This window comes from Enterococcus gallinarum NBRC 100675, assembly GCF_001544275.1.
Classification (GTDB): Bacteria; Bacillota; Bacilli; order Lactobacillales; family Enterococcaceae; genus Enterococcus_D; species Enterococcus_D gallinarum.
Genome location: NZ_BCQE01000004.1, coordinates 173,015 through 218,096 on the forward strand (window position 1 = coordinate 173,015; position 45,082 = coordinate 218,096).

General features: G+C 39.7%; 43 protein-coding genes (1 of these 43 only partly in view). 6 read left to right on the forward strand and 37 right to left on the reverse strand.

What is annotated here, in order from left to right; all coding sequences use genetic code 11:
• The 6 genes from EG2_RS03030 to EG2_RS03055 all read right to left on the reverse strand — a co-directional run.
• Window positions 1-1,466, reverse strand: partial view of a helix-turn-helix domain-containing protein gene (locus EG2_RS03030; RefSeq protein ID WP_060813392.1) — the 5' portion only. The gene continues 4 nt to the left of window position 1, outside the view; 1,466 of the gene's 1,470 nt are visible here — the first part of the coding sequence; its start codon is at window positions 1,464-1,466; the stop codon falls past the left edge of the window.
• Window positions 1,467-1,932: 466 nt separating this feature from the next.
• Window positions 1,933-2,922: a hypothetical protein gene (locus EG2_RS03035; RefSeq protein WP_082709506.1), complete on the reverse strand. Its 990-nt coding sequence runs from the start codon at window positions 2,920-2,922 to the stop codon at window positions 1,933-1,935.
• Between the two features lie 55 nt (window positions 2,923-2,977).
• The gene (locus EG2_RS18745) at window positions 2,978-3,436 is read right to left on the reverse strand and encodes a hypothetical protein (RefSeq protein ID WP_113849597.1); all 459 of its coding nucleotides are present in this window, start codon (window positions 3,434-3,436) and stop codon (window positions 2,978-2,980) included.
• Between the two features lie 459 nt (window positions 3,437-3,895).
• Window positions 3,896-4,177 (reverse strand): hypothetical protein, encoded by a 282-nt coding sequence (locus EG2_RS03045; RefSeq protein ID WP_060813394.1) that lies wholly within the window; start codon window positions 4,175-4,177, stop codon window positions 3,896-3,898.
• Window positions 4,178-4,352: 175 nt separating this feature from the next.
• A complete protein-coding gene (locus EG2_RS03050) occupies window positions 4,353-4,790 on the reverse strand; it encodes a hypothetical protein (RefSeq protein ID WP_060813395.1) in 438 nt (145 codons plus the stop codon).
• A 345-nt stretch (window positions 4,791-5,135) separates the two neighbouring features.
• Window positions 5,136-5,696: a TetR/AcrR family transcriptional regulator gene (locus tag EG2_RS03055; RefSeq protein WP_060813396.1), complete on the reverse strand. Its 561-nt coding sequence runs from the start codon at window positions 5,694-5,696 to the stop codon at window positions 5,136-5,138.
• Window positions 5,697-5,837: 141 nt separating this feature from the next.
• Here EG2_RS03055 and EG2_RS03060 point away from each other — a divergent pair, with 141 nt between their 5' ends.
• Window positions 5,838-6,455 (forward strand): GNAT family N-acetyltransferase, encoded by a 618-nt coding sequence (locus EG2_RS03060; protein WP_060813397.1) that lies wholly within the window; start codon window positions 5,838-5,840, stop codon window positions 6,453-6,455.
• A 71-nt stretch (window positions 6,456-6,526) separates the two neighbouring features.
• Here EG2_RS03060 and EG2_RS03065 read toward each other — a convergent pair whose 3' ends face one another.
• From EG2_RS03065 to EG2_RS03100, 8 genes are all read right to left on the reverse strand, one after another.
• Window positions 6,527-7,069: a DUF3267 domain-containing protein gene (locus EG2_RS03065; protein WP_060813398.1), complete on the reverse strand. Its 543-nt coding sequence runs from the start codon at window positions 7,067-7,069 to the stop codon at window positions 6,527-6,529.
• A 220-nt stretch (window positions 7,070-7,289) separates the two neighbouring features.
• Window positions 7,290-8,870: a peptide chain release factor 3 gene (locus EG2_RS03070; protein WP_060813399.1), complete on the reverse strand. Its 1,581-nt coding sequence runs from the start codon at window positions 8,868-8,870 to the stop codon at window positions 7,290-7,292.
• A gap of 226 nt (window positions 8,871-9,096) precedes the next feature.
• Complete coding sequence (locus tag EG2_RS03075) at window positions 9,097-9,903, reverse strand: MetQ/NlpA family ABC transporter substrate-binding protein (RefSeq protein WP_060813400.1); 807 nt, start codon at window positions 9,901-9,903, stop codon at window positions 9,097-9,099.
• A gap of 8 nt (window positions 9,904-9,911) precedes the next feature.
• Entirely contained in the window at window positions 9,912-10,580 is a 669-nt protein-coding gene (locus tag EG2_RS03080) for a methionine ABC transporter permease (protein ID WP_060813401.1), read from the reverse strand.
• Entirely contained in the window at window positions 10,567-11,289 is a 723-nt protein-coding gene (locus tag EG2_RS03085; RefSeq protein WP_060813402.1) for a methionine ABC transporter ATP-binding protein, read from the reverse strand. Before EG2_RS03085 ends, EG2_RS03080 begins: the two co-directional genes overlap by 14 nt.
• Before the next feature lie 32 nt (window positions 11,290-11,321).
• Window positions 11,322-12,335 (reverse strand): lipoate--protein ligase, encoded by a 1,014-nt coding sequence (locus tag EG2_RS03090; RefSeq protein ID WP_060813403.1) that lies wholly within the window; start codon window positions 12,333-12,335, stop codon window positions 11,322-11,324.
• Between the two features lie 192 nt (window positions 12,336-12,527).
• On the reverse strand, window positions 12,528-13,904 hold the full coding sequence (locus EG2_RS03095; protein ID WP_003126319.1) for a hemolysin family protein: 1,377 nt from the start codon (window positions 13,902-13,904) through the stop codon (window positions 12,528-12,530).
• Window positions 13,905-14,005: 101 nt separating this feature from the next.
• Window positions 14,006-15,130, reverse strand: a complete 1,125-nt coding sequence (locus tag EG2_RS03100) for an AI-2E family transporter (protein ID WP_003126318.1) — start codon at window positions 15,128-15,130, stop codon at window positions 14,006-14,008.
• Between the two features lie 139 nt (window positions 15,131-15,269).
• On the opposite strand from EG2_RS03100, the gene EG2_RS03105 reads away from it, so the two are divergent.
• Window positions 15,270-15,710: a GNAT family N-acetyltransferase gene (locus EG2_RS03105; RefSeq protein WP_060813404.1), complete on the forward strand. Its 441-nt coding sequence runs from the start codon at window positions 15,270-15,272 to the stop codon at window positions 15,708-15,710.
• Window positions 15,711-15,918: 208 nt separating this feature from the next.
• Here the strand turns inward: EG2_RS03105 and ntdP are convergent, their stop codons facing one another.
• The 3 genes from ntdP to recX all read right to left on the reverse strand — a co-directional run bounded on the left by ntdP (window position 15,919) and on the right by recX (window position 18,478).
• Window positions 15,919-16,452 (reverse strand): nucleoside tri-diphosphate phosphatase, encoded by a 534-nt coding sequence (ntdP, locus tag EG2_RS03110; RefSeq protein WP_003126316.1) that lies wholly within the window; start codon window positions 16,450-16,452, stop codon window positions 15,919-15,921.
• 93 nt (window positions 16,453-16,545) lie between these two features.
• Window positions 16,546-17,691 carry an A/G-specific adenine glycosylase gene (mutY, locus tag EG2_RS03115; RefSeq protein ID WP_060813405.1) on the reverse strand — a complete coding sequence of 382 codons (1,146 nt, stop codon included), beginning with the start codon at window positions 17,689-17,691 and terminating at the stop codon, window positions 16,546-16,548.
• A complete protein-coding gene (recX, locus tag EG2_RS03120) occupies window positions 17,684-18,478 on the reverse strand; it encodes a recombination regulator RecX (protein WP_060813406.1) in 795 nt (264 codons plus the stop codon). Before recX ends, mutY begins: the two co-directional genes overlap by 8 nt.
• Window positions 18,479-18,593: 115 nt before the next feature.
• On the opposite strand from recX, the gene rlmD reads away from it, so the two are divergent.
• Window positions 18,594-19,970: a 23S rRNA (uracil(1939)-C(5))-methyltransferase RlmD gene (gene rlmD, locus EG2_RS03125; RefSeq protein WP_060813407.1), complete on the forward strand. Its 1,377-nt coding sequence runs from the start codon at window positions 18,594-18,596 to the stop codon at window positions 19,968-19,970.
• A 99-nt stretch (window positions 19,971-20,069) separates the two neighbouring features.
• Here the strand turns inward: rlmD and glyS are convergent, their stop codons facing one another.
• From glyS to EG2_RS03150, 5 genes are all read right to left on the reverse strand, one after another.
• Complete coding sequence (gene glyS / locus EG2_RS03130) at window positions 20,070-22,142, reverse strand: glycine--tRNA ligase subunit beta (protein WP_060813408.1); 2,073 nt, start codon at window positions 22,140-22,142, stop codon at window positions 20,070-20,072.
• Between the two features lies 1 nt (window position 22,143).
• Complete coding sequence (gene glyQ, locus EG2_RS03135; RefSeq protein ID WP_060813409.1) at window positions 22,144-23,055, reverse strand: glycine--tRNA ligase subunit alpha; 912 nt, start codon at window positions 23,053-23,055, stop codon at window positions 22,144-22,146.
• A gap of 15 nt (window positions 23,056-23,070) precedes the next feature.
• On the reverse strand, window positions 23,071-23,310 hold the full coding sequence (locus tag EG2_RS03140) for a hypothetical protein (RefSeq protein WP_060813410.1): 240 nt from the start codon (window positions 23,308-23,310) through the stop codon (window positions 23,071-23,073).
• 485 nt (window positions 23,311-23,795) lie between these two features.
• Window positions 23,796-25,550 carry a glycoside hydrolase family 35 protein gene (locus EG2_RS03145; RefSeq protein ID WP_060813411.1) on the reverse strand — a complete coding sequence of 585 codons (1,755 nt, stop codon included), beginning with the start codon at window positions 25,548-25,550 and terminating at the stop codon, window positions 23,796-23,798.
• Window positions 25,547-27,559 carry a beta-galactosidase gene (locus tag EG2_RS03150; RefSeq protein WP_060813412.1) on the reverse strand — a complete coding sequence of 671 codons (2,013 nt, stop codon included), beginning with the start codon at window positions 27,557-27,559 and terminating at the stop codon, window positions 25,547-25,549. Before EG2_RS03150 ends, EG2_RS03145 begins: the two co-directional genes overlap by 4 nt.
• A 110-nt stretch (window positions 27,560-27,669) precedes the next feature.
• On the opposite strand from EG2_RS03150, the gene EG2_RS03155 reads away from it, so the two are divergent.
• Window positions 27,670-28,476 carry an AraC family transcriptional regulator gene (locus tag EG2_RS03155; protein ID WP_060813413.1) on the forward strand — a complete coding sequence of 269 codons (807 nt, stop codon included), beginning with the start codon at window positions 27,670-27,672 and terminating at the stop codon, window positions 28,474-28,476.
• On the opposite strand, the gene recO is transcribed toward EG2_RS03155, so the two are convergent.
• From recO to EG2_RS03200, 9 genes are all read right to left on the reverse strand, one after another.
• On the reverse strand, window positions 28,467-29,243 hold the full coding sequence (gene recO, locus EG2_RS03160; protein ID WP_060813414.1) for a DNA repair protein RecO: 777 nt from the start codon (window positions 29,241-29,243) through the stop codon (window positions 28,467-28,469). The two genes, EG2_RS03155 and recO, sit on opposite strands and share 10 nt — an antisense overlap.
• A gap of 115 nt (window positions 29,244-29,358) precedes the next feature.
• Window positions 29,359-30,258, reverse strand: a complete 900-nt coding sequence (gene era, locus EG2_RS03165; RefSeq protein ID WP_060813415.1) for a GTPase Era — start codon at window positions 30,256-30,258, stop codon at window positions 29,359-29,361.
• 27 nt (window positions 30,259-30,285) lie between these two features.
• Window positions 30,286-30,675: a diacylglycerol kinase family protein gene (locus EG2_RS03170; RefSeq protein ID WP_282956887.1), complete on the reverse strand. Its 390-nt coding sequence runs from the start codon at window positions 30,673-30,675 to the stop codon at window positions 30,286-30,288.
• The gene (gene ybeY / locus EG2_RS03175) at window positions 30,659-31,135 is read right to left on the reverse strand and encodes an rRNA maturation RNase YbeY (protein WP_060813417.1); all 477 of its coding nucleotides are present in this window, start codon (window positions 31,133-31,135) and stop codon (window positions 30,659-30,661) included. The genes EG2_RS03170 and ybeY overlap by 17 nt, the downstream gene beginning before the upstream one ends.
• On the reverse strand, window positions 31,135-33,336 hold the full coding sequence (locus tag EG2_RS03180) for an HD family phosphohydrolase (RefSeq protein ID WP_060813418.1): 2,202 nt from the start codon (window positions 33,334-33,336) through the stop codon (window positions 31,135-31,137). The genes ybeY and EG2_RS03180 overlap by 1 nt, the downstream gene beginning before the upstream one ends.
• 21 nt (window positions 33,337-33,357) lie before the next feature.
• The gene (locus tag EG2_RS03185; protein WP_060813419.1) at window positions 33,358-34,332 is read right to left on the reverse strand and encodes a PhoH family protein; all 975 of its coding nucleotides are present in this window, start codon (window positions 34,330-34,332) and stop codon (window positions 33,358-33,360) included.
• 211 nt (window positions 34,333-34,543) lie between these two features.
• On the reverse strand, window positions 34,544-34,993 hold the full coding sequence (locus EG2_RS03190; protein WP_060813420.1) for a GatB/YqeY domain-containing protein: 450 nt from the start codon (window positions 34,991-34,993) through the stop codon (window positions 34,544-34,546).
• 33 nt (window positions 34,994-35,026) lie between these two features.
• Window positions 35,027-35,203, reverse strand: coding sequence for a 30S ribosomal protein S21 (gene rpsU, locus EG2_RS03195; RefSeq protein ID WP_002356740.1), 177 nt, complete (start codon window positions 35,201-35,203; stop codon window positions 35,027-35,029).
• A 168-nt stretch (window positions 35,204-35,371) separates the two neighbouring features.
• Complete coding sequence (locus EG2_RS03200; RefSeq protein WP_060813421.1) at window positions 35,372-35,803, reverse strand: Fur family transcriptional regulator; 432 nt, start codon at window positions 35,801-35,803, stop codon at window positions 35,372-35,374.
• Between the two features lie 93 nt (window positions 35,804-35,896).
• Here EG2_RS03200 and EG2_RS03205 point away from each other — a divergent pair, with 93 nt between their 5' ends.
• The gene (locus EG2_RS03205; protein WP_003126279.1) at window positions 35,897-36,745 is read left to right on the forward strand and encodes a pyruvate, water dikinase regulatory protein; all 849 of its coding nucleotides are present in this window, start codon (window positions 35,897-35,899) and stop codon (window positions 36,743-36,745) included.
• 99 nt (window positions 36,746-36,844) lie between these two features.
• Here the strand turns inward: EG2_RS03205 and thrB are convergent, their stop codons facing one another.
• The 6 genes from thrB to trxB form a co-directional block, all read right to left on the reverse strand.
• On the reverse strand, window positions 36,845-37,714 hold the full coding sequence (thrB, locus tag EG2_RS03210) for a homoserine kinase (protein ID WP_060813422.1): 870 nt from the start codon (window positions 37,712-37,714) through the stop codon (window positions 36,845-36,847).
• Entirely contained in the window at window positions 37,711-38,769 is a 1,059-nt protein-coding gene (thrC, locus tag EG2_RS03215; RefSeq protein ID WP_060813423.1) for a threonine synthase, read from the reverse strand. Before thrC ends, thrB begins: the two co-directional genes overlap by 4 nt.
• Window positions 38,770-38,772: 3 nt before the next feature.
• Window positions 38,773-40,008 carry a homoserine dehydrogenase gene (locus EG2_RS03220; RefSeq protein WP_060813426.1) on the reverse strand — a complete coding sequence of 412 codons (1,236 nt, stop codon included), beginning with the start codon at window positions 40,006-40,008 and terminating at the stop codon, window positions 38,773-38,775.
• Window positions 40,009-40,124: 116 nt separating this feature from the next.
• The gene (locus tag EG2_RS03225; RefSeq protein ID WP_060813428.1) at window positions 40,125-40,418 is read right to left on the reverse strand and encodes an ArsR/SmtB family transcription factor; all 294 of its coding nucleotides are present in this window, start codon (window positions 40,416-40,418) and stop codon (window positions 40,125-40,127) included.
• 229 nt (window positions 40,419-40,647) lie between these two features.
• Window positions 40,648-42,375, reverse strand: coding sequence for a phospho-sugar mutase (locus EG2_RS03230; protein ID WP_060813430.1), 1,728 nt, complete (start codon window positions 42,373-42,375; stop codon window positions 40,648-40,650).
• A 146-nt stretch (window positions 42,376-42,521) separates the two neighbouring features.
• Window positions 42,522-43,454, reverse strand: a complete 933-nt coding sequence (gene trxB / locus EG2_RS03235) for a thioredoxin-disulfide reductase (RefSeq protein ID WP_060813432.1) — start codon at window positions 43,452-43,454, stop codon at window positions 42,522-42,524.
• Window positions 43,455-43,640: 186 nt separating this feature from the next.
• Between trxB and EG2_RS03240 the strand changes: the two genes are divergently transcribed.
• A complete protein-coding gene (locus tag EG2_RS03240; RefSeq protein ID WP_060813433.1) occupies window positions 43,641-45,026 on the forward strand; it encodes an MATE family efflux transporter in 1,386 nt (461 codons plus the stop codon).
• Window positions 45,027-45,082 lie beyond the last annotated feature (56 nt).

Sequence of the window (45,082 nt, forward strand, 5' to 3'; positions counted from 1 at the left end):
CTAATTTTTGGGGCACTTTCAGATCGAATTCGCCGTTCGATGATCCTTCCATTGATAAATATCCCTAACCTTTTCCATGTTTCAATGTTATGGATATCCTCAAGAAAGAAAAAACACTGATTCTTTTTTGATTCAACGAATCGATCAGAAATAACGATATCTGCTTCTGCAAGGTTTTCTACCATAGTTACAGTTTCCTTTTTATATACACCTGTTATATAATTTTTTACTAACATTACATAGTTGGCATGATAGGTAATATTAATCATGACATTCAAAGGTTCCGCCATCACATGTCCAACATAGGAGTATAGTAGCTCTGTTAGTTGTGTACTAAATATATCCAAATCTCTTTCCGCTATGCTTTTTTTGTAAACTGATTTTATCATCTCTTTTATTTTTAGAAACTTATCGTTCAACAACAATTTCTTATCTTCGTGGTAAAAGAAGGAACTTAAACTCAGCTTATCCGTGATCAAAAAACGATATACAAGATGAAAAACAAATGTGCTATGAAGGTTGGCAGGAATACTGTAACTCTCCTCCATTTTCTTCAAAGCTTCACATGCATGATCTACGATAGGATTTCCAGATAATTTCATTAATCGCTCCCCCAATCGTTCACAGATTTCAGATGTCAAATATTCTGGAAAGAAATAAATAGCGAAAAGATAGTAAAAAAATTTTTCTGACTGATAAATAGAATTATTGATCTTTTTATCTAACGGATAAAAAGTCTGACAAAATCCTAGTCGGATTTCTTCATATAAACAGTCGCTTATAGCCGTCTCCTCTTTTGAATCTATATCAGTATAACTTCCTATTTTATGGGCATCCATAAAAACTCTAGTTATTCTAGAAAGTTTCTCTTGCTTGATCCTCGTTACATTCTTTTCGTTATGATAACTATAATAATTGTCCTCAGCAAATGTCGAAGAATGTGTATTCAGAATATAGGAAAGTACTCGTATCTGGCTTTCCTTACCTTCCACAACTAAATAATTCATTTTCTTCCTAATCTGGCAATCGACTCCAATCGTTCGAATGATATCGTTTGCTTTATTGACTAATTTGTAACAATAAGACTGACTATAATTAAATTGCATTGATAACTTGACCATCCCTACTTTTCGATGTTTGAGAAAGTAATTCAGGACTTGGAAAACAGAACTTTGTCTAATATACTGTATCTTTAAACTTGAATACAAAGACGTAAAAGTTTCTGGGGTCTCTACATCAGAAAGTCTAAATAATCTATTTTCAAATTTAATGAGTGAGTCGGTTATATTCAGTTCTACTATGTAATCCTCATTGATCTGCATAATCAATGACTTCACCTTGCGATTAGTCAGCGAATGCTTACAAGCTAGTTCATCAATTGATGTTTCAGTCTTTGAAATAATATCCTCTAACAAGTTTAATTTTTGTTCTTGCCTCTCTGTCAGAAACAACTTCCATAAATCCATGACGCTCTCCTTTTTAATGATAGTTACTTCGATAATTTTGTCTATCTCTGAAACGAAACAATTATTAACTACAGTTACCTATTGAGATGAAAAGATACTCTTTTTATCGGTGGAAACAGTTTTTTTAGATAAATAGTGATAAAAAATAAGAACCCCTGGTCGTCGCTGAGAATTGTCGCCCTAGGATGATAGGTATGTTTAAACTAAAATGAGCTAATCTACAATGATTGCGAATCATTTAATCTACTCATGAGTGAACACTTTCTTTTATCAAAATTAAAAAGCTCCAGTTCCGATATAAAAGAACTCGCGAAGACAATTTGTATCAAACAAATAAAACAATTCTTTGAGGAAATAAAAACTGCCAGGTAAAATTTCAGCAAGTGCTTTTCTAATATCAGATGACAGAAGCGGACTTTTAAGCAACAAGAAAAGTTTAGAGGCGAAGTACGTCCCTAAACTTTTCTTATTTTTTTAGCAATTTTACAAGCGAAAAAATAAGCAAAAATGAAACTAGTGATAAGGCGATGATCAACCAAAGATTGACTTTTGACTTCACTGTAACATTATTACTAAGATCTGTAGTCTCCTCTATAAACTGATCAATTTTTTCTTTCGTATAATTAAAATACGTTATCGTCTCATCTTCGCCATCGGATAAAACAAATTGATACTCCCCAGACATCAATTCAGCTTTATCTATCAATGGCGCCTCAAACATTGTTTTTATATACGGTGAAAGCACAATCTTCTCTTGTTCTATCTCCCCTTCAGCTATGATCTCTTGATCAGGATTGATTACTTGATAGGAGCCACCTTCTGCATAAGTAACAAGTGGATTCTTGTTGTAAAGGTAATAAGAAAGAGTCGTTGCGTTTCCTGTAATCGTAAATTTAAAGTCCCCAATGATCTGTTTTGTTTCTTGAGCCCATTCATTTTGTTTCAAGCGAACAACGATTACTTTTTGATAAACTTGCTGAACATTTACGGAATCTTTATTTTCTTGTAAACCAATTGCTTGAGAGAAATTGATTCCACCTAATACTTCCCCAATAATCTTTTTATTTATATTAATTATGATTTTGATTTTTTTGCTTTGCTTTGCATCTATTTTTAAAAGACCATCTTCCAATTTACCTTCAATTGGTAAGATTTTTACGTACTTCTTTAAATCATAATCTTTATTTAGCAAATTGTTTGTTTCCGCAACATAAGTCATTGAAGTCCTAGTTGAAACAGCGATACTAGGAAAAACCGATACTTCAATGGCATGATTTTCATGATTAGTAACAGTTGCTGTATAAGTATACTTTTGGTTCAGATCAGGCGAAAATTGAATATCTTTTACTATACTTGAATCCTTGTCTGCTTGGATCTGAACTTCAAAAGAAGAGCCAATCGATTCTTCTGCCAATGCTTCTGGACTGAAAAAAAATATTCCTAAGCACAGGAACAAAAGAAACACCCTAAAAGAATAAGATTCATTCTTGTAGCTAGGATATAACATACGATTAAGGAGTGACGTCTGTCACTTCTGATGCAGTTAGTGTGATTACATAATCACTTGCCTTAGTGTTGTCAAAAGTTGAAGGATCAATTGTATAATCAAAAGTACCTTCTTCAGTCGTTTCATAGCCTTGACTTGCTTCAACTTTGAATACTTCACTCGTTGCAATCGTTAAACCAGGTGCTGAGGTTTCTCCAGGAACTGCTGCTGTTATCACTACTTGCTTTGCTCCAAATGACTTATTCGTTAATGTTCCAGATAACGTGAAAGTACCTGTTAGCGGATTCGCTTTCGTTTCTGTAAAACTAATATCTGCAAAATCTACAGTTTTTGTTTCAACAGGAGTAGCTAAAGTAAATGTTGCTGCTCCTTCTGTGACATTTACAGTAACTACTTCTGCACTTGCTGATGCTCCAAAAAATAGAGCAAGCAATAATGTTGTTACTAAAGTAACCTTTTTCATTAATTTCATTCCTCCTTTATTATTTATTTTGTAAGAAGATGGTCTTACAAAAAAACTATACACTATTTTTTTTGACAATATTCTCTTCTTTTTGCAATTTTATTCACAATAAGAATAAAGTATTTTTTAATTTTATCTAGTAATGTTTTAATCTTTTGCACCTGTTATTAATTTGCAAAGATCGGATTCTTGTTTAACACAGAAATCTGAACCCCGTCCGTCTCATAGGCAGATCTTGGGATATTCATTATGTGCCATGGCTAGAATTAACATGCTTCACAACTAGATGGGAGAATTAGTCTGACAATCGAATTATTCTTGGAAAAATGAAAATACAGTACTATCCGATTGTGCTTCTTCCATAAAAAAGCACTCTCACTACTGTGAAACACACTCCCAGTTGAGGCGCTATTTGAGGAAGAAATAGTACTTGTTTCAGAGTACGATTCCTCCACCCAATCATTCATTCATTGTCGAGGCTTCATTTTCTTCTTGACTATTTCTGAGTTTGGTTTTTAAGTCCGATGAATTAGGATTAGTAACGCCTGAGGTCATCTCACTGAGAGTAAAAACAATTTTATAATTCTCTTGATCATGCGCCAGAAATTTCTTAAGATCTAATGTAACGTAAAACTTACGGACATCTGCAGATTGCGTAACTACCCATTCTTCTGCGTTTTCAAAAGCCGCACTTAAGCCATTACCAAATGAAGAGATCGCTAAAATGTCATCAGTAATCAATTCATTCAGTGAAATCTCTACATTTATACTACCTTCATGATTTAATAGCTCCTTACTAAAATCAATTTCTTGAAAATCAAAATTTATTGGTTCATCAATTGCTAGAAAGACATTCGATTCTTCTATGGCATGAGTTTTCTCTTTTTCCTATAATCATCTCTCTGACGAAGACTATTTACGATTTTACTATCCACGCTTCATCATAATGTTCGATCGTAAACTGAGAATTTGGGTATTCACTCTTGACAAATTTTTCGACAGCATCCAACTCTGTATCTATATTTGCAATTAAAATGATATAATCTACCTTATTTGTATAGTTCAACTCTATTATGTATTGTTCAGCGTCTATCCAATAGGCATCAATTAATGTATTATCCGTGCTCTCATTAGAACGTTTGAAGCCATCCATAATCAGAACATTCGTTGCATCGAGGATTTCTAATGTTTCTTTTACAATGTTTAATGAATTGTGCAAGTAATTTTCTACTTGTTTTAAAGTATAATTTATAGGAAAAACACATTTTCTAAGAAAATATACGTGTCTTTTATTTGTAAATCGTATGGAAAACATTTTTCCTCTCATACTTTTACTTTCTGATATTTCCATCATTTTCAAATCACCTTCAGAGATTATTTATGGCAAATGACCTTCCTACACTTTAAAATAAAGCATTTATAACCTTTTTAGTTATCTTTTTTTGTCAAAAAATTACACATTATGTACAATCTTTTTTTGACAGAATCGACTAACCAGCTTAGAATTAGATACAAAAAATCCTCTTAAAAAGCTTATAGAGCTTTTTAAGAGGATTTTTTCTAGCAGAATTTTTATTTGAAAACTAACGCATTATCCGTTCCGTTCAATCATCATGTCAAAGTAATTCTAGTTCCAAATCAAAAGGGGATGTGATCTTTTTTACAACGATCGTGCCTCGTTTACAAATTATAATTTTTCTCAGGGCATGATTCTTTCGAGATGATTGTTTAATTTCTGTAATAGTTCCAGCATTTCCTTTTTTGAGTAAGCAAAATTCGTTTCTACCCAATAATTCAATACGGAAAGACAACCTTGAATATGATAGGTCGTAAAGTATTTCATCTCTTCTGTAATCATATTCTTTTTATCTTCATACAACCAAATTTCCAAGTAATTTTTTTCGATCAACTGTTTCATTTTTTCTTGTACCTCCAAACCGTTTGAATAAGTAATGAATAGCTTGTAGACAAACGAATGATGATAGACGTACTCAACTAGATTTATATACAAGTCTTCATAGCTATGAGTGCTATCAAAGGAAATCAGTTGATTGATGTCTTGGAAGAATTGCATTTCCAGTTGCTCATATAGATCGTAAATATCTGTGTAGTGTTTATAAAACGTGGATCGATGCAAATCGGCTGTTTCTGTTAGCTCGCGTATAGTGATTGATTGTATTTTTTTATCCATCATCAGTTTTGATAAAGCCTCTGCCAACGCCCTTTCAGTTTTTTTAAACCGACGATCCTCTTTATTCATTCTACTTCCCCCTATTCGACACTTATGGCTAGACTTGTCGTTTAAACGACAAGTTCAAGTAAGATTGTCCATAGATAATCGACAATGTGTCTATTATAATATAAGTGTATCACAGACAACCAATGATTAGGAGAATAAAAAATGACTTTAACTTTCAGAAATTTAGAAAAAAAAGACTATCATAAAGCCATCCAGTTTGCCCTCAAAGGAATGCACTTTGATTGGTATATCAAAAACAAACTGCTCTTAAATCTTTACGGCAGATATTTCTGGTACTTGGAATTAAATCGCGCGACTGAGATTATTGCTCTCTATCACGAAGATGTATTGGCTGGAGTTTTACTAGCGGAAATAAGCGGTGCACCTAAAGCGCATACTTCTTTTGGACAAAAGCTATACGTAAAATTGTTTGAATTCTTACAGAATCTTTTTGCTAAAGAAAGTGCCGGAACATATGATGCCGGAAACAATCAACTCCTTTCTGAATATTTAAGTGACCATTCACCTGATGGGGAAATCATTTTCTTAGCAGCTAATCCTGATATACCTATCAAAGGGATCGGAACGCGGCTGCTAAATGAACTACAGAAAAGAGTGCAAGGAAAAGAAATTTATCTTTTTACAGATAGTGCTTGTACGTATCAATTTTATGAAAAGCGCGGTTTTCAACGTCAAAAAGAAAAAATAATTTCATTAAAATTGCCCAACAAAAAAATTGATCTTCAGTGCATGCTCTATAGCAAAGTGATTGATAAATGATAGCCATGCTACACAACAAAATCATTTTTCAAATGAGTGCAAAAAAGCACAGCCCTAATGGCTGTGCTTTGCTAATTATTGGAATAAAAATTTATTCCTTGTTCGGTATCTTCTACATAACTATGCGCTGGAGCTTTAGTCACTAAATAACAAAAATAAAAATCCCCAATACAGGCTGACCCATGAAAAGAAGCCAACCAGACAAATGCATAAGGAGAAATTTCCCTATACGCATACAACAGCCATAAGACCAAAGTGATCAAGACAAAAGGAGCAAGCAAAATAAGTAAAAACTGCCACCTTGAATAAAAGGAATTAGGACTTGTTGCATAGGCCAAACCATTCTTAAAACCAAATTTGACTTTTCCTTCCTTATTGAACAGCTTAAAAAAAATCCCGTGAATCAATTCATGAACGATGATTAACCCTGCCATTGATAGAATGGCAATAACGAGATACATTAAATCGATAGTGACTTCTTCCGATAACTTTCTGTCTAATGTTAAAAGCGTAAATAAAGCAAAGAAAATAACCAATAGAGGAATCGTTAAGATATTCAGTTTCATGATCAGCTTTTTATCGTCAAGCAAATTGACACGCTTGATTAATTTCATAATGACCCCCTTACTCGTATTTGCAACACAATAAGCGCTCGTCTCACGTCATAAATTATTATATCAGTCTTTTTAGACCAAAACAATTCGATTTTTTACTGATACAAAACAAAAAAACATTCTTATCAAAAACGATAAGAATGTTTTTTAGACAAGAACCAACTCATTTCTCGCTCCCATCATTTGAGAACACTTGCCGTCACAACTACTAGCAGTGTTTTCACATCAAGCTTTTCAATTCGACATCTGGATATTTGTCGGCGAACCAACGCATCGCGAATTGGTTCTCAAACAAGAACAACGGCTGGTCGAAACGGTCTTTGGCTAAGATGTTGCGACTTGAACTCATCTTTTCATCCAAATCTTTAGGATCGATCCAACGAGCAATCTTATGTCCCATTGGCGACATGATCACCTCTGCATTGTACTCGTTCAGCATCCGATATTGAAACACTTCGAATTGCAGTTGTCCAACCGCTCCGATAATGTATTCATCACTGAGATACGTTTTATACAACTGGATGGCTCCCTCTTGCACTAACTGATAAATCCCTTTGTGGAATGATTTTTGTTTCATGACATTTTTGGCTGTTACTTTCATAAAGAGTTCAGGTGTGAATGAAGGTAATTCTTCATAAGCAACTTTCAATTTTCCTTCATATAAGGTATCACCAATCTGATAATTTCCGGTATCATATACCCCAATGATGTCGCCGGCAACAGCTTGTTCGATATTTTCGCGAGTGTCTGCCATAAATTGAGTCACATTACTTAATTTCATTTTTTTGCCTGTCCGCTCAAGCGTCACATCCATTCCCCGTTCAAATGTTCCTGAGCAAATGCGGACAAAGGCGATCCGATCTCGGTGTGCGGGGTTCATATTGGCTTGGATTTTGAAAACGAATCCTGAAAGCTCTTGTTCGTAAGGACTGATTTCTTCTCCAGACATTGTTTTGTGTCCATATGGTGCTGGTGCAAATTGTAAAAATGTTTCTAAGAAGGTTTGCACACCAAAGTTTGTTAATGCAGAGCCAAAGAAGACAGGCGTTTGATCGCCACGAGCAATTTTTTCTTCATCAAAGGAATCTCCTGCTTCTTGTAATAATTCTACTTCTTCTAGTACTTGTTGATAAACACCATTTTGATTCAGCGGATGATCTTGGGGAATCTCACCTGTTTGATCAAAAGGAATCAGTCGTTCGCCGCCATGAGATTCCGGACGGTAAATTTCAACCCGTTGATTGTGAATGTCATAAAGTCCTTCAAGCCCTTTTCCCATTCCGATTGGCCAATTCATTGGGAAGGACTCGATTTGAAGCAACTCTTCTAGCTCTTCTAAAAGTTCTAATGGTTCACGACCATCTCGGTCTAATTTGTTGATAAAGGTAAAGATCGGGATTCCCCGTTTTTTTACGACTTGGAAAAGCTTTTTCGTCTGTGCTTCGATCCCTTTGGCACTATCAATAACCATCACGGCGCTATCAACAGCCATTAACGTACGATACGTATCTTCAGAGAAATCCTCATGTCCTGGTGTATCCAAAATGTTCACGCGTTTTCCTTGATAATCAAATTGCATTACAGAACTAGTGACAGAAATCCCCCGTTGTTTCTCGATTTCCATCCAGTCGGATTTAGCAAAATTACCGGTTTTCTTTCCTTTGACAGTTCCTGCTTGGCGAATTGCTCCTCCAAATAGCAGCAACTGCTCAGTGATCGTTGTCTTCCCAGCATCCGGGTGAGAAATAATCGCAAAGGTGCGACGACTTTCAACTTGTTGTTTTAAATTTGGATTCTCCATGTTATGTAGTTACTCCATTCCTTGAAATTAGAACTCTCTGTATCTATACAAAGATTTTCTGACCAAATCAGTATATCATGTATCAAGAGCGGAAAAAAGAAAAATTACAGACAAATGCTCTCTATCATTCAGATTCGAAAGTCTAGAGAGCAACTGTTTAAGCAGCTTGATAGCTATTTGTATTTCTACGAGAACTGCTGTGAAAGCATGAAAAACACTCAAAAAACTAAAAGGCTGGAATTAATGTATCACTATGCTCATTTTCCAAAAATTCTTTGACTTTATCACTGGTCATCGCTTTTCGCAAAACGTTGATTTTTTCTGAATCTTGATTATCCTTACGAGCAACTAAAGAGATCGCAAATCGATCATCTATCGTTTTCTCTAAGAACAAGGCATCGTCAGGCTTCAGACCAATTTTGGCGATATAGGTCGGATAGTTGTAGACAAGGGAGACATTTGGTTCATTATAGGCTTCTGCTAGATTCAATAAGTCCACAGACAACCATTCAAAGTTTTTAGGATTCGCAGTAATGTCTTTGATCGTACCATTGACTCCAACTCCATCTTTTAATTCAATCAATCCTTGCTCAGCTAAGATGGCTAATGCTCGTCCTTCATTAGAAACATCATTCGGCAGAGCAACTTTTGTTCCTTCAGGAATGTCTTCAATTTTTGTATACTCTTTTGAATAAAAGCCCACTTTAGCATTATAAATTTTGTCTAAAGCCACTAAATCTGCTGATTTTTCTTCATTGTAGCGTTGCATATACGGCTCATGCTGCGCAAAGTTTGCGTCTACTTCCTTATTATTCAACAGCTCATTGTATTGAATATTGTCATTTACTTGTACCAATTCAATTTTCCAGCCATCTTCTACCGCATCGGCTGCTACTTTGACAACATCTGTCATAGGGGTCGTTTGAGAAGCGACTTTGATCACTTTATCCTCTGATTGCGACTCATTCCCTGTTCCACAAGCTCCGAGAAACGTTACTGCTAGTACTAACCCCAAAAATATTCCTTTTTTCATTCCTACTCCTACTTTCTTTTATCAACTTTTTTTGCTAACCCATTCCCGATCAATTGAATACTAAAAACTGCTACGATCATCACCAAAATGGCGAAATACATGACCCCATATTCGTACCGTTGATACCCATAACGGATGGCAAAGTCTCCGATTCCTCCTCCGCCAACGATTCCCATCACTGTGGAATAAGACACCATACTGACGATCGTTGTCGTCAGAGACAGGATCAACCCACTTCTTGCTTCCACGAGCAAAAATTCTTTGACATATTGATAAGTGGAGACACCCAAAGAGCGTGCCAATAGTCCGACATCCTCTGGGACATCCAACAATACTTGCTCGACTAAACGAGCATAGACGACGATTGACACAATACTCAATGGGATACTTGCTGGGATCGGCCCAAACGAGCTGCCTAGCAAAAAACGAGTGACGGGAATCATCGCAACAACAAACAGTAAATAAGGAAACGAACGAATGACCGTGATCAGCAAATTTAATATTTGATATAAAATCGTTCCCTGATTGTTGTTTTCACGACTAATAAATAATAGAATACCTAATGGCAATCCAATCAAAACAGCGGCGAAGATAGAGATACTCATCATGATCAGGGTTTCTTCCATCGCTTGCATCAATTCTGGTAAATAATATTGGATACTCTCAATTATCGTCATGCTTCAGACTCCTTATCACACGATCAACATAGTTTAATTCTTCTTTTTGTAAAAGATGCGGCGTATTGGCTACTTCCGCTACGATTCTTCCTTGTTCCATGACATAGACCCGCTCGCAAACTTGTCGAACCGCTGACAATTCATGACTAACAAACACGATTGTAGGCTGGAAAGTGCCATGAACCTTTTGCAATAACGATAAAACATCTCCCTTAGTATCTTCATCCAATGCACTGGTCGGTTCATCACACAAGAGGATCTTTGGTTCTTTGACCAAAGCACGGGCAATTGCTACTCGTTGCTTTTCCCCTCCACTTAAAGAAGCAGGATAAACCGAAGCCTTGTCAGACATACCTACGAAGTCTAACGTTTCCATCACCTGTCGTTGTGACTTTCCAGCTAATTTTAAAGGCAAATAAACATTGTCGTAGACAGTCAGATTATGGAGCAGATTAAATTGTTGAAAGATCATCGCAATATCTTGCTGTAGTCTTCGTCTCATTTTCTTGGTCAATCCTGTCGTGTTCACGCCATCAATCACGATGTCGCCAGCTGAAGGAGATTCGATCAAATTAATCAAACGCAACAAGGTAGACTTCCCGGAACCGCTTTTGCCGACGATACCGACGATCTCATTGTTGATTGTTAACGATACTCGATCAAGGACATTGTCCTGATATACTTGTGAAACCTCTTTTACTTCGATCATATTTGGTTCCTGACGCTCCTCTGTCTTCAAACTCAATTGAAAAGTAGTGATACAAATTGCTCATTTGTCAATTGATGGATATATTTCGCGACTTCCACCCCTTGAAAATGCTGCCGCAACTCTTCATTATAAGGAAGACCAATCAGCTGTTTTTCGAGACCAGCGATATCTTCTTCGCCAAAAAAATCTCCAGTAATTTGTGCTTCTGTGATTTTCCCCTTTGCCACTGAAAAGCGTAGTTCAACGATACCAACATTTTCAAAACGTTTGCGTTTCGTCCATTGATAATTAGGGGCTTCCCCATAAATCCATTGATCATTGGCATATCGCGATTGATACAACTGATTAATCTTCCGTTGATCCTCAGCCATTAATTTGATTTCTTTTTCTTGGATCTCCTCAATGTTGTCGACGTCATAAATATGACAGAGCAATTGATCTCTAAATTCTTTCGTTGACAACTGTTGATATTCGTCAGAAAGATAAGGCTTGATGTTGGTCACACTTTTACGCACCGATTTTGTTGCCTTCGAATCGATCTTTTCCTGTGGAACGTTCAACACTTTTGTCAAAACGCTTAAGTCAACATCGAACATCAATGTTCCGTGGGAATAGCTTCTGTCATTTTTTGTGTACATGGCATTACCAGAAAATTTCTTTCCTTCAACAAACAAGTCATTTCTTCCCCGTACTTCAACCTCTTTTGCTCCCATCTTCTGCAATGCTTTCAAAATAGGTTGGGTAGCTCCATGATAATCACCAAAATGAGTCACATCTTTTTTAGTCACAAAACTAAAACTCATGTTCCCTAGATCGTCATAAACTGCTCCGCCACCAGAGGTTCGCCGAGTTAAAACGATGTCATTATGTCGTAAATAGTCAAAATTTATTTCTTCGTAGGCATTTTGGTTTCTGCCGATTATAACACACGGCTTTTGTATGTATAACAGCAAGCATGGTTCTGAAATATCTACGTTATTCATTAAATATTCTTCAGTAGCTAAGTTCATCCGAATATCATCACTTTTCATTCGATAAAATCTCATTTTCCCACCCCACAATGATTTCTAATTATCGCACTCTTATCCTCTCTTTAATCCACAAGAAAAGCAAGAAATATGCTTAGTTATTTTAGTTTTTTTATCTAGCTAAATCTGTATCATTTGATTAACTCATTCTGTTCTATATATTATTTTTAGACAAAAAAATGCTTGAAGCAATTGCTTCAAGCATTCATTTTATCGACGAGGTTCGTCTTCTTCAAAATCTTTTTTGAAATAGCGGCGTTCTTCTTCAGGTTCGACAGCTGTTTCTTCAGGATCATGGAAGATAACGCGGATCTTCAATACACGTGACCCTTCCATTTCTTCTGTGATCAGTGTGACGTTATCCACTTTAAAGGATAATTTCTCCCCTTCATCAGGAATCAAACCTAAAGCTGTGATCAAATATCCGGCCATTGTATCAACATCACTCATGTGCAGGCTCATATCAAATGCTTCATTAAAGTCATCAATCAACATTCGCCCTTGGATGATATACTCATGATCAGAAACTTGTTCATATAATTCTTCTACTTCATCCGATTCATCGTCGATCTCACCAACGATTTCCTCTAAGAGGTCTTCTAAAGTAACCAGACCTACGACACCGCCGTATTCGTCTAATAAGATAGCCATCTGATTTTGAGTCTTTTTCAACTCATAGAGTAAGTCATCAATAAATACAGTTTCAGGCACAAATAATGGTTCTTGGAGGATTTGTTTAATATCTAATGTTTCAAATCCATATTTATAGGCACATTTCAGCAGGTTTTTTGTATGTAAAATACCTACGACTTTGTCTTTGTCCTCATTATATACTGGGATTCGAGAATAGTTTTCTGCTAAAATTTCTGTCAAAATTTCATCTACTGAGTCATTGATATCGACCATAAATGCAGTAGTGCGGGGCACCATCACTTCACGGGCCACCTTAGTATCCAATGAAAAGATTCCTTGTAGCATTTCCAGTTCATCTTCTTCAAAGACACCTTCTGTTTCTAACATATACCGCATTTCATCACGAGTCATTTTTGTATCTTCATCATCAAATTCCATTGGTGTGATTCGAGCTAACAAACTAGTTGAAGCAGAAAGCAACCACACAAAGGGTTTTGCGATCGTACCAATCACACGTATCACACCTGAAGTAAATTGAGCGACTTCTTCAGATTTGTTCATTGCGATTCGTTTTGGATACAATTCACCAAATACGATCGAAACATAGGTCAAAATCGCTAATACAATGATATTAGCCAGGCTTTTTGCTGCAGCTCCGCCACCTAGAACGGGTGCTAAGCGGGTAGATAGCGTATCTGCCAGTGAGGCCCCTGATAAGATATTGACTAATGTGATCCCAACTTGGATCGTCGACAAGAAGTTGGTGGGATTGTCAATGATTTTCAATAATTTTTGTGATTTGACATTTCCTTCCTCAGCCTTCTGTTCTACACGGTTCTTATTAACTGAAACAACCGCGATTTCTGAAGCAGCCAAGAAAGCATTGATCAATGTCAAAACGATCAATAATAAAATTTGCGCTAATAGCGACTGACTCTCGGGGTCAGCATTCATAATAGCATTCTCTCCTTATTTTTACATTTTCTAAAAAAAATCGTGGGCTATACCCACGATAAAATCGTATCATAAAGCTTTTTTCTTTGCAATAAAAACCATCAGTTATCTAGTTCGATCAATTTCTCCTGGTTTTTCTTGCTTTTATCGTCACGAATCAAACGAATCACAAAAATCACAATCGTGCGACAAATGGCGTAGAAAGGTACTCCTAAGAAAATACCCAGTAATCCAGCGATGTTCCCTGCGACTAGCAACACTAAAATAATGGTTAGCGGATGAATCGCCAATGACTTGCCGATGACATTAGGATAGATCACATTACCGTCTAATTGTTGAACGACTAACACGACTACACCACATAACAGAGCCCGGAAAGGATCATCAAAGATCGTCACTAAAACTGCCGGAATCAAGCCGAGGTAAGGGCCTAAATAAGGAATCAAGTTAGTGATCCCTGCAATGACACCAAATAAAAAGGCGTAATTGACACCCACTAGCCAGTAGCCGATAAAGGTAAAGGTCGCGACAAAAATACATTCAATCGCTTGCCCGCTAATGTAATTGGACAATGTTTTATTCAGATCACCCAATAACTCGATGATTTGATTTCGTCTTTTTTCAGGTAAAACTGATTGAATATTTGGCACAAGTTTCTCGCCGTCTTTCAGCATATAAAACAAGATGAATGGCACTGTAACAATGATCATCGTTGCTGAAGCAATCGTTCCTACGATCGATCCCAAACTTGTTGACAGCCCACTTAGAAATTGTTGCAGCAATGAACCATAGGAAAGATTGAGATTTTCTAACTGTTGCGCAAAGTCGATCTGTTTAAATACTGGGTCATCTGCTATTTTAGAAATCCAAGTCTCCATATTTTTAGCAAAAGTAGGAATATTTTCTGCAAGTTGTGAAATTTGGTTGATCAGATTTGGAATCACGCTTACGACTGTTAGGACAATAGCTGCTACTAATAAGAGTAAAACTAAAATCACAGCGTAGATTCTTTTGATCTTGGTGGTCTTCATCAGAAAAACGACGATCGGATTAAGTAGATAGTACAAAAAGCCTGCAATCAAGACCGGCGCAAATAATGTCGAAAAAAATGTTCCTACTGGTGCAAATAAGAAATTGATTTTGCTCAATACCAGGGCTAACGTGGCAAGAACGAGAATTTCTAATGACCAGAAGAAAAGTTTTGATTGTTTGAATTTGTCGAACAAACGATTCCCTCCTTTTTTTCACTATTATAGAGTATTTTGCAAAAAAAAGCTTGCGACTTTAGCCGCAAAAGTAATTTTTCTTTTCGTAAAAATGGTATACTTAGAAAATAATTGATGAAATAAGAAGGTGGTTGATTTTATGTTCGTCGCACAAACCAAAGATACATTAAGCGAAATTTATTTGGACTCGTTGAAAATTCGTAATGATGTCTTCGTCAAAGAACAAGGCGTGCCCTTAAGTCTTGAAATCGATCAGGACGAAGCAAACGCGGTTCATTTTGTTCTCTATAATGAACAAAAAGAAGCAACAGCAACTTTGCGACTGCTTCCTATAGATAGCCACACATTGAAACTTCAGCGTATGGCCGTACCCGTTGCCCATCGCAAAAAAGGCTTAGGACGAATTTTGATCCAAGGGGCGGAGGATTTTGCTCGGAAACAAGGGTTTCAAAAAATCACTTTAGGTGCTCAGCTAACCGCAAAAGGTTTTTATCTTTCTCTAGGCTACCAACCGGAAGGGGAAGAATTTCTTGATGCGGATATGCCCCACATCAAAATGAGTAAATATCTGCAGAACTAGGTATCTTAAAAGCTGTCAATCACTTATAACTCACGTGATTGACAGCTTTCGCTGCTCTATAGAACTGGATGAATCTCCTTTTAAAGAAGCCCCGCCTTACAAATCAATCAGTTGATGACAGGCACTATTTTTTGATACAAAAAGACTCGACTTGTAATTAAAGTCGAGTCTTTTGCACAATGAAGTGATCCTTTACGGCTACTCCTTGCTATTTCTGAGACAACTGCTTGTAGCGATCATACCAAATGTCCACATACCCCTCAGAAAATGGTCCTTTGCCATTATTGATCCAATCTACTAAAATTTTGACATTTTCTTTTAAAATAAAATCAATGTCCTGCGGATAATGCATGATCTTGCTATGAAGCTCATATTCATCCACATCTAGTAAACGTTTCTCACCATCAGGAAATACTTTGATATCAAGGTCATAATCGATATATTTCAAGGCCTCTTCATCAAGCAAATACGGTGAAGCGAGATTACAATAATAGGAAACCCCCTTTTCTCGGATCATTGCGATTACATTAAACCAGTATTTTTTATGAAAATATACAATAGCTGGCTCACGGGTAACCCAGCGTCTTCCATCCGATTCAGTCACCAATGTATGATCATTGACACCAATCATTGAGAATTCGCTCGTCTTTAAGACCATAGTATCCCGCCACGTTCGATGCAAATTGCCGTCATGTTTGTAGCTTTGGATGCTGACAAACTCTCCTTCTTTTGGAACTCGCATAGCAACCCTTCCCTCAGCAAGAAAACTTGCGTTTTGTTTGGGTGTTCATTACACCGATATCGTAAATATTATAGCAATAAAACAACCCTTTGCCTAGAAATGTTTATCGACTTTATGATTTTTCTTCAATTGTTCGACTAATTTCAACTGAGGTTTGGGAAAGACATACTGTTCAAATTCTTCTGGCGCAGCCCATTGACTGTGTTCTAAGGAGAATTCCGACGGTGTGCGTCCATAAAAAAGCAGTACGTGCCATTTCAAATGACTAAAGATGTGAGTAACCTCACCAAGATGTCTTTTTTGCCAAACGACGGGAAATTCAGGGAAAATCGGAGCTGGTTCTTCTGCAACTGCATCCAATGTTAACTGTTGGTCTTGCCAATAAGCCAATAATTGCGTATAGGTCGCCTGATCCACTTCCAAAAGCGGAAAATGCCACATTTTGGCTAACAATCCAGTTTCTGGCCGCTGCACCAATAAAAAGCGGCCATCTTCTTCAATAGCTCCAGCAATGTAGTACACGTCTTTTGGCTTCGCTTTTTTTGATTTTACGGGAAAGTCGGTTTGTGTTCCCTGCTGATAAGCTAGACAATATTCTTGCAGTGGACATTCCTCGCATAATGGCGAAGTAGGCGTACAAATACTTGAACCAAGATCCATCAAAGCTTGATTGAATTCTCCTGGCTCATCGTGAGAAATGATTGTACGCATTGCTTCATCAAAGACTCCGCGAGAACTTGCTTTTGCTATATCTGCCTCAATACAAAACAAACGACTCACTACACGCATCACATTGCCATCGATTGCAGGTTCCGGCAATCCAAAAGCGATACTGCCGATCGCCCCGGCAGTGTAAGGACCAATCCCCTTTAACGAACGAATATCAGTGATGGTCTGTGGCATCTCTCCATCGAACTCTGCCATGATTTGTTGAGCGGCAGCTTTTAAATTGCGGGCACGAGAGTAATAACCCAATCCTTCCCAAGCCTTCAAAAGCTTCTGTTCTTCTGCACCAGCTAAATCTTTGATGGTTGGAAATTGTTCCATAAAGCGGTAATAATAGCCAATGACGGTGTCCACTCTTGTTTGCTGGAGCATGATCTCCGAGATCCAGATTGCATAGGGATCATTGGTTGCTCGCCAAGGGAGATTCCTTTTTTCATCATGGTACCAGTTCAAAAACTTGTCTTGGAAAGAACGAATGTCCTCTTCTGACCACTTTTCCCACTGTTTATTCATCCATAACTTCCTCATCTAAAAATTGTTGGATCGCATCCAGCGCGAACCCTTTTTGGTAAAGACCTTGTTTGATTTTCATTTTTCTTTTATTCAAAGGCAACCGCTGATGTCTTCGTAAAAGTCGTTGACCCTCTTTTTGCAAAGCTGCGTTTTCCTCTTCGTCGTCTCTATCTGTAGGCAGTTCATCTAAAATTAATTGGATAACTGGTTGTCTAAACCCTTTTTGCATTAGGTGCAGCGATAGTTTCTGCATCATCTCTTTGTGACTTTTCCCTTGAAACCGACGCAATGCTTTTTCGGCAGTATGATAGCCGACATCAAATTGCTGTTCTTCTGTATATAACGGCATCACTTCTTGAATCACTTCTTCAGACAGCCCTTTTTGTTTTAGTTGCTGACTGATGACTGATGGCCCTTTGTCTCCTAAACGGATTTGTGTCCGCAAGTAGCTTTCTCCATAGGTACGGTCATCAAGTAAATTTAGTTCTTTCAATCGCTGCACGACCAAATGGCGATCCTCTAAATTGATTTCTTTGTCTTTTAGGTAGGTACGAACTTCTTTTTCGGAACGCAGTTGATAACTAATGTAATTCATTGCTTGCTGCAGCCCAATATCAAAACCGGAGCTTTTTTTGATTTCGGTCAACTCTTCTTCCGTTACTTCTTTTCCTTTTAGAAGACGGAAACGAACCAGAAGATCCTCAGAAACCCGCAAAGATTCTCCATTGGAGCAGTCTACTTCGTAAAAGGGACCTTTTCCCTTACTGATACGAATGATCGTTATCATTTTCTTCACCTCACGAACGTATATTCTAGTTTATCACAAAAAAGGGGAAATTCCTTCAAAAGAGCTATAAAAAGTATGGTAAAATAGAGAGACTATTTATCGATAAGGAGCAATCATGGCAAACGTACAACTTAAAAACGGTCAAAAACTACAACTGACGATCAAACGTTTAGGAATCAACGGAGAAGGAATCGGCTATTATAAAAAATTGATCGTCTTTGTCCCGCGAGTTCTTCCGGGAGAAGAAGTGATTGCAGAAGTGACCAAAGCAACTCCGAGGTTTGCAGAAGCAAGAATGACCAAAATCATCAAAAAAAGCAGCGACCGTATTCTCCCTCCCTGCAAATTTTATGATCGTTGTGGGGGCTGTCAATTACAGCATCTTGTTTATGAAAAGCAGCTAGACTTTAAGAAAGACTTATTAAAACAAGCATTAACCAAATTTAAGCCCAAAGGTTATCAGAAGTATATCTTAAAAGATACGATTGGCATGGAAGAACCATGGCACTATCGCAACAAAGCGCAATTTCAGTTGCGATATGATACAAAATCAAAACGAATCGAAGCTGGTCTTTACGAAATGGATTCTCATCGTTTAGTGGCGATCGATGATTGTCTCGTTCAAGAAAAAGCAACACAAGATGTGATCAATGGCCTTGTGCAGTTACTGAACAAGTATCAGCTCCCAATCTATGATGAAAGAAAAAACAGCGGCATCCTAAGGACTCTGATGGTCAGAGTGGGCAGAGCGACTGGCGAAGTACAAGTCGTTTTTATCACGAACTCTAGCAAATTACCACAGAAAAATGCCTTGATTCGAGAAATCAATCAACGCATGCCCCAAGTAGTTTCGATCATGCAAAATGTCCAAAGCAAGAAGACCTCGGTGATCATGGGGGATGAAACTTTACATCTCTGGGGAAAAGAAGCGATTGAAGAACGATTGCAGGAATTGACATTCGACCTTTCTCCTCGTGCATTCTTCCAATTGAATCCGCAACAAACTAGTGTACTTTATGACGAAGCAATCAAAGCACTGGCATTGTCAAAAAATGAAACCGTCGTTGATGCCTATTGTGGTGTTGGAACGATTGGACTAAGCCTCGCAAAACATGCAAAGGAAGTCCGTGGGATGGACATCATTCCGCAAGCAATCGAAAATGCCAAAGAAAATGCCCGCCGAATCCAAGCAACTAATACGCATTATGAAACAGGAACTGCTGAAGACTTACTCCCTAAATGGTTTGCTGCTGGTTTTAGACCCGACAGTATTGTGGTTGACCCCCCTCGAACTGGATTAGATGACCACCTGTTGCAAGCGTTAGTTGCTCAGCCGCCAAAGAAAATGGTTTATATCTCCTGTAATGTTTCAACATTAGCCCGTGATTTGGTCAAATTAGCGTCTGTCTTCAAGATTGAGTATCTACAGTCTGTTGACATGTTTCCTCAAACTGCTCGTTGTGAAGTTGTCGTTAAATTGACGCGTATATAAAAAGCCTAGCCATCTTCAAGTAAATGAAGATGGCTAGGCTTTTTTAGGAATTCAGCTAGTATCCAAACACACATTGTTGGACACTAGCTGGATCAAATCTTATTTTGTGACTAAAGCATCAAGGCTGGCTACTGCCAAACTCATTTTGGCGATCTTATCCAATAATGCAAAACGATTGCGACGTATTGCCTCGTCATCTACCATGACCATTGTCTGATCAAAATAAGCTTCGATCAATGGTCTCAATGAAACTAGGCTTTGATAGTTTTGTTCCATCGTTTGTTGCGGGAACTTATCTTCAATGGCGACCACTGCCTCATAAAGCGTATTTTCTGATTCGTTCTCAAACAATTCAGGATTGATTTGTTTGTGTTCAAGATCTGCCTTTTTCGCAAGATTAATGACCCTTGTCAAAGCTTCCATCGATGGTTTGAAATCAGAATCATTCAAATGCGCTCTCAACATTTGAGCAGCTTCAAACAAAAGACTGACATCGCCTTGACGAGAGTTGATCACTGCTTCGATCACATCATGACGAATGTTTTTCGTTGCTAAGAATTGACGCAGACGTCCGTCAACAAAATCAATGACTTGCTCTTGTCCTTCATTCAATTGAATGCCATAGACTGATGGTTGTTCATTGATTGCTGTGCGGATTTTTTCCTGTAAACGGGCTAACGGGAAGTACCAACGTTTCTCAGCAATAATCCGAATGATGCCATAAGTTTGTCGGCGCAATGCGTATGGATCGTTCGATCCGCTTGGAATCATGCCCACTGCAAAGAATGACAGTAAACTGTCTAACTTATCAGCAATTGCTAAAACTGCTCCAACGCTTGATTCAGGTAACGCACCTTCAGCAGAGACAGGCATATAATGTTCACGGATCGCTTGTGCCACTTGCGGTGTTTCCCCTTGCAAGAGAGCATACTTTTCACCCATGACTCCTTGTAATTCCGGAAACTCACCGACCATATTCGTCACTAAATCAAACTTATAGATTTCTGATGCACGTTTCAATTCTGTTCTTTCATCTTCAGACAATCCGACGGTTTCTCCAATGATTTGAGCAATAACAGCTACCCGTTGCATTTTTTCATATAAGCTACCGATTTTTTCGTGGAAAGTGACTTGTTTTAGTTTCTCCACACATTGATCGATGGTAAGTTTCTTATCCTCATTATAAAAGAATTCCGCGTCTTCTAGACGTGCTGTCAATACTTTCTGATTTCCTTTGACTACATTATCGATTTTTACCCGATCGCCGTTTCTTGCTGAAATGAAATGGGGCAGCAAAACACCTTCTGGGGTGCGCACATCAAAATACCGCTGATGTTCTTTCATCGAAGTGACTAAGACTTCTTCTGGAACTGAAAGATATTTTTCATCAAAGTCACCGACAAAAGCAGTCGGATATTCTACCAAGTTGTTGACTTCTTCTAAAAGATCTTCATCAAGATCGATCCGCCAGTTGTTTTCTTTAGCAATTGCCTCAATTTGGTCTACGATCAATTGCTGTCTTTTGGATGGATCAGCGATCACAAATTGGCGTTCCATTTGACTCAAATAGTCATCGGCAGTTTCAAAGGTGACTTCTTCTCCAAGGAAACGATGGCCACGGGATTTCCGATCTGTTACTACGTCAAGGACTGTAAATGGTACGACTTCAGCGCCAAACAATGCTACGATCCAGTGGATTGGTCGGATATACTCAAAATCGAAATTTGCCCAGTGCATTGTTACTGGGAACGTCAAACTAGTAATGACCTCTTTCAAACCAGTTAAAACTTCAAGCGCTGGTTTACCTTGAGTATGCTTGGTGACATAGACATACTCCACACCATTTAATTCTTTGAATGTAATTGCATCTGTGGTCAATCCTTGTCCACGAACGAACCCTTGGGCTGCTTTTGACCAATTGCCATCGGCATCAATTGCAATTTTTTTGGCAGGTCCTTTCACTTCTTCTTGCGTATCAGATTGACTTTCCGGAATCCCAGTCACATATACAGCTAAACGTCGAGGTGTAGAATAAGCTTCGATCGAACTGAATTGCAGTGCATGAGCTGTCAAAAACTCCGCCGTTTTTTGTTGTAGCTGTTTCATGCTTGGCGTGACAACATGTGCTGGCATTTCTTCTAAACCGATTTCTAGTAATAGGTTTTTTGCCATTTTATTTCCCTCCCGCAATCAATTTTTCTGCTTCTTCTGGTGCTAATAATGGGTAGCCTAATTTTTCCCGTTCCGCCACAAATAACTTGGCAACTTGTCTTGCCATATTGCGGATACGAGCCAAATATCCAGCACGCTCAGTTACCGAAACAGCTCCTCGAGCGTCTAACAGGTTGAACGTATGACTGCATTTCAAAATATAGTCATATGCAGGATGAACAAGGCTTTCATCGATACAGCGTTTTGCCTCTGCCTCAAAGCGATCAAAATTGCTTAATAGCATCTCTTGATTGCTGACTTCAAAAGAATATTTTGAGTGCTCATATTCAGGCTGACGGAAAATCTCACCGTATTTGACCCCTGCCGACCATTCCAAATCATAGACACTTTCAACTTCTTGGATATAAGATGCTAAACGTTCTAGTCCATAGGTGATCTCTGAAGTAACGGGTTTGCAGGCTAATCCTCCCACTTGTTGGAAGTAAGTAAACTGAGTGATCTCCATGCCATCTAGCCAAACTTCCCAGCCCAGACCAGCACAACCCATGGAAGGATTCTCCCAGTTATCTTCGACAAAACGAATATCATGTTCTAGCGGATCGATCCCTAGCAAACGCAGACTTTCAAGGTATAATTCTTGAATATTTTCTGGAGAGGGCTTCATCACCACTTGAAATTGATGGTGCTGATACAAACGGTTGGGATTTTCTCCATAACGGCCGTCAGCAGGTCGGCGAGACGGCTCCACATAGGCGGCGTTCCAAGGCTCTGGTCCAATTGCACGTAAAAAAGTATACGGACTCATGGTTCCTGCTCCTTTTTCGGTATCATACGCCTGCATTAGCATACAGCCGTTATCAGACCAGAACTTCTGTAAAGTCAAGATCATTTCTTGAACGGTTAATTTACTCATTATTTTCTTCCTTTCTTACAACGCATTGACTACTGGATAAAATTCAACAACATGACCTGGAATCAATTTTACTTCAACAACATGGTCATCCGTCAAAACATCTGACAAATCATACAACATTTGGTCCGGTGTTGTTGTTAACTCTTTGACTATTTGGTCATCTTGTTTGACTAAGATTTGCAATGGAATACTTGCTAACACTTTTAATTTTTTTTCTTTGAATTCTGATGCAGCAATCGTCATATCAAATGGCATGAGGGTTCCCTCCTTTTCTAAGTCATTGATTCTACCGCAAAGGTTGAGTTTTTCATGAAATAGGACACAGGTACTACGTTCTCCCTGCGAACCTACTGTTTCACATCTGCTCGTCTCTTCTGTGTTACTCCTGCAGTCACTTCTACCAGCAGGGTTCGCTAACAAGGACATGCATGTCCTGTTTTGCAGGTCGATCACAGTGATTCGAGCAGTGGTGATCCACAACAAAAAATCCCTATACCTATACTTGCGCATAGATATAGGGACGATATTCTCGCGGTTCCACCCTACTTCCGATTACTCGGCAGCTTCATTAAGTCATACTCCCGGATGCCTGCGAAAAAAGGATTCAACTTGGCTTTCACTATCCCAAGCTCGCTGGATGACTCTGGCTTCTTTCTTTTTTCCGATCAACGTATTTATTTGATTATCCTTATCATAGTAGCTGTATAGGGACTTTGTCAATCAAAAAAATATAAAAGCAATCAATTAGGGCCTAAGTCCGGCTGATCGTGAAAGACGATCATATCTGATACCCGACCGTCACTTTCAAAAATCACAGCCTCGTTGTTTCCTTCTCGTAAATAAGGAGCTGGGATATATAACCGTCTTTGCGGTCCCTTCTCCCAGAAACGACCAATATTATGCCCATTGATCACAACAAATCCTTTGCCCCAGCCCGGCAGTTCCACAAATGTATCTGCGCATTCATCCACTTGAAAGCTCACTTTGGAGAAACTCGGTTGTCCCCTTTGCCAGTGGCCGGAAAAATCTACTTGATCAAGATTATCCATCGGTAGACTGTATATTTCCCATTCACTTTGAAACGCACCGTTGACGATCACTCCATCTTTGATACCTTTGTATTGATGATTCATTTGGACGGAGTAATTGACCCGTCCCATGTTCTCAACCAAGATCCCTAGTTCATTTGACTCCTCCGTCAGTGTGAGAGTCTTTTTTTGTCCAATTTCCTGATCATATTGAATAAATTGCAGCTGATTATTAATAAACGTATGGGCTCGATCCTGACAATGGATCAGTCGATAGTCTTCGATCACGCGCGATTTGCCAATTTGCGAACGATAATAGACATAGCCAGTAGCTTGATCTAACAGTTCCATCGTTAAAGGATAATTGTTCTTGACTGGTTGACTGATGCTAGCCAGTGTCTCAAAGAGAGAAACTCGCTGACTAACATTCCAGCTACCATAAGACCGTTTGGTGATTTTTGTAGTCAAAGGAAAGGATGGGATTTCGGTCATTTCACCTATGACTTGTTGAAATGCTTCATACTTAGGTGTCACATCGCCCCATTCCGTTAACAACGCATCATAGTCATAGCTAGTAACGTCTGGTGATAATTTCTCATAATAGTTGGCACCGTTCATAAAGCCAAAGTTCGTGCCACCATGGAACATATAAATATTGACGGAGCCAGCTTCTAAGCAATCCCGCAATTCATTAGCAGCGTCGGTTACCGATGTGGTATGGTGCTTGTCATCTCCCCATGCATCAAACCAGCCGATCCAAAATTCCATGACCATCAATGGCTGCTTCTTCCCATGGAATTCTTGAAGTTTTCTAAAATTCTCCTTAATGTCTGATCCACAGTTGATGGTTGGCAGCGCGATGTCCTTGATCGAACCGTTCTCTAACATATCCAGCCAAGGACCATCTGACGTAAATAAGGGCACGTCAATGCCATTGTGACGCATTAGTTCAGCAGACTTTCGCAAATAACTTTTGTCATTTCCATAACTGCCATATTCATTTTCAACTTGCATCATCAAGATTGGTCCTTCTTGAGTGATCTGTAAATCACTCACTTGAGAAAAAAGCTGGGTAAAGTATCGAGCGATCTTTTCCATAAACGGTGGATAGTCAAAGCGAATCTTCATGAAGGGATCTTTTAACAGCCAATAAGGAAGGCCCCCGAATTCCCATTCCGCACAAATATAAGGTGCTGGACGAAGGATCACATACAGCCCTACCTCCTGTGCAATCTGAATAAAGCGCCGCAAATCAAGATTATCGCTAAAGTCAAACTTTCCTTCCTGCGGTTCATGCATATTCCAAGGCACATACGTTTCGACTGTATTACAACCCATCAAACGTAATTTTTCTAAGCGATCCCGCCAATATGCAGGCACAACTCGAAAATAGTGGATCGAGCCGGAAATAATTTTCATGGGCTGGTCATTTAAATAAAATTCGTCTTTGATTGCAAAAGCAGTCATTCGCTTCTTCCTTCCTTGATTACATATACACTGTATTGATCTGCAACGGAATCTCCAGTCAAATGCTTACCGGACAGTAGGTCTTTCTTTCCTACAAATTGTGCCGGCACCTTTTGCGCTTGCTCCTGGAAATTGATGATAAAATAGTAAACCGCTTCTTCCGTATGACGACAGCTGATTTCTAGATTAGTTTCTCCTTCAATCACAGCAATTAGATTTGCGCTATTGATCGCTTCATCCAAGATCGTATTTAAAAGATCTTTTTCAAGTTGAGTCCCAATATAATAAACGACCCCTTTACCAAATCGATTTTTGGTCACTGCTGGTGAACCGGCATAGAAGTTACTCGTGTACTCCGCTACAGATTCAGCGGTCTCCAAATGGATAATCTCACTGACTAAGTTACTTTCTCCCTGTCTGCCCTTCTTTAATTGGATAACGTTCGTCTGCTCTGGTGCTAATGCATCAATTTCTTCTACCCAGATTCCTGCTAGCTCTCTTAAAGGCCCAGGGTAGCCGCCTAGATGGACATTGTCTGACTCGTCAACAATGCCACTCATATACGTTGTGATCAAGGTACCTCCTTGTTCTACAAAGGATTCAAGAGCTTCTTTCATACCTGCTTTTACCATGTACAAAACCGGTGCTACCAGCACTTGGTACTTGCTGAAGTCTGCATCAACTGACACCAAATCTGTTGCGATATTCTTTTCATAAAAGTAACGATAATATTGATGGATTTGTTGCACATAAGTCAAATCAACTGTTGGTCCGCTCGTATATTCCAATGCCCAATAATTATCCCAATCAAATAGAACACCAACTTCAGCCTTTGTTTCACTACCCAAAACTTCGTTCAGTCGGCTCAATTCTTCTCCTAATGCTGCAGTTTCTTTAAATACACGGGTGTTCTCGTGCCCAACATGTTCAATCACCGCACCATGAAACTTCTCACAAGCACCAATGGAGCGACGAAGTTGGAAGAATTGGATTGTATCTGCTCCATGAGCGATCGTCTGATAGCTTTGCGCGCGCATTTGGCCAGGTTTTTTCAATGAATTATATGGTTGCCAGTTTTGTTGAGATGGTGTTTGTTCCATCAACATAAACGGCGCTTGCTTCAATCCCCGCATCAAATCGTGGGTCATTGCAACGAAACTCCATGGTGTATTATACGAAGGATAGTTGTCCCAAGAAACAATATCCATTTCTTTTGCCCATTTGAAGTAATCGAGTCCTTTAAAAGTTCCCATCAAATTCGTGGTAATCGGTGTTTGACTATCGAATTGACGAATAGCGTCCCGTTCTAACTTAAAGTTTTCTAAAAGACTGTCAGAATTGAAACGACGATAATCGATAGAAATTCCTGCAAATGCGGTTTTGTCATGACCGATTCCTTCAGAAAGAGCATTCGGCAGAACGATTTCGTCCCACTCATAAACAGTATGCCCCCAAAATTCCAGATTCCATGCTTTATTCAATGCCTCGAGGGTTTGATACTTATCTTTTAGCCAGACCCGAAAAGCTTTCTCACAGTTTTCACAATAACACTCACCTCCATATTCATTATTGATATGCCAGCAAGTGATTTGCGGGTTATCACCATAGCGTTGCGCCAATTTTCCTGCTAATCGTTGTGTATATTTTTGGTAGACTAAGCTGTTAGGACACGCATTGTGCCGCTGTCCAAATTTATGATGCCGCCCTTCATAGTCAGTTCGAGCCACTTCTGGATAGCGCTTGAACATCCATGCTGGCAACGCCGCTGTTGAAGTCGCTAATACAATGTCGTAGCCTTCTTCACTCAACATATCAATCATCTCATCCAACTCATTAAAGTAATAATCGTGCTCTGAAGGTTGGATTTTTGCCCAAGAAAAGACATTGATGGTGGCACTATTGATGTGTGCATTTCTAAAAATTCGCATATCTTCTTGCCAGATTTCTTGCGGCCACTGATTGGGGTTATAGTCGCCACCGAATAAAAACCGTTCAAAAACTTTTTTCATGATTGACGCTCCTTTTTCTCATTGATAATTATTATTGTAAGGCTTTTCATAAAGTTGTAGTATAATAGGATTGTCATGATTCTATAATATTTCGAAACAAGGAGAATTCTATGTCTATCTATTTCTATCAGAACAACCCTCGGCTTCCTGTCAGTATCGAGAGCATTGGGAGTCAGTGGTCGCAAGATGAAGTGGTTCGCCCCACTGGTTACCCATATTATCACTGGTTGCAAACTACCGCTGGCCAAGGGACCGTCCTTTTTAACGATCAATCCTTTGTGTTAACTCCTGGGACTGGCATTTTGATTTTTCCATTCATCCCTCATCGTTACCATCCTCATAGAGACTGGCAGACAAACTTTGTTACGCTGCAAGGAGATTTAGTACAAGAATTGTTGAAACCTTTTGGCGGAAACCGCTACTTGATGGGACAAGATAGCCCTTTATTTTCTTACAGCGAGTGGATCAATCAACGAATCCGCGACGATCAAGAAAAAATATTAGACCCATTGCGCTCTTCCAGCAGTTGCTATCACTTTCTTTTGGCATTGATCCAACAACAAAATGCTGACGCAAATGAAAAGCATCATTTGTATCAACGCTACATTGCGCCTATACTACAAGAAATCGAAACCAATTATGCTCATCCATTGACCGTCGCTGAACTTGCGGAAAAAATTTTTGTAACTCCGCAGTATTTGTCGCGTCTCTTTCAGCGCTTTTTGGGGCAGTCAACCTCCCAATTTTTGCTGAATTATCGCCTGAATCGTGCCAAAGAATTATTGGTAGGCGAGCCTCATCTGGACATCCAAGATGTCGCTTTCTTGGTAGGAATCCCAGATGCAAGTCATTTCACTGCTCTTTTCAAAAAAAAAGTCGGCGCCACTCCAAAGAAGTTTCGCCAACTTTATCGTTGATCTTTGGGTTTCAGGATATCTTGCCACTGTCCCATTTGATCAATAAATTTTTTGCTTTTCAAATGTAAGCCAACATATTCATCATACAATAAATCAATTACCTGACGAATCGCTTGCTTCGTTTCTGGTTTTAACTTGATCGATGCGATTTGTTCATAAGAGATTTGTGCAAACAAACGAATAAAATGGATTGCCCTTGGATCACCGTGATAACGATGGTCATCTAAGGCCCAATGCTTTTCACATATGACGCCATTGTATTTCGAGGAATAATCAAAGCGGCCTTCTGTTTGTCCGCAGACCGCACAGTGGGCCCATATCGGTGAGACCCCAAAACGCTGCAGCAACTGAATCTCAAAAATATTGGCGATGATCTCTGCATCATTATCAGCATCCATCAACTGCAAAGCTTCATGTAAGAAATGATAGAGATTTGGATCGTACACGCGGTCATCGATCGCAGAGTCAGCCAGATTCAATAGATACGTAGCATAGCCTGCAAGAAAAATATCACCTTGGATTTTGCGAAAAGAATGGATATCTTTGGCATTATTCAAGAATGACAAGCCCTCTGAACGAATATTTCCAATATAGGTCGCTTCAGTGTACGAAAGCAGAGCTGGCGTTAAAGGATTATTCTTGCGGTGGGCACCTTTTACATAGAACATTTGCTTTCCAGCCGATTCAGTGAATATTTTGACCAATTTATCTTTTTCTTTATGGTCCCTAGTAAATAACAAGATCCCTTTTGTTTCAACTAAATTCATGAACAACGCTCCTTTCTAAACCAGAAAGCTGAAGCAGCTCAATTCCCTTCGCTTGCTCCAGCTTTCTTTGTCTTTTCTCTCATCAAACTTCTTAGCTGATCTTGTTTAGAGAAGATTAATAATCATCGTTCCGATAACCGTAGTCTGTCAGGAAGGTTTGTTTGTCTCGCCAGTCTTTTTGAACTTTGACCCATAACTCCAAGTAAACTTTATCATCTAACAAATGCTCGATATCTAATCGTGCTTTTGTTCCGATTTGTTTCAGCATTTTGCCGCCTTTTCCAATAATGATTCCTTTTTGGCTATCCCGTTCAACGACGATCGTTGCTTGAATATGAACTTTATCATTTTCATCCCGTTTCATCGAGTCAACCACCACAGCGACTGAGTGAGGCACTTCGTCTCTAGTCAGTAATAGCACTTTTTCCCGCACTAATTCTGAAACGATGAAATACTCTGGATGGTCTGTGATTTGATCCTCAGGAAAATATTGGGGTCCTTCCGGCATTTGATCAATGACTAATCTCATCAATGTCTCAAAGTTATTTCCTTCCGTTGCCGAAATCGGCACGATCTCCGCAAACGTCATTTGAGCCGCATAATCTTCGATAATAGCTAAAAGTTCATCCGGATGTACTTTATCGATTTTATTGATGACTAGAAAGACCGGCGTCTCGTTTTTCCGCAGCCGCTCGATAATGAAGTCATCGCCCTTCCCCCGTTTTTGATCGGCACTGATCATAAATAAGGTCACATCGACTTCCCGAAGTGCACTATAGGCAGTTTCCACCATGAAATCTCCTAAGCGATGTTTTGGCTTATGGATTCCAGGAGTATCGATAAAAACGATTTGTGCATCTGGTGTTGTGTAAACCCCTTGGATTTTATTTCGGGTCGTTTGCGCTTTGTCGCTCATGATAGCGATTTTTTGACCTACTACGCGATTAAGTAATGTGGATTTACCAACGTTGGGCCGGCCAACAATGGCAGCAAAGCCTGATTTATGTGTTGTCATAGGTGATCTCCTCTGTGTGTTATCTTTCTAAAAGAACTCTAAAATTTTAGGTATAAAAATGATTGCCGCAACGATCAATGCAAAGAATGCAGTCATCAGGACTGCTCCTGCCGCCATATCTTTGATTTTTTTGCCAATGGGATGGAAGTGAAAATCGGTAAACATATCAACGACATTCTCAAAGACTGTGTTGACGATTTCCACGATCCAAACCAAGAATACCGACAATAACAACCAGAGCCATTCCATTTGATTTAATCTAAAGACAAATCCCGCAATGATCGCAACGATGCCTAATAAGACATGTTTGCGCATATTGCGCTCTTCGTCAAAGACGGTCTTGATTCCTGTAAAGGCAAATTCAATGGATGTGATAAATTGTTTGTTTTTTTCTGTATTCTTATCTTTTGAGTCCATAGGCATCCAATATTTCCTTTTGCAGACCGAACATTTCTTTCTCATCTTCTGGCGTCATATGATCATAACCATTGATATGCAAAAATCCATGCAGTGCTAAAAAGCCCAATTCCCGATCATAGCTGTGTCCATACTCACTAGCTTGCTCTTTTGCCCGCTCGACTGAAATCATGATATCCCCGAGATTTCTCGGCATAGCTGGCATTTCATCATCAAAGATGATCGGCAACTCTTCTTCCGTTTCTTCTTCTAAAGCAAAACTGATGACATCTGTCGGTTGATCTTTATCACGATAGTCACGATTGATGATTTGGATAGCGGCATTGTCCATGAAGGTGACAGACATTTCCGTATCCTCAGGCAGCTTCAAATAGTCTGCCGCATATTGCAGCAGTTCATCAATTTCATTGATTTTCTCTTGACTCACTGTATTTGTTTCATCTAAAAAAGCAATCTCCATTACCGATCTCTTCTTTCTTGTTCTTCTTTCATTTTTTCCGCTTCGGATTTCATTTTTGGATATTTGATCCGCGAATGGAATGTACTACACAATCCATTGACTAAGGACTTTTCAATGATACGAATTTCATGCAATGTCAATCCGGACTCATCTAATTGTCCATCCAGAATCCGATCATTGATCAAATTCGAAACAAATTCCTTGATTTTCTGATCTGTGGGATTATCCATTGCCCGCACAGCAGCTTCACAACTATCCGCGATACTAACGACCCCGGCTTCTCTTGTTTGTGGTTTTGGTCCAGGATAGCGAAAATCGGCTTCTGTCACTTCTGGATTACGCTCTTTTGCTTTGACATAGAAATAACGCATCAAGGTTGTTCCATGGTGCTGGCGACAAATATCCACCACCATCTGAGGCATTTTCTCATTTTCTAAAAGAACCGCTCCATCGATCACATGACCGAAAATGATTTGCTTGCTGTCTTCCGGAAGCAAAAAGTTATGGGGATTTTCAGCCCCTGCGGGTAAATTCTCGACAAAGAAATTCGCATGCTTTAATTTACCGATATCATGATAGTAACAAGCGACCCGTGTCAGTAAACTTTGTCCACCGATCTCTGCTACAGCATTCGCACTCAAATTGGCGACCATCATACTATGATGATAGGTTCCTGGTGCTTCTTCCAGCAATTGTTTAAGTAACGGGTGATTTGGATTACTTAGTTCGTTCAGAACGATCATGCTATTGTCTGAGACCAATAACTCAATGTATTGATGCAAACCAATCGTTAGTAGATAGCTAAGTAATGAACCCGCTAAGGCACAAATGATCGTCGTCCAGGTATTGCCTCTCGCGAAATCCATCCCTTGGAAAATCACTAACATGACACTTAATAAGAACGGAAAGACGATGACCCACACAATGGCTGTTCGTCCTTGACTGGCGATCCGTTCCCTTCTGATCATTGTTCCCATCAATCCAGAGAACAAATAGGTTACCAAGACAGTGGTCAGCATATTCGTACCGCTGGAATCAAAATAAATGAAAATCGCATTGATCACTTGAAACATTGCAGCTAGAATTCCCAAACGCCGACTTGAGAATATATTCAAGATCAGCGGGGTAAAGGCAGCTGGAAAGAATAACGGAATGAACGCGATGAGTTCAGACTGAAATAGTTGGAAAAATTTCATCAATAAAATACTAAAAATCATCGCAATGACATAAAAGGTCACAGCATTCATCCGTTTGTCTTCGTTTTTTGTCTGCCGTGTGTAATAAAAGAGCATGAGCATCTGTAAAGCAGCAGTAAAAACTAAAGCAATCAACGGAAATACAGAGAAGGTTTGACTCGTCAGACCGAGAAGCTGCAATTTTTCTAATGCATTTGAATCAATCTGCGAGCCTTCCCGGACAATGATCTCACCTTGATAGATCATAACAGGCTGAACAGCGTCTTTGGCAGCTTGCCGCGCTTCTTCCGTTCGTTTCTCATTAGGAAAATCGTTGACAACGATTCCTTGATTGACTAAAAAGCGTAATGCTGTTGCCATTTCAGAAGTTACATCCAAAAATTGGATCTTTTCTTCAGCTTCTGATCGAAAAGTACTCAATTCAGATTGGCGGATCTGTTTAGCCATTTGTTCATCAACAAGCTGCAGCGCATAATCTCTTACCGTATTCAGCTGATTACTATTCAATGAAAATAATGTCGACAAAAAATTATTGGTCAGTGCTTGATAAAAGTCAAGTTCATCATCACTCATTTTTTCAAATTCTTTTTTTAAAGTGGCGATATACTCTTCTGTATCCGGTTTAGGAACATTTTCATTTTCACCAGCAGCTTTGACCGCAGCTTCATATTTCGTATTGACAGTCTTGTTGACTGTCTCGATCAATTCAAACAGATGATTGATCCGTTCATGTTGAACTTGTGCCAAATCGTCTTGATACGTGTATTCAGGCGAGACGGCTTCAGCGGCTAGCGTACGTTTTTGTTCAGTAGCAGTTGTGTTTTCAATCGTTTTGTTGGCTCGGATATTTTCTTCCGCAACCTGCCCCTCGCTATAGTCGACATTGTTTTGTTTTACACTGGAAAACATGATCCCAATAGATAAAACAAAAAAGAGCACCATAAGCAGCGGCAGGTAAAAGCGGCCTAATTTTTCTCGAAAATTCCGTAACGGTTGTATGATCATTTTACCCCTCCTGTCCGACAATCAACGTTTTTCTTTACTATCGGATTCCTCATAGGCACGTATAATGTCTGCAACGACTGGATGACGAACGACATCTCCTGCTTCAAAGTGCGCGAACGCAATTTTAGGAATTGCTTCTAACGCTCGTTGCGCATGAATCAGTCCGCTCGTTGTTCCTTTTGGTAAATCAATTTGACTTGTATCGCCATTAACGATCATTTTTGAATTAAATCCTAGGCGGGTCAAAAACATTTTCATTTGGGCAATGGTGGTATTCTGTGCCTCATCAAGAATCACAAAAGCATCTTCCAAAGTCCGCCCCCTCATATAGGCTAGCGGAGCAATCTCGATCACGCCGCGTTCCATCAAACGATTGGTATGATCCATCCCAAAGATTTGATAAAGTGCATCATAAACGGGACGCAAATAGGGATCGACTTTTTCTTTCAGATCACCTGGTAAAAAGCCAAGATTTTCACCTGCTTCAACAGCGGGTCGCGTCAAGATGATTTTTTGAACTTGTCCTTTCTTCAATGCCGCAATGGCCATGACAACGGCAAGAAACGTCTTTCCTGTTCCTGCTGGTCCAACGCCAAAAACGACATCATGGGTTCTGATGGCTTCAATATATTTCTTTTGTCCGGCATTTTTTGCGCGGATCGGCTTACCGTTACGATCTTTGATGATTTCTTCTTCATACATATCTGTGAAATAATCTAAGTTTCCTTTATTTGCCATGTTCAATGCCGTAATAACATCTGGCGTGCTGATATTGATCCCTCGTTTGATCAACTCTTGCAGCGCATGGATCACGGATTGGGCTTTTTCAGCGGCTGTCTTTTCACCAATGATTTGGATCATTTCCCCGCGGGTATGAATCGTTGTTTGTGTAGCATCTTCGATGACTTTGATATGTTTGTCATGGGAACCCAACAACAAACTAATATCATCATTTTGAGTCAGTTGGATTTCCAAAGAAATACGCTCTTCTGTCAAATAAGTTACAGCTCCTTTTTTAGGCATTCTAGTTTATAATACCACACAATCGCTAAAAGCAAAATTACTTGTAAGCTTCAAGAAACGTTTTGGCAGCGTTCTTTGCAATTTATTAATAGTTTGTTTTTCGGTCATTGATTCTACTTAAAAATACTCACTAAGATAGAACAAAAAAGCCGTAAGCATCCAATAAGATGCTTACGGCGTGTCCTTACATTTGCTCTAATAATTCTTTGACGATCGCATTCACTTGGTTGCCGTCTGCTTTGCCTTTTACTTGAGGCATCACAGCGCCCATCACTTTTCCGAATTCCTTCGGAGAAGAAACACCTGTTTTTTCGATCGCACCAGCAACGATTTGGCGAATTTCCGCTTCATCAAGTTGTGCCGGCAAGTATTTTTCAACAATTGCAATTTCACCTTTGACTTTTTCAGCCAGATCGGTACGGTCGGCTTTCTCAAATTCAGTCAGAGAATCACGACGTTGTTTCATTTCGCGAGACAACACAGTCAACTCTTCCTCTTCGTTCAAGTCGGCACCTTTTTTGATCTGTTCGTTTTGAATCGATGCTTTCAACATGCGAATCACCTGCAACGTTTCCTTGTCTTTGGCTTTCATCGCTGTTTTCATGTCATCATTCAGTGTACTTAGTAGCGTCACACTACCAGCTCCAATTCTCAAAACAGTAGAAAATTAGAATTTTTTACGTTTTCTAGCTGCTTCAGATTTTTTCTTACGCTTTACACTTGGTTTTTCGTAAAATTCACGTTTACGAGATTCCTGTAAAGTACCCGCTTTTGACACGGAACGTTTGAAGCGACGAAGAGCATCGTCAAGTGATTCGTTTTTGCGAACGACTGTTTTTGACATGTAAATTCCCTCCCTCCGAGCTTAAAAAGTAACCGTATTTGTCATTGAAATAAAATCTCAAAAAACAAGACTGTCCTTTGAAAATTATAGCTAACCCCTGAAAAAGTGTCAAGGTATTCTATTAAAAAAGTCGATGAACTTCCTGATTCAATCTTAGAATCCGAACAATCAGCGACAATCTTCACATCTGCCTAGAATTTCAAAACGATGGCCTTCGATACTACACCCGGGCAATTGTTCTTGAAAGAAATCCATTGGACAAATATGCAGCTCTTTTGTTTTGCCACAAACCGTGCAAATAAAATGATGATGGTGATGATCTTCCAATTCCACGCAGCAATTATAACGAAATTTCATTTCTCCATTCAATTCAGTCTCTTCCAAGATACCAATCTCAGAAAAGTCATGAAGGTTGCGATAGATCGTGTCATAACTTAGACCTGGGTATTCTTCAGACATGAATTCATGGATTTCTTTTGCCGGCAAATAACGGTTGCGTTTCACTAAATAAGTAATGATAGCTTCTCTTTTTTTGGTATATTTATAGCCATGTTCTTTTAATATCGACATAGCTTGCTCAATCAATGGTTGATTTTTCATCGAATCCCTCCAGTAAATCAAAATCATTCCGATTTTTAGCGATCGTAAGTATGGTATAATGAAATTATCAAAAATGCAAGAGAGGATTTTACTATGAACCCACAAGAAACGATTGTCACGATTTTTGTCTTGTCCGATTCAGCAGGAGAAACGGCCTCCAAATTAGCTCAAGCAACGATGGCACAGTACCCGAGTGTTGAATTCAATTTATTTCGGCGTACCTTTATTCACACCAAAGAACACTTGATCCAGGCGTTGACTGATGCCAAAAAACACGATGCCATTATTTTGCACACACTGATCAACGATGAGCTAGTCTCGCTAACCAATCACTTTTGTGAAGAAGCCGACCTATATCATTTTGATGTATTGACTCCTCCTGTTACCGAGGTAGAAAAACGCACAGGTGTCGCTCCATCGCGAGAACCCGGCGCATTGCATCATTTAAACAAAAATTATTTCAAACGTATCAAAGCAATGGAATTCGCTGTTAAATACGATGATGGAAAAGACCCACGAGGTTTTCTCGAAGCCGATGTCGTTTTGTTAGGTGTTTCCCGAACATCAAAAACTCCGCTAAGTCTTTTCTTAGCCAACAAAAACTTAAAGGTGGCGAATTTGCCTCTTGTGCCCCAAGCACATATTCCTAAGCAGTTGTGGGAAATCGAACCGAGTAAAATCGTTGGGTTAACGAATGATCCCGACGTTTTAAACAGCATACGCAAAGAACGGATGCGTTCTTACGGATTGAATCCAGACACGGCGTATTCAGATATTGAAAAAATCCGGGCTGAATTAGAGTTCGCCAATGATCTTTATCAAAAATTGGGCTGCATTGTCATTAATGTTGCCTCTCTTTCAATTGAAGAGACAGCTTCCATGATTTTGAATGCATTGAATTTGGAAGACCATAGTTACTACACGTCAGAAACAGAAGAATAACCAGCCACAAACGTTTTGAACAAAAAGATCCCCAGAATAATGGTCAGCTAGACTGTACCATTATTCTGGGGATCTTTGCTTGTGTCAAATCAGAAAAGTCTAAAAGACTTGGACGCCTTCGCGATCGATCTGCAGCTGTTCGATCGCTGCATTGGTCTCGAGCGCATGGAGAAGGCGGCAGATCTTATCTGCCTTTTCGGGTGGGACAATCGCTAAGACAGTTGGTCCAGCCCCACTCAAGAAGCAGCCATAACCGCCTTCTTCTTCACAAATTTGGCGGATCGTGGATAAATGCGGAATTAATTTTTCGCGATAATTCTCATGAAAACGATCCGCCTGCATCATTTTACCTGCTAAAGGTAGATTCCCTTTGATCACTGCTGCGATCATCACATTGGCGATTGCACTAGATTCAACAGCAGTTGAAAAGTCCAGTGTTTTAGGGAGGACATTCCGACTAGCTTCTGTCAACAATTGTTCTTGCGGAATATAAGCAACGATATCGCATTCCGGAAAATGATGTTTAACAACATAAGTTTGTTTATGTTCATGATCAAAGGCCGTAATCAGAAAATCGCCATAAATTGCTGGTGCCACATTGTCGGGGTGACCTTCAATGGCCGTTGCAATATCAACTTTCTGTGCATCACTTAAGTTCAGGTGTCCTAAACGATTGGCTAATTCGATTCCAGCCACGATAACCGATGAACTGCTGCCTAATCCCCGTGCTAAAGGTATATCTGAGTACATGCGGATTTTACGCGGTGTAAGTGTAGGTGCAAGCTTTAGCGCGACACGTAACAGCAGATTACTTTCATCATTAGGAATTTCACTGCCAAGTTCATGTAAGATCTCCCATCGGTCACTTTCTTCCATAATTTCAATGAATAGATATTTTGAGAGAGCAATCCCGCAAGAATCAAAACCAGGTCCTAAATTTGCACTGGTTGCAGGAACGCGAATCTTCATAGTTGAGACACTCCTTTACGCAGGTGTTGCCGCATTTCTTCTAGATCACTCATCTTATGGATCGCTACTTCGGTAGCCTGAATAGCTGTATCAGGATCTTTCAAGCCGTTTCCAGTAAAGACTGCCACTACGGTTTCACCAGGACGAATTTTCCCGTTTTTCACGTGCTGAATCACGCCTGCTAGTGAAGCAGCCGATCCTGGTTCAATAAAGACACCGTCTTGTGCAGCTACCTTTCGGTAAGCATTCAAAATCTCTTCGTCGGTTACAGCATCGATAAACCCATTTGATTCATCACGAGCGGCTTCTGCTAGCTTCCAACTTGCTGGATTGCCGATCCGAATCGCTGTTGCGATTGTTTCTGGCTCTTCGATTACCGTGCCTTTTACGATTGCTGCGGCACCTTCTGCCTCAAATCCATGCATTCTTGGTAGTGAAGTCCCTTGTTTGTCATGCCATTCTTTGAATCCTTTCCAATAAGCAGAGATGTTTCCAGCATTTCCTACTGGAATTGCTAGTACATCTGGCGCTTTCTCCAGCTGCTGGCAAATTTCGAAGGCAGCGGTTTTTTGTCCTTCCAAACGGTAAGGATTGACTGAATTCACGAGGGCCACAGCTTCGGTTTTGGCAATATCTCTAACTGCTTTTAGTGCTTCATCAAAATTCCCGGGAATAGAAATAATATCCGCGCCATAAACGATCGCCTGTGCCAACTTGCCCATTGCGATCTTACCATCTGGAATCACCACATAGGCTTTGATTCCTGCTCGTGTCGCATACGCTGCAGCAGCAGCACTGGTATTACCAGTAGAAGCACAAACAATTGCTTTTGCGCCTTCTTCCACCGCTTTGGCTACTGCCATCACCATTCCCCGATCTTTGAAAGATCCAGTAGGATTTAGTCCTTCGTATTTCCCGTACAATGTGATACCCAATTCTTTTGATAAGTTATTCAATGGAATCAGCGGTGTGTTTCCTTCTGCTAATGAGATTAGCGGTGTTTTTTCTGTCACCGGTAAATACTCTTTGTATTGCTTTAATAGTCCTTCATACATCTGCTACTCCTCCATTACTTTCATGATTTGGCTAATTCGACCATCTTCAAAAATCGATAATGCTGCTGTTAATTCCGAGGGACTCAACGGCTTCGTCAAAAATGCTTTCTTTTCCAAGATAGATTCTTGGTCGATCCAGTCTAATGTCTGTTGCTGCGCTGATAATGGTTCAGTCAGCGCAATGTAATAACGTTGACGAAGCTCATCTGGTACTGCAATCTGAGTCGGCTGTTCAAAGGTTAGAAATGATTCAGTGATCCCAGCAGATTTATTTTTAGCGATCTCCGTCACATCTGCCAGCACACTCGTCGCAGTAGGACGAGCCCCCGCTCCAGGTCCGTAAAGCATGGAACGATCGATGCCTGTACTTTCGATATACACGCCATTAAACTCATATTTGATTGAGGCTAACGGATGGGACTTAGGGACAAGAACTGGACCAACAGAAACAGCGACATGATTTTTTGGTGTCTTTTGTGCCGTACCAATAAGTTTCACTTCATACCCTAGTTGTTGGGCATAAACGATGTCTTCAATTGCTAATCCACGAATGCCGCCGATAGAAATATCTTTCATCTCGATCGTCATACCAAATGCAAATTTTGTCAAGAGGACCATCTTATAAGCTGCATCAATACCGTCCACATCATTGATCGGGTCCGATTCTGCAAATCCTTTTGCCTGTGCTTCAGCTAGAACTTCCTCATAACTTAAGTTATCTGTTAACATTTTTGTCAGCATATAATTCGTCGTACCATTAACGATGCCAGAAATCGAAGTAATCGTATCGGGCAAATAATGCGTGCTTAATGTTCGCAAGATAGGAATCCCGCCCCCCACGCTGGCTTCATAATACAATGCAACTCCGGCTTTTTTAGCAGCAGCAGTCAGTTCTGGACCATGAGTCGCCAAGAGATCTTTATTGGCGGTTACAACATGTTTCTTGTGAGCTAACGCACCAAGAATAAAATCCTTCGCAGGATCGATCTTGCCAATCAATTCCACAATGACATCGATGGACTCATCCTGATAGATTTCCTGAATATCACTAGTCAGTTCAAACCCATATTTTTGGGCAATTGCGCTTTTATCATCATAAGGAGAGGCCAATGCTTTCGTAATAAAAATCTCGACACCAGTTCGGGCTGCGATTGCCTCTCTTTGTTCCGCTAATAATTGGCAGACTCCAGTGCCTACGACACCCATTCCTAGTAGTCCTATATTTAATTGCTCTTTCATATAGCCTCCTTACCGAAAACGTTATTAAAAAATCGTTCATCCATTTTTAATTTTCTACTAGCATACCAAAAAGCATAAGAAAAAACTAGGACTTTCGAGAAATTCTCGTCCTAGTTTCAGCGGTGATGGATATGAGCGAATGTTTTTTGTAAGATGTCGACTACGTGCTTGTCATCTAAACTATATAAAATTGTCTTTCCTTGTCGTTCCGATTTTACGATCCGATTATCTTTCAATAGTTTCAATTGATGAGAGACCGCAGATTGTTCCATCATCACTTGCTCTGCGATCGAAGTTACATTACGTTCTCCTTCTTCTAAAGAAAGCAATATCTTCAAACGTGTAGGATCACCAAGCATTTTAAACATTTGAGTGACTTTTTGGATATCTTCTTGATTTGGTTGAGTCATGCTGGTCTTCCTTTCTCGATGGTGAATAGAATTCTAGCTGGTTCAAGCATTCTTTGTCAAGCCCATTGAAAACAAGGCGGCAAAATAAATGCATGATCCAACCAAATACCTGGAAAAGAAGCAGCACATTTTCCTATAATAAGTTCTCCAAGAAGAACTGAATATCAGCAAAATAATCTATCTGCTTCTCATCCAAGTATTTGAAAAGGATCTAGCTCTTGTTTATAGCTTAAGCTTCTGTAATTTCATTAATGGCAGCTTCAAGTTCAGCAATTTTATTTGCTGCATCTTCAGAAGAGTTTCCTTTGACACCAATGTAAAATTTGATTTTTGGTTCAGTTCCAGAAGGACGAACCGCAATCCAGCTCTCATCTTCAAGAGTATATTTCAATACATCTGACGGTGGTGTAGTCATTTTTTGCATGTGACCATCTAAACCGACTCTTGTCAATTCTTTGAAATCTTCCGTTTGAACGACTGGTATACCCGCGAAAACTGATGGTGCTTTTTCTCGGAATGTTTTCATCAATGCAGTGATTTTGGCTGCACCTTCCATACCGCTCATCGTAACAGAAATCGTTTTTTCGGCATAATACCCATATTCTTCAAAGATATCTTGCAATCCATCATAAAGTGTTTTGTCCGATTGTTTATAAAAAGCAGCAACTTCAGCCAACAAGACAAGTGCTTGGATCGCATCTTTATCTCTCACAAAAGGTTTTACCAAGTAACCGTAACTTTCTTCAAAACCAAACATGAACGTATGGGAATGATCCGTTTCATACTGTTGGATTTTTTCGGCAATGAATTTGAAGCCAGTCAATACATTGACCATTTCAACGTCGTAAGACTGGGCAATCGCTGTTGGCAATTCACTAGAAACGATCGATTTTAGGACTGCTGCATTTTCCGGTAGTGTGCCGGCATTCTTGTGGGCTTCTAGAATGTAGCGGATCATCAATGCGCCTAATTGATTTCCTGTCAATACTTGATAATTTCCATTAGGCATCCGGACTGCAGCGCCCAAGCGATCCGCATCTGGATCAGTTGCAATCAACAAGTCTGCGCCTTCTTTTTCTCCCAGAGCAATCGCATATTCAAAGGCAGAATGTTCTTCTGGATTCGGTGACTTGACTGTACTGAAGTTTGGATCTGCAACAGCTTGTGAAGGTTCAATAATAAATTGCTCAAACCCTGCTTGTTTCAAAGCTTTTTCACCAAGCATCCGACCTGTTCCGTGTAATGGTGTGTAAACTAATTTAAGATTTTTCCCTGTTGTCTCGATTAATTTTTGATCGATTGTCACTGTTTTGACTTCTTTTAGATACGCAGTATCGACTTCTTCGCCGATAATCGTGATTAATCCACTATGCTTTGCTTCTTCTTCTGATAAAACTGGAATTTCTAATGGATTTTCAATTTCTCGAACAAAAGCTGTCAAGGCGTCCGCATCTGCTGGAGGCATTTGTCCACCATCTTCGCCGTATACTTTGTATCCATTATAAGCTGCCGGATTGTGAGATGCTGTAATCATGATTCCAGTGAACGTATGCAGATAACGTACCGCAAAAGATAATTCAGGGGTTGGACGTAAGCTTTCAAATACAAAGGCCGGAATATCGTGTTTTGCTAATGTCTTGGCTGCTTCCATCGCAAATTCTGGTGAAAAATGACGAGAATCATAAGCGATTGCGACACCGCGGCGACGGGTTTCTGGATCTTGTGTATCCATGAAGCGCGCCAATCCCTCAGTCGCTTGACGAACCGTATAGATATTCATGCGGTTGATCCCAGGTCCTAAGATCCCTCGCATCCCAGCAGTACCAAATTCAAGCGGCATATAAAAAGCATCTTGCAACATTTCTGGATCTTTCTCCAGTTCTGTCAACTGATCCTTCAACCCTGCTTCTAATTGTTGATGATTTTTCCATTGCTCATAAATTTGTTCCCATCCCATACAAAAACCACTCCTTCTAACTTTAAAATGACTATAATTTTAGTATAACACTACTTCTGTTTTTCTCAAAGAATAACCAAACGAAAATGCAAACGCACTGCTATCAAAAACGAATAACGTTTTATAAATAACAGTGCGTTCGATAATTATTTAACTGCTTGCTGGTCTTTTTGTGTTTCTATAAAATCAAATACTTGTTGACCAGCGATACTGCCGTCCCCGACTGCTGTAGTGATTTGTCGTAAGCCTTTTTCACGAACATCCCCTACCGCATAAACGCCTGGCATAGTTGTTTCCATCATTTCATTGGTTGGGATCCAACCTGTTTCATTTGTGAGTCCACTAGCTTTGAATGGTTCAGTCAATGGATCCAGTCCAACGTAGATAAAGACACCACCGGCCGCTTCTTCCGTTACTTCATTTGTTTTGACATTTCGCACTTGAACACCAGTTACGACCATGTCGTTGCCTTTGATTTCTTCCACGACAGAATCCCAAATAAATGAGATCTTTTCATTGGCAAATGCTCGTTCTTGGATGATCTTTTGCGCACGTAGCTCATCCCGACGGTGGACAATCGTTACTTCTGAAGCAAATTGTGTTAAGTAGATCGCTTCTTCGACTGCAGAATCTCCACCACCAACTACGATCAACCGTTTGTTGCGGAAAAAGGCGCCATCACAAACTGCACAATATGAAACTCCGCGTCCAGCGAATTCTTCCTCGCCTTTGACTCCTAATTTTCTATGTACACAGCCTGTTGCAATGATCACAGTTTTCCCTTGATAATTCTTGTCTTCTGTGCAGACTTCCTTGTACTCTCCATGATCCGTGATCCCCTGAACGATACCATAGGCATTCTCAACACCAAAGCGGATGGCACTTTCATACATTTTAATAGCAAGTTCTGGGCCTAAGATCGAATCGAAACCAGGATAATTTTCAACCTCAGCAGTATTATTCATTTGACCGCCAGGAGCTCCCCGCTCAATCATCAGAACAGATAAATTTGACCGTGACGCATACAGCGCTGCTGTCATGCCGGCAGGTCCAGCGCCGATAATAATTACATCATACATAATTGTTCCCTCCATTTTCGACTACCCATACTTTACTTTCAAAAAGAATTTCTGTCGAATGTTCTGCTTACAAAAAATAATAAGATATTCCCGTTTTTTTCTCTGAAAATTACATTGACTTTCTTTTCATTTTTTGTAAAATTTTCACGATACATCTATTATATAGAAAACGGGGAGTCCTTACAATTGAATAAGAAAAAACTTTTGAAAAGATCTGATCGGGAACTATTGTTTCTTAGCTGGCCGATTTTTGTTGAACTATTTTTACGTGTGATTATTGGGAATGTCAATGTATGGATGATTTCCCATTATTCTGAACCAGCAGTCGCTGCCGTCAGCGCAGCAAATCAATTGCTGAATCTGACCGTCTTTATTTATGGTTTCATCACTGTCGGTACGCAAATCATTATTGCTCAACTAATTGGTGCGAAGCAGCGGGATAAAATCCCTACTGTGATCAATACAGCACTTTTTGGTTCTCTATTTTTAGGTATTTTGATCAGCTTGATGTTTATTTTTGGCTCTGATCAATTGCTGCATTTTATGGGATTAGAAGAAGCATTGGTTGATTTGGGTCGCGGCTACCTACAAGTATATGGCGGCAGCCTGTTTATTTCTTCGCTGACAGCTGTCATTATCGCGGTCATGCGTAGCCACAGCTTTACGAAGCCAGCTTTGCTTGTACCGATGTTTGCCAGTATCCTAGCTGTTATTGGTAACTACTTTGTACTTTACAGTCCTTTTGGCTTACCTAATTTCGGTGTAACAGGACTAGCTTTCTCCAGTGTCTTCGGCAATACGATTGGCTTGATCGTTGCGGCATTTTTACTGAAAAAACACGTTGGTTTTTCTGTTCTTTCTGCCCGATTGAAGCATTTATCATGGGATGTAATGAAAAATGTCTTAACCTATGGCCTACCTTCCTCAGGAGAATCTTTGTCTTATCAAGGGGCACAAGTGGTGGTAACGATGATCGTTGCGCAATTAGGTTCGAGCGTGCTGATTGCTAAGTCTTATGTTACAGCGATCACTCAGTTTGTGTATTTGATCGCCTCGGCGTTAAGTCAGGGAAATCAAATCATGATTGGTCGTCATGTAGGCGCAGGAGAATTTGAGCGAGCACAAAAACGGGGCATGCGCACAATGATTATTGGCATCATCGCTTCTGTTACAATTTGTTTATTGACTTATCTCTTTATCGAACCGATTATGGGAATCTTTACTACCAATGCTGAAGTCATCTCAATCGCTAAAGGCGTATTTCTCGTTGAAATCGTCCTAGAGACAGCACGTGCGGTCAATATGATCCTAGTGGGCTCTTTAAATGCCAGCGGGGATGTTAAATTCCCATTATTCTGCAGTTTGATCGTTCTTTGGGTCATCAGCTTACCGTTCTCGTACTCTTTGGCCATCGTCTTTAAATTTGGCTTGATTGGTGTCTGGATCGCCTACGCAATTGATGAAGCATTGCGGAGTATATTAATGATCTATCGTTGGCATTCCGGTGTGTGGAAAACCAAATCGGTAGTCCATGGAAAAGAAATCGAAGGCGAAGTCGCTTCAGAAATCTAATGACTTGCTAATAAGGTCATCTTTTCTACCAATTTAGACAATCGAATGTCAAAGCG

Coding starts and splice junctions, on each gene's coding strand:
- trxB (WP_060813432.1), bottom strand. CDS start 43,454: ATGTATGATGTAATTATTATCGGCGCTGGACCTGCCGGCATGACAGCA.
- EG2_RS03200 (WP_060813421.1), bottom strand. CDS start 35,803: ATGAAAAATCAACCATTGATTGAGCAAGCTATGTCGATATTAAAAGAA.
- rlmD (WP_060813407.1), top strand. CDS start 18,594: ATGGCAAACGTACAACTTAAAAACGGTCAAAAACTACAACTGACGATC.
- EG2_RS03225 (WP_060813428.1), bottom strand. CDS start 40,418: ATGACTCAACCAAATCAAGAAGATATCCAAAAAGTCACTCAAATGTTT.
- EG2_RS03090 (WP_060813403.1), bottom strand. CDS start 12,335: ATGAGATTTTATCGAATGAAAAGTGATGATATTCGGATGAACTTAGCT.
- EG2_RS03170 (WP_282956887.1), bottom strand. CDS start 30,675: ATGGACTCAAAAGATAAGAATACAGAAAAAAACAAACAATTTATCACA.
- EG2_RS03230 (WP_060813430.1), bottom strand. CDS start 42,375: ATGGGATGGGAACAAATTTATGAGCAATGGAAAAATCATCAACAATTA.
- rpsU (WP_002356740.1), bottom strand. CDS start 35,203: ATGTCAAAAACAGTCGTTCGCAAAAACGAATCACTTGACGATGCTCTT.
- EG2_RS03065 (WP_060813398.1), bottom strand. CDS start 7,069: ATGAAATTAATCAAGCGTGTCAATTTGCTTGACGATAAAAAGCTGATC.
- EG2_RS03060 (WP_060813397.1), top strand. CDS start 5,838: ATGACTTTAACTTTCAGAAATTTAGAAAAAAAAGACTATCATAAAGCC.
- EG2_RS18745 (WP_113849597.1), bottom strand. CDS start 3,436: ATGAAAAAGGTTACTTTAGTAACAACATTATTGCTTGCTCTATTTTTT.
- EG2_RS03085 (WP_060813402.1), bottom strand. CDS start 11,289: ATGATCGAAGTAAAAGAGGTTTCACAAGTATATCAGGACAATGTCCTT.
- EG2_RS03150 (WP_060813412.1), bottom strand. CDS start 27,559: ATGAAAAAAGTTTTTGAACGGTTTTTATTCGGTGGCGACTATAACCCC.
- EG2_RS03205 (WP_003126279.1), top strand. CDS start 35,897: ATGAACCCACAAGAAACGATTGTCACGATTTTTGTCTTGTCCGATTCA.
- thrC (WP_060813423.1), bottom strand. CDS start 38,769: ATGTATGAAGGACTATTAAAGCAATACAAAGAGTATTTACCGGTGACA.
- recO (WP_060813414.1), bottom strand. CDS start 29,243: ATGAATTTAGTTGAAACAAAAGGGATCTTGTTATTTACTAGGGACCAT.
- EG2_RS03105 (WP_060813404.1), top strand. CDS start 15,270: ATGTTCGTCGCACAAACCAAAGATACATTAAGCGAAATTTATTTGGAC.
- EG2_RS03075 (WP_060813400.1), bottom strand. CDS start 9,903: ATGAAAAAAGGAATATTTTTGGGGTTAGTACTAGCAGTAACGTTTCTC.
- EG2_RS03095 (WP_003126319.1), bottom strand. CDS start 13,904: ATGAATGCTGACCCCGAGAGTCAGTCGCTATTAGCGCAAATTTTATTA.
- EG2_RS03140 (WP_060813410.1), bottom strand. CDS start 23,310: ATGCCATTTGATATGACGATTGCTGCATCAGAATTCAAAGAAAAAAAA.
- ybeY (WP_060813417.1), bottom strand. CDS start 31,135: ATGGAGATTGCTTTTTTAGATGAAACAAATACAGTGAGTCAAGAGAAA.
- glyQ (WP_060813409.1), bottom strand. CDS start 23,055: ATGAGTAAATTAACCGTTCAAGAAATGATCTTGACTTTACAGAAGTTC.
- EG2_RS03050 (WP_060813395.1), bottom strand. CDS start 4,790: ATGATGGAAATATCAGAAAGTAAAAGTATGAGAGGAAAAATGTTTTCC.
- EG2_RS03220 (WP_060813426.1), bottom strand. CDS start 40,008: ATGAAAGAGCAATTAAATATAGGACTACTAGGAATGGGTGTCGTAGGC.
- EG2_RS03145 (WP_060813411.1), bottom strand. CDS start 25,550: ATGACTGCTTTTGCAATCAAAGACGAATTTTATTTAAATGACCAGCCC.
- recX (WP_060813406.1), bottom strand. CDS start 18,478: ATGATAACGATCATTCGTATCAGTAAGGGAAAAGGTCCCTTTTACGAA.
- ntdP (WP_003126316.1), bottom strand. CDS start 16,452: ATGCGAGTTCCAAAAGAAGGAGAGTTTGTCAGCATCCAAAGCTACAAA.
- thrB (WP_060813422.1), bottom strand. CDS start 37,714: ATGAAGATTCGCGTTCCTGCAACCAGTGCAAATTTAGGACCTGGTTTT.
- EG2_RS03055 (WP_060813396.1), bottom strand. CDS start 5,696: ATGAATAAAGAGGATCGTCGGTTTAAAAAAACTGAAAGGGCGTTGGCA.
- mutY (WP_060813405.1), bottom strand. CDS start 17,691: ATGAATAAACAGTGGGAAAAGTGGTCAGAAGAGGACATTCGTTCTTTC.
- era (WP_060813415.1), bottom strand. CDS start 30,258: ATGACAACACATAAATCAGGCTTTGCTGCCATTGTTGGCCGGCCCAAC.
- glyS (WP_060813408.1), bottom strand. CDS start 22,142: ATGGCAAAAAACCTATTACTAGAAATCGGTTTAGAAGAAATGCCAGCA.
- EG2_RS03155 (WP_060813413.1), top strand. CDS start 27,670: ATGTCTATCTATTTCTATCAGAACAACCCTCGGCTTCCTGTCAGTATC.
- EG2_RS03070 (WP_060813399.1), bottom strand. CDS start 8,870: ATGGAGAATCCAAATTTAAAACAACAAGTTGAAAGTCGTCGCACCTTT.
- EG2_RS03180 (WP_060813418.1), bottom strand. CDS start 33,336: ATGATCATACAACCGTTACGGAATTTTCGAGAAAAATTAGGCCGCTTT.
- EG2_RS03080 (WP_060813401.1), bottom strand. CDS start 10,580: ATGACGATAATTGAGAGTATCCAATATTATTTACCAGAATTGATGCAA.